The sequence below is a fragment of the Janthinobacterium sp. genome (assembly GCF_009923995.1).
In the GTDB taxonomy this organism is placed as follows: domain Bacteria; phylum Pseudomonadota; class Gammaproteobacteria; order Burkholderiales; family Burkholderiaceae_D; genus Janthinobacterium.
Genome location: NZ_RFSK01000013.1, coordinates 1 through 57,012, shown reverse-complemented (window position 1 = coordinate 57,012; position 57,012 = coordinate 1). Strand labels below are relative to the sequence as shown.

Below are 57,012 nucleotides of genomic sequence, written 5' to 3'. Positions count from 1 at the left end.
GGTTTCCAGGTCATGAAAGGCTTGAAGGAGATCGAGCACGGCGGCTACCTGCCCGTGCTGGCCCTGACGGCGCAGCCCAGCTTCAAGATCGCCGCCCTGGAAGCAGGCGCGCGCGACTTCATCAGCAAGCCCTTCGACCTGATGGAAGTGCACAAGCGCATCCACAACATGCTGGAAGTGCGCCTGCTGTACAAGGAACTGGCGCAGTACAGCAAGCAGCAGCAGGAACTGGCCCTGCACGACCCGCTGACGGGCCTGCCCAACCGGCGCCTGCTGGAAGACCGCATCGAACACACCCTGCAGCAATCGGCCCGCAACCGGGGCAAGTCGGCCATCCTGTACCTGGACCTGGACGGCTTCAAGGCCATCAACGACAGCTACGGCCACGGCTATGGCGACGACATCCTCAAGATGGTGGCGGCGCGCCTGGTGGGCGCCTCGCGCAAGGAAGACACGGTGGCGCGCATCGGCGGCGATGAATTCGTCATCGTGCTGGGCAACCTGGCCGGCAAGGGCGACGCCCGCGAACCGGCCGCCAAGCTGATCGAAGTCATTTCCGAACCGTATTTCATCAACGACCTGACCCTGCGCCTGTCGACCAGCATCGGCATCGCCATCTACCCGGACGACGCCACTTCCGTCGAGTCGCTGCTGGGCGCGGCCGATACGGCCCTGTATGAAGCCAAGCGCGCCGGCAAGAACCGCTTTTGCTGCTCGCCCCACGAAGTGATCGCCGCCCAGGTGAACATGCAGAAGAGCGGCATCCCCTCGATCGCCTGACGCCGGCCAGCGCGCAGCTGCCGCGCAAGACGCAAAAAAACCGGCGAGCCATGGGGCCAGCCGGTTTTTTTATGCCTGACGGCCTTATTTCTTGCCGGCCGCTACTTCATGCTTGCCCGCATGCTGGTGGTCCGTTTGCGCATCGACCGTGTCGGGCGACACTTCGATGCGCGTGATGCCCGCATCGACGGAGATCGGGTCGCTGGCGGGGAAGGTCATTTCCACGGCGTCGTCCAGCAGTTCTTCCTTGGCGCGCTCTTCGCCGCTCATGCCCTCTTCATCGGCCAGGATGGCCAGGGCGCTGGCCCATTTGACGAAATTCAGGTTGGACAGTTCGCGTACGGTGGTCACGCCGAATGCCTGCTGCAGGGCCTTGGCATCCTTGGCGCTGACGCCGCGCAGGGCGCTGATGGGGGCGTTGACGATATCGCGGAAGCTTTTATCGAGGTATTCCTGGTCGACGATGGTATCGATATTCATGGCATGTCCTTTCGTTTCGGTAAGCGGGCCTGTGCGGCGCCCTGCGCCACGGCGGCAGCGATGCTGCGTGGAGATGATGCACGCCCCCACTATGGCAGGAGCCCGGGAGCCGGTATGTGCGCAGCCGTACGTAACGGCGGGAACAGGGCGGGCGCCAGTGCGGCGGCGGCAATCTTATTTTTTGCATAAAAATGATGGGAGGAGATTAAAATTGCCTAAAAGACAGAAATTTTCCATCCATGCGCCCTGCGATGGAATCCTCATGTATGATCCACCACTTGAATTTGGTCCTATCCTTTCACCATTCACGGGGCGCTATGTCCGCACAAACAGATCCGAACCAGGAAGCGGCCCAGGCCGATGCGGAACGCGCCGCCGACCTCAGCGAACTGCTGGGCCACGTCAATACCAGCTGGGATAACGAGCGGCGCGCCCTGTCGCGCCAGCTGCACGACAGCCTCGGCTCCTCCCTGACGGCCCTGACCATGCATTTGTCGCTGCTGACGCAAAAGATGCCGCAGGAAGCGCCCCTGCTCGACCGGGCGGCAACCATGAAGCAATTGCTGCTGAACGTCATCGAGACGAACCGCCAGATGCAGATGAAGCTGTGGAACGACAAGCTGGAATTCCTCGGCGTGAACGTGGCGCTGGGCGAACTGGCCACGCAATTTGCCGAACAACACAAGATCACCGTGCGCTGCAGCCTGCCCGAAGATGAACTGATCTGCCCGCGCAACGTGGGCGTGGCCCTGCTGCGCACCCTGGAAGAAGCGCTGAGCAACATCGCCGCGCACGCGCAGGCAAGCGAAGTGGACATCATCATCGACGACAATGAAGACGCGCTGATGATGACGGTCAAGGATAACGGCGTGGGCTTGCCCGGCAGCGCTCCCGTGCAGATGAGCAAGCATGGCCTGCGTTCCGTGCGCGAACGCGTGCACTACCTGGGCGGCAGCCTGCACCTGACGGCCAACCCGCAAGGCGGCACGGCCCTGAGCGTCATCCTGCCCCGCATCACGCCAAAAGAATAAGCAAAAGCCGCGCGCGTCAGCGCGGCCGCAAGCCTTCAGGCCAGAGCAGTTGCGCGCCCAGCACGGCGCGGCGTGCGCCATGCCCGGCCAGGCTGGCGCGCCGGCCTTCCAGGATTTGCAAAAAATGTCCAACACGCAACACATCCGTCAATTGCGCCGTCAGCGCGGCATCGGCCGCATGGTCCGCTCCCGTCCATGCCAGCGCCAGCAGGCTTTGCCAGATGTCGGGCAATGCCAGGCGCCAGGCGGGCGACGCGAGGAAGACGCCGGCAGGCTGGCCCAGCGAGGCACTCGTCCGCGCCAGCAATTCCTCGCGCGCCAGCTCGCCGGGCCAGCCTTCAAGCTCGGCGCGCCACAGGGGAAAGGTGGCCAGCGGCGCCGGCAGCGCGTCCAGCGAGCCGATGAAACTGGCCCTGCCACACCCGGCCACGCGGAAACGCAAGGCCTGCCGCACGCTTGCCCCCTCCTCGCCCGCGCAGGCCAGCAGCAGCTGGTAGAAATCGAGCTGCTCCGGCTCCAGGCCCAGGCTGTTCAAGCTGATGTAGCGATCATCGAACCGGCCCGGTGCGGCGTCTAACTGCGGCGTGGAAGTCTCGTGCATGGTGCTCCTCGGCAAGATGGGGGGGGGAAGGTCGCTCTCTTTGCCGAGTATAAAGTGTTTGCCGTGTGCAGCCCAGCATCGGCTACACTGGACGGGCGCGCCCCAGGGAGCGCCCACACACCGCAACGACAGGAGATGGCATGCAACGATACGCAATGACCTTGCTGGCCGCGCTGCTGGCCATGGGCGCGGCCCGGGCCGCCGGCAACACCGTGCCGCCGCCGGAAACGGTGGACAAGCTGGCCTGGCTGGCCGGCTGCTGGAACGTCGATGGGGCCGAACCGGGCTCCGGCGAACAGTGGAGCACGGCCGCCGGCGGCACCATCCTCGGCACGAGCCGCACGGTGAAAGGCGGCAAGACGACGGATTTTGAATTCGTGCAGATCCGCCTGACGGAACCGGGCCAGCTGGCCTACATCGTGCAGCCATCGGGCCAGCCGCCCGTCGTCTTCAATCTGCTGCGCCAGGACAAGCCGAATGAATTCATCTTCGCCAACCTGGACAACGACTTTCCCAGCCGCATCATCTACCGCCGCGACAGCGAGCGCATCCTGCACGCCAGCATCGTGGGCACCCTGAAGGGCAAGTTCACCACCATCGCCTTTCCCATGACCAAGGCGCGCTGCGAGGCGGCGCCCGCCCCGCGGGGCAAATAAAAAGGGGCCTCGCGGCCCCTTTTTCAGTGAAACAAGTCATTCTTCAGTGCAGCTTGACCTGCGGCGTGCTGCGCTTGATGAGGAAGCGGCCCATGGCCATAACGGCCGTGCGCACGCTGCCCAGCACGGCATTGTGGTGCATCAGGTGCAGGCTGACATACATCATGCGGGCGACAAAGCCTTCGACGAACCAGCTCAGGCCCTTGAGCGAACCCATCAGCGTACCGACGGAGGTGGTGCGGCCGAACGACACGAGCGAACCGTAATCGAGGTATTCATACGGTTTCGTCTGCGGCGGCTTGCCCTTCGCCTGCAGCACGAAGGTTTTCAGCAGGTAATCAGCTTGCTGGTGGGCAGCCTGGGCGCGCGGGGGCACCAGCTTGCCATCCGGGCCGGTACAGGCGGCGCAATCGCCCAGCGCATAGATATTCGCATGGCCCTGCACGTTGAGCATGCCCGTCACTTCCAGCTGGCCGGCGCGGTTGGTCGGCAAGCCCAGGGTGGCCAGGAATTCCGGCGCGCGGATGCCGGCCGCCCACACGCAGATGTCGGCCGCGTAGCTGGTGCCGCTGGCCACCGTCACCTGGTCGGGGTCGATGGCCGTCACGCGCGTGTCCGTCACCACGGTGATGCCGTGCTGGTGCAGCAGTTTCGACGCGGCGATGGAGACGCGCTCGGGCAGCGGCGCGAGGATGCGCGGCGCCCCTTCGAGCAGGGTGATGCGCACGTCCTTGATGGCGTTGAGGTTCTGGAAACCATAGGCCGCATACACGCCGCTCGCTTCGCGCAGCTCGGCCGCCAGTTCCACGCCCGTGGCGCCGCCGCCGATGATGACGATATCGACGCCGGGATGGCCCGCGTCGCCCTGGCGCTGCTCGGCCATGGCCAGCAGCTTGAGCAAGGTCAGGCGGAAGCGTTCCGCGTCTTCCGTGGCATTCAGGGAAATCGTGTTTTCCTTGGCGCCGGGCACGCCGAAGTAATTCGAAGTGCTGCCCACGGCCAGCACCAGCTGGTCGTAGCTGATTTGGCGCTGCGGCAGGAGCTGCTCGTCCTTGTCCGTGGCGATGGCGCCCACGGTCAGGCTGTTCGAGGCGGCGTCGAGCGCGATCAGGGGACCGTAGACATAGGTAAAACCATTGTCATGCGCCAGCATCTGGTACGACAGGCCTTCCTGGTGGATGTCCAGGGTGCCGGCCGCCACTTCATGCAGGGATGGTTTCCAGATATGGTACAGGCGGCTGTCGACCAGGGTGACCTGGCCGGCGCCGAGCTTGCGGCTGAGTTTGCAGGCCAGCTCCAGGCCGCCTGCCCCGCCACCTACGATTACGATTTTACTATGCAAAGATCCTCCTGCTTGCTTGTTTAGTCCCTGCGCCCGTTGCCGTTGCCGTTGCCGTTGCCATGGCCCCTGCCCGGATTGTCGTCATGCTTGTCGCGCTTGTCATCATGCTTGTCATAATGGCCGTGATCACGGTCATGGTCCCGATAATCGGGGCGGCCATGCTGTTGCGGCGGACGTCCGCCAGGACGGCCATAGTCGCCATGCTGCTGGCGATAACGGGGCACATACTGGTTGTTATACCAACTATCTTGGACGAAATATACCTCTTGGTTACAGGCATTATACTTGCGGCAGTGCTTGGACCAATGTTTCGCATGGCCGGGCGGCACGCGCAGGTAGATGGGGGCAGCCGAATAGTATTGCGGGCGCTGCACGATGACGGGCTGCGCATAGATCAACTGGGGGGCGGGATAGTCGCCGATGTCGAGGCGTCCGTAAAAGCCAGGCTGGCCGACAGTGACGGAAACGCCGACTTGCGCCATGGCGCCGGTGGCGGCGGAAAGCAGGACGGCGGCAAGTATCAGGGTTTTCATGGAGGCACTCCTTTTATTGGTTATGCCTGCATTGTAGACCCTGCGTAAAAACAAGTTTGTTCGCAAGGACACATAAGAGCGGCGTGGCAAGCTCACCATAGCTGGCCCAGGGGCACGACCAGCCCGCTGAACAGCGACCAGTCCGGCGACGCGGCCGTCAGGCCTCTTGCCATGCCGACATCGATGGCCAGGCGCGGCGTGGGACTGTAGGTGGCGGCCAGCAACAGCTGGGCGGTGGCGGGCGCGCCCCGCAGGCGCGTGCCCGACAATTCCGCCGTGGCGCCCCAGCGCGCGCTGACGGGCGTGGAAAATGACGCCGCCCAGCCCGTTTGCACCCTTCCCGTGCCCGGATCGGAGGCGCCCAGGCGCGTGGCGTTCAGGTTCGCATCCATGTGCACGGCGCCCAGGTCGCGGCTGAAAATGCCGTTGAGCGACACGTCGCTCCTGCCGCTGCCGATGGTATCCCTGGCCGTCGGCGCCTTCCAGCCCAGTTCCAGGCCCAGCGCCGTGGCGCTGTCGAGCAAGAAGGCCCGCTTCAGCACCAGGGTCGTGTCGCCCACGCCCGTCTCGCGCCGGCCCGGCTCGTCGCGCAGGCGCACATACGCCTCGCCTTCGAGCAGCAAGCCCCATTCCGGGCTGAACGCCAGCTTGAAGGTGTACGGCAGGCTGGCGCGGCGCGTGCCATCCGTCTTCGTCGCCAGGCCGCCCGCCTCGAATTCCAGCTGGCCCGGTGCGGGCAGCTGCGCGGGACTGGCGACGGAAGGGCGATACGGCAGCACGGGCTCGCCCTCCTGCGCCAGGGACACCAGCGGCGCCAGGAGCAGGGACAGGCATAACAGGCGAAGAGACGGCATACAGGACCCGGAAGTGGCAAACGCGCAATAGCGACAGCCTACCACCGCCGCGCCGATTGCGCGCGGACAAGCCGCACTCAGGCCAGGCGGCGCACGCCCTGCCGCGCCGACGGCGACGGCCGGCGCAGCGGCGTGACGTTGCTGGCGGGCGGCACGGCCATGTGCTCGGCCTGGGCATGCAGGCGGAACACGCCCACCAGTTCCGTCAAGGTCTGCGCCTGGTCCTGCAGCGATTCGGCCGCCGCGGCCGCCTCTTCGACGAGGGCCGCGTTTTGCTGCGTTACCTGGTCCATCTGCAGCACGGCCTGGTTGACTTGCTCGATGCCGGCGCTTTGCTCGGCGCTGGCGGCCGTGATTTCCTGCATGATATCGGCCACCTGGCGCACGCTGGCGACCACCTCGTCCATGGTCTTGCCCGCGTCATGCACGAGCTTGGCACCGGCTTCCACCTGGTCGACGGAGTCGCCGATCAGGGTCTTGATTTCCTTGGCGGCACTGGCCGAGCGCTGCGCCAGGCTGCGCACCTCGGACGCCACGACGGCAAAGCCGCGCCCCTCCTCGCCCGCCCGGGCCGCTTCCACGGCCGCGTTCAAGGCCAGGATGTTGGTCTGGAAGGCGATGCCGTCGATGACGCTGATGATGTCGACGATCTTGCGCGAGGATGCATTGATCGACTCCATCGTCTGCACCACCTGCCCCACCGCAGCGCCGCCCTTGCCCGCCACGTCGGAAGCGGCGCCGGCCAGCACATTGGCCTGGCGCGCATTGTCCGCATTCTGGCGCACGGCCGAGGTCAGCTGCTCCATCGACGAGGCCGTTTCCTCCAGGGAACTGGCCTGTTCTTCCGTGCGGGACGACAGGTCCAGGTTGCCCTGGGCGATTTCGCCCGAGGCCGTATTGATGGTATCCGTGCCCGAGCGCACCTGGCTGACGATGCCCACCAGCTTGTCGCGCATGGTCTTCATGGCAAACAGCAGGCTGCTGCTGTCGTGGCTGGCCGTGCGGATATCCACGGTAAGGTCGCCTTCGGCAATGGCGCCCGCGATCTGCACGGCATACGCCGGCTCGCCGCCCAGCTGGCGCGTCAATGCCCGCGTGATCAGCGCCCCCAGCGCCAGCCCCGCCGCCACGCTGCCCAGCACCAGCGCGATCATGAAGCTGCGGCTGGTCTCGTACACGCTCGACGCCTGCGCCGCCGCCGCCCTGGCCCGCTCCTCTTTCTGCGTGGACAATTTATCCAGCATGCCATCGAGCTCGTCGGCATGCAGACGCGTCTTGTCGAGCAACTGCGTCAGGGTGGCGCTGCGCTGCGCCAGCGGCTCGGCCGCCGCCATTTCCAGGGCCTGCCGCATGGTGGCGATATACTCGGCCTCGACGGTGGCAAAGCGGGCAAACAGTTCCTTCGCCATCGGCGAGACGAACAGGGGCCGGGCCTTGGCCAGGTTGCTCTTGTTGCTTTCAAGAAATTTTTCGATATCGGCCTGGCGCTTGCCGCGCTCTTCCTGCGTGGTGGCCAGCAAGAAATTGCTGCGCGCGCGGCCCACCTTGATCAGGGCGATATTGGCTTCCTTGATGTACGACAAGCCCAGCAGCTCGTTGTTGTACATCTGTCCCGCCATGGTGTCGATCTTGCCCATATTGAAGATACCGATGCCGGCCACGATGGCCCCCATCAGGGCGACACAGAAAAATGCCGCCAGCAAGCGCGTTCCCACCTTCATCTGATTCAACATGATTCCTCCGGTTTGCAGCCATGCCACCACGCCGCGGTCGTGCACAGCGGCGCCGGACACGGCCGGGACGAGCAGCGCTTCAAAGAAACGGAACACCTTGAATATAAAGAAAAAAGGGCAGATAAAATACTCGGATTGTCACTACGCGACAAATCCTTGATCTGAAGCAACACGCAAAACGGCTTGCCATGCTAGGCAAGCCGTCAGATTCAGCCGGGCCGGCCCCACATCTTAATGCCCGGCGTGGCCGCCCGGCTTGCGCACCGTCATCTCCACGCCACCGCGGGCCGGCAACTTGCCCGCGCCCTGGCCGCGCACGGGTTCCGGCAAGGCGCCCGTCCATTCATAGGCCAGGGTGCCGGCCGGGTGCTTGTACCAGCCCGGGTCGCGGTAGTCGCCCGGTTTCTGGTCCTTGCGCACCTTCACCGTGGTAAACATGCCACCCATGCCGATGGCGCCGAACGGGCCGTCGCCAGCCATCATCGGCAGGGTATTGTCGGGAATGGGCATCTGCATCTCGCCCATGTCGGCCATGCCCCGCTCGCCCATCACCATGTAGCCGGGCACGAGCTGGTTGATCTTCGCCGCCACGCCCTGGTGGTCGACGCCTATCATGGTGGGCACGTCATGCCCCATGGCATTCATCGTGTGGTGCGACTTGTGGCAGTGGAAGGCCCAGTCGCCCAGGTCCGTGGCCGTGAACTCCACGGCGCGCATCTGGCCCACGGCCACGTCCGTCGTCACTTCCGGCCAGCGCGACTCCGGGCGCGTCCAGCCGCCATCCGTGCCCGTCACCTCGAATTCGTGGCCGTGCATGTGGATGGGGTGGTTCGTCATGGTCAGATTGCCCACGCGCACGCGCACCTTGTCGCCCTGGCGCACCACCATGGGGTCGATGCCGGGGAAGACGCGGCTGTTGAAGGTGAACAGATTGAAATCCGTCATGGTCATGATCTTCGGCGTGTAGCTGCCCGGATCGATGTCGTAGTTGCTGAGCAGGAAGACGAAATCGCGGTCCACCTTCATGAAATTCGGGTCTTTCGGATGCGTCACCCAGAAGCCCATCATGCCCATGGCCATCTGCGTCATTTCATCGGCATGCGGGTGGTACATGAAGGTGCCGGGGCGCTTGGCGATGAATTCATAGACGAAGGTCTTGCCCGGGGCGATGCCGGGCTGGGTCAGGCCCGTGACGCCGTCCATGCCGTTAGGCAAGCGCTGGCCATGCCAGTGCACGCTCGTGTGTTCCGGCAATTTGTTGGTGACGAAGATGCGCACCCGGTCGCCCTCCACCACTTCGATGGTGGGGCCGGGCGACTGGCCGTTATAGCCCCACAGGTTCGCTTGCATGCCGGGTGCCAGTTCGCGCACGACGGGTTCCGCCACCAGGTGGAATTCCTTGACGTTGTTGTTCATGCGCCAGGGCAAGGACCAGCCGTTCAGGGTGACGACGGGGTTGTACGGGCGTCCGTTCGGCGGCGGTAGTGGCGCCTTGGTATCCGCGCCGGCCATCGTGACGGCTTCCGGCAGGGAGGCGGCGCCCACGCGGCTGACGGCCGCGGCACTGAGGGCGACGGCGCCCGCGTTCATGAAAAAGTTTCTACGTGTAATCATCATTATTCCTTTGCCGCAGCTGCCGCACCTGGGCCGCTGCCATTGATGGCCGATTGCAATTCGGTTTGCGCGATCCAGAAATCGCGCTGGGTGGCGATGGCACCGTTCACGCTGGCCACCTGCTCGCGCGCGTCGGCCAGCAGCTCAAAGACGCTGGCCAGCATGCCGTTGTAGCGCAGCAACACCTCATGCGAAATCGTCTTGCGCAGCGGCACGACTTCATCGCGGTAGTGGCGCGCCAGGTCGTAGGCCGTGCGGTAGCTGGAATACGCCTCGCGCACTTCCGAGCGGGCCTTGACGGCCGTGCCCGCCGTGCGCTGCAGCGACTGTTCATACAAGGCTTGCGCCTTTGCATTGCGCGCCGAACCCCAGTCGAACAGGGGCAATTCCAGCGAGATTGCATAGCCGTTCTCGCGCGGCGCCTCGCTCGTGCTCTTGTTGGTATAGCCCGCGTCGAGCACGTTGACGAAACCCGTCACCTTCGACAGGCCCAGCGCGTCGGCCGTCGCGTGCGCGTCGAGCTTACTCATCTGCACGTCGAGCCGCTGCTCCATGGCCTGCGCCTCGATATCGCCCGCTTGCGCCGGCGCGGCCGGCAGGTCGGGCAGGCGCTGCGGCAAGGTAAATGCCGTCTGCCGGCCCCACAGGCCCAGCAAGCGCGTCAGGTGTTCGCGCGTCACCACTGCCTGGTGGCGCGCGCGGGCCAGGTCGCTGACGGCGTCCGCATAAAACACTTGCTGGCGCGCCTGGTCGAGGCGGCTCCAGTTGCCCGCCTGCTGCAGGCGCGTGGCCAGTTCCGCGCCCGCCTCGGCCGACAGCAGCGCGCGCTGCATGAACTGCTCCGTCTGCACGGCGGCCACGGCATTGAAATAGGCGCGGCGCGTGTCGGCCGCCAGCTGCACGGCGCTGCTGGCCGCCTGCAGCTTGGCCTGCTCGAAACGGCCCCGTTCGATGTTCACGCGCAGGGGCATGGTCAGCAGGCCGGCCAGGTCGAAGCTGACGCCGCGGTCGATTTCATTGCCGTGGCTGCCGTGCGAGCGGCCGAAGGACAGGCCCGGATTGCGCAAGCGCCCCGCCTGCACCAGGTCCGCCTCGGAGGCGCCCAGGTCGGCCAGGGCCGCTTTCAGGCCGTGGTTGTTCATCAGGGCGATGCGCACGGCGCTGTCGGCGTCCAGGGGCTGGGCCAGCAGCTGTGCCAGTTTCTCGTCCGTGTCCGTGGCGGACAGCGCGCCGGGCGCGCCCGTGCGGGCATCGGCCACCCTGGACACCGTCGCCATGCCGCCATCGGGGCTGAAGCTGGCGCAGCCGCCCAGCAGCAGGACGGCTGCCAGCGCCAGCGGCGTCAGGCACATTGATGTATGCAAGCGGGCCATCTCAGTGTCCTTCGTGGTGGTGTTGCGGGGCGGGCTTGCCGGACGGCTTGGGCATGGCCTCATCCTTCGGCATCTTGTCCATCGGCATGGCATGGCCTTCCATCTTGTGGCCTTCCATCTTCATCATGCCCATGTGGCCGCCAGCCTTGCCGACTTTTTCGTTCACGGCGCGCCAGGTCTGGTCGGGCGTGGCGTCGTCCTCGGCGGCGGGAAGGTAGCCGGCGAAGGCGGAGCGGTAGGTGGCGGCCGGCACGGGCGCTTGCGCGTCTTGCGGCGCGGCGGCGGATGGGGCCGGGGTGGCTGCGGCGGCCAGCGGCGCGGCCAGCGCAACGCCGGCGGCCAGCGCGAGGCTAAGTAATTGCTTCATGGTATTCCTTGAATGACAGGGTATGGCGCGGCGGGCGCGCGGTGGAACGCTGGCGTGCCATCGCCACGTGCAGGGACGTGCGGCGGCGCACCGCCAGGTTCACGGGCGGTCAGGCGGAGTGCGTGCTTCTCGGGGGACGTTCGGGTCCGGGCGGGATATGCCCGGCGAACAGGGAATCGGGCGCCAGCGCCGGGGGCGGCGCGCGCAAGGTCCATGCGGGCACGGCAGGCATGCCGGGCGGCGCCGTGGCGCCCACGGTGCAAGCGCCATGGTTGCTGCAATCGTGGCCGTGCTGCATGGCGCCGCCATCGTCCATGGCCATTTTCATGCTCATCGGCTGGTCCTGCATGTACATATCGGCCATGTCGGCCATGCCGTGGCACTGCGGGGCTTGCGCCTGCGCCGCCGTGACGGCGACCGCCAGCTCGTCCACGCAGCAGCTGCGCATGGCCGACGCAAAGCCCTGCAAGGGCAGCGTCACGGCCAGCAGCCACAGCAGCGAGTGGGCGAGAGAGCGGAAAAAGGCACGGTTCATGGCATGACTATAAACCTTCCCACATGAGGAAGGTCAAGTCCCCATTTGCGCCCCGCTCACTGCGTCAGCCAGATGACGTACACGCCGTAGTAGCCTTCGCCCTCGAACACGGCATGGCCGTCGGCGAACGACACGGTGTGCACCTGATTGATGGTGAAATAGGCGCGCCGGTCGGCCGTCGCCACGTCGCCCCAGTAGCGGGCATCGGGCGCACGGTAGCCGCTGGCGCGGCCGATGGCCGCCAGCAGGTCGCCGATCATGAAGTCCAGCAGCATCCCGGCCAGCAGCGGCCGGTGGCCCCCCAGCATGGCCGTGATGCCGGGATAGCCGGCGTCCTTGAGTTCGGGCAAGTCGCTTTCCTCATACTGCAAGTCGTCTTCACGGCAGGTCTGGATAAAACTGTTGAACGGCGCGTCGAGCAGGCCCGCCAGCGCCCCTTCCGGCACGCGCAGGCGGAAGGGGTGCAGCGGCAGCGCGCAGCGCTGGCCATAGTTGAGGTCGCAGCAGCCGAGGAAGGCCAGCGCGTGCGGCCGTCCGGCGACGTCGCAGCGGATGCCAAGCTCTTGCTCAAACGTCATTGCCATCCATCCCTGCCATGCCTGCCATCCCCGTTGTGCGTGTCAAGGCCCCATGGTAAGCGCTGGCGCGCAAACAGGACAGGCTCAGAAGCAACAGAAAACAGCGTATCAGTTTGTGCCGCGCGGCAATGCCATCAGGCCGGCTCCGTGATGCCCACGCAGTTGCGGCCGTTTTCCTTGGCCACATACAGGGCCGCGTCCGCGGCCAGCAGCACGGCGTCCATGCCGCCGCCCTCCTGCTCCGACGACACGACGCCCAGCGACACGGTGACGGGTCCCGCGCCGGGGATGACGGCGGCGGCCACCTTGGCGCGCAGGCGCTCGGCCACCTGGATGGCCACGTCGAGGTCGGCGTCGGGCAGCAGCATGATGAATTCATCGCCGCCGTTGCGGCACAGCACGTCCGCATCGCGCGAGCAGGCACGCATCAGCTGCGCCAGGCGCAGGATGACGTCATCGCCCACGGCGTGGCCCCACCGGTCGTTGACCTGCTTGAAATGGTCGATATCGATGGCGATGACGGAGAACGGCCGCGCCTGCGCATGCCAGGCGTCCAGCGCCGCCGCCATGCCGCGCCGGTTCGACAGCCCCGTCAGCGGGTCCGTCTGCACGTCCGTCTTCAGCTTGCCGATCTTACTTTGCAGCAAAGCCAATCCCTTCAGCAGGGCTTTCTTGATCTGCGCCGCTTCAACGTACCAGGAACGGATGGCGGCAATATGCTCGGCCGTGCCAGGCGTATCCATGCGCCGCGCGCCCTCGGCCAGCTGCACCAGGGGCCGCGAAATGAGGCTGGCCAGCCACCAGATGAATGGCAGGCTCAGCAAGGCGATCGGCAGGGAATGCCAGACCGTGTCGGCCATCAGCTGGTTCAGCGGCGCCAGGGTCATGGCCGTCGGCCGCTGCGCCACGATGCCCCAGCCCGTCGATGGCATGACGGCGTAGCCGGCCAGCATGTCCACGCCCAGGCTGTTGTCCATGCGCCGGTTGCCGCCGCCCTGCTGCGCGATGATGGCGTCGATGACTTCATTGCTGCCGGCCACGTCGCCCAGGCGCGCGGGGTCCGGGTGGTACAGCAGGCGCCGCTTCTGGTCCACCACGTACAGGTAGGACCCGTCGCGGTAGTAGTGCTGGCCCAGCATGGTGTACAGGATGTTTTTCTGTTTCAGGTAGATGCTGCCGCCCACGTAGCCGAGGTAGCGCCCGTCCCTGTCCAGGATGGGATGCGAAATGAAGACCACCAGGTTGCCCGCCGAGGAGACGTAGGGCTGCGTGATCAGGGGCCGCCGTTCGCGCAGCGCCTGCGCGGCGCCTGCCGAATCGAGCGTGCGGTGCTTGAGGGCCAGGGTTTCCGGCGACACGCCCAGCACCTTGCCCTGGGCATCGACGATGAGCACGGAGTTAAAACTGTTGGTTTGCAGGCGCAGGCGCTGCGCCTCGGCCGTCAGCCAGGCGTCGTCCGCCATGCGCGACGGCAGGCTGGCCGCGCTGTAGGCCAGCTGCTGGCGTGCCGATTGCAGGAAATCCTCGGCCGTGCTGGCCAGCTTGCTGGCATACGCATGGTTCGCTTCCAGGGTCGTATCGATCAGCAACTGGCGCTGCACGCGGTAGCTGGCATAAAAGGTATTGGCCAGGGACACCAGGGCACTGGCAAAGGCCACGAGCACGATCAAACGGCGCAGGTTCATGCGCAGAACAGGTTTAGTCCACATGGCGTAGGAGAGAGGCAATCTTGCGCAAAAGAAAGGGCGCATTATACCGAGACACCCGTGCCAACATTGAAATCCTGGCATCAATGGGCAGGGATTGTGGACAGGCGGCAACGGCGTGCGCTGCCGCCTTGATATGTATCAAGGATGCCGGGTCAGGCCGGCCGCATCAGGCGTGGATGGCGTGCTTCTTGACCCAGTCCACGTAGCGCTGCATCCAGCCCTGGAAGAAGCCCAGGCTGGCCGGGCCGATGCCGCCATGCTCGTCGAACAGGCCCTCCTTGGCCTGAATAAACATTTCCGGCTGGCCCAGCAGCGGCACGTCCAGGTAGGCCAGCACGTTGCGCAGGTGCTGCTGCGCCAGCGCCGTGCCCGTGGCGCCCACGGACACGCCCAGCACGGCGCCCGGCTTGCCGCCCCACACGCTCTGGCCGTAGGGACGCGAGCCATGGTCGAGGGCATTCTTCAGCACGCCGGGAATCGAGCGGTTGTATTCGGGGGTGAGGAACAGCAGGGCCTGCGACGCGGCGATGTCCGACTTCAGCCGCAGCACCTGCTCGGCCTGGGCGCCATCGTCGTCCTGGTCGTACAGGGGCAAGTCGCCGATCTCGATGTGCTTGAAGGAAAACTCGGGCGGCGCCAGCTTGATGATAGCCTCGGCCAGCTTGCGGTTGAAGGAATCCTTGCGCAGGCTGCCAACGACGATTGCAACGTTATATTGACTCATAGAAATCCCCGATGATGGTTGAAAAACAAAAGCCCCGGAGTGGAATACACACCGGGGCTATCTTGCCACACAATCATGGGTTTTGCGCTGCCTAGCGTGCGGACTGCGCGAGGCCTCGATACTCGCGGTAATAGCGCCCGCCCAGGTTGGTCAGCACCTCGTAGCCGATGGTATTGGCCATGGCCGCCACGGCGTCGACGGGGTGTTCGGCGCAGATCAGGTCGACGAGGCTGCCCGGCACGATGCGCTCGCGGGCGATGGCGCTCACGTCCAGGGTGATGGAATCCATGGAAATGGCGCCGATCTGCGGCACTTTCACGCCGTCGACGATGGCCAGGCCCTGGTTGCTCATGCTGCGCAGCCAGCCATCGGCATAGCCGACGGAGACGGTGGCCACCTGGCGCGGCTCGCTGGCCGTGTAGCGGCGGCTGTAGCCCACGTGGTCGCCTGCGGCGATCGTGCGCGTCTGCAGCACCTTGCCCTGCAGGCGCACGACGGGACGCAAGGGATTGGGCGCGTCGCCCTGCGGCGCGATGCCGTACAGGGCCGCGCCGGGGCGCACCAGGTCGAAATGATAATCGGGCGACAGGAAGATGCCCGAGGAATTGGCCAGGCTGGCGCGGTACTGCGGCAGGCGGGCATGGATGGCGATGAAACGGGCCAGCTGCTCGCCATTCATGGGGTTGCTGCGCTCGTCGGCGCACGCCAGGTGGCTCATGATGTAGCGCACCTTGATGCCGTCAAGAAAGTGGTCATCGGCCAGCCAGCCATCGATTTCCTGCGGCGACAGGCCCATGCGCGACATGCCCGTGTCCACCTGCACGATGGCGTCCAGCTCGCGGCCCAGCGCTGTTGCATGCGCGCGCCAGCCGGCCACCTGCGGCTCGCTGTTGAGCACCGGCGTCAGGCCATGGGCCGTGAATTCGCCTTCCGTGCCGACGGGCGGGCCGTGCAGCACGAAGATAGCCGCGTCCGGCGCCACGTGCGGGCGCAGGCTGATGCCCTCTTCCAGGTGCGCCACGAAGAAGTGGCGGCAGCCTTCTTCATACAGGGCCGCACCCACTTGCGCGGCGCCCAGGCCGTAGGCGTCGGACTTCACGACGGCCGAGCAGGCGGCCGGGTGCGCCTTGTCGCGCAGCAAGCGGTAGTTGGCGCGCACGGCGTCCAGGTCCACCGTCAGGATGGCGCCGCTACGTTCCTTTGGAGGCATGCTTCCCGCCATCTCAGGCTCCCGCGTACTGCAGCTTGCCGCCGCGCTGCGCGCCGCTGTAGCGGCCCACGGACAGGTCGTCGGCCAGGATGGCCGGCTTCTTCGACGACATCAGGTCGGCCAGCAACTGCGCCGAGCCGCAGGACATGGTCCAGCCCAGCGTGCCGTGGCCCGTGTTCAGGAACAGGTTGCGCAGCGGCGTGCGGCCGACGATGGGCGTGCCGTCCGGCGTCATCGGGCGCAATCCCGTCCAGAAGGTCGCTTCGGCCGTGTTGCCGCCGCCCGGGAACAGGTCGTTGACGACCATTTCCAGGGTTTCGCGGCGGCGCGGGTTCAGGTTCAGGTTGTAGCCGGCGATTTCCGCCATGCCGCCCACGCGGATGCGGTCGTCGAAACGGGTCACGGCAATCTTGTACGTTTCATCGAGGATGGTCGACACGGGCGCCTTGGCCGCGTTGACGATCGGCACGGTGATCGAATAGCCCTTCAATGGATACACGGGGATGTCGAGCAGCGGCTTCATGAAGCCCGTCGAGTAGGAACCCAGGGCCACCACGTAGGAATCGGCCTTGACGATTTCCGCGCCACATTGCACGCCGGCAATCTCGTCGCCCTGCGTCAGCAGCGCATCGATGGCCACGCCGTAGCGGAACTTCACGCCCAGGGCGGCGGCCATTTCCGACAGGCGGGTGGTAAACAACTGGCAGTCGCCCGTTTCATCGTTGGGCAGGCGCAGGCCGCCGAACAGCTTGTCCTTGACGGCTTCCAGGGCCGGTTCCGCGCGCGACAGCTCGTCGCGCTGCAGCACTTCAAACGGCACGCCCGCTTCTTTCAGCACGTCGATGTCTTTCGCCGCATCGTGGTACTGCTTTTCGGTGCGGAACAATTGCATCGTGCCTTGCTGCCGGCCTTCATAGGTGATGCCCGCCTCGGCGCGCAAGACCTTGAAGCAATCGCGGCTGTACTCGGCCAGGCGCACCATGCGCTCCTTGTTGACGGCATACGCTTCCGGTGTGCAATTACGCAACATCTGCCACATCCATTTCAGCTGGGCGGCGCTGCCGTCGAGCGAGATGGCCAGGGGCGCGTGGCGCTGCATCATCCACTTCACGGCCTTCAGGGGAATGCCGGGGGCGGCCCATGGCGAGGCGTAGCCGGGCGAGATCTGCCCCGCATTGGCGAAGCTGGTTTCCAGTGCCGGGCCCGGCTGGCGGTCGATGACGGTCACCTCATGTCCTGCCTTGGCCAGATAGTAAGCACTGGTGACGCCGATGACGCCGCTACCCAGAATCACAATACGCATAGTTTCCTCAATTATATTTATGGCTAGTGCCAGATTAACCGCTATCATATTGGGAAAGAGCCAGTATTTGTTCACGTATAAATCGAGATATTCAGCAATAAATCATGAGAATCCTTAAAGAATCGGCACGTGGCCTCGACAAGCTGGACCGCCACATCCTGCGCATCCTGCAACAGGATGGCCGCATCTCGATGAAAGACCTGGGTGAACAGGTGGGGCTGTCCATCACGCCCTGCATCGAACGGGTCAAGCGCATGGAGCGCGACGGCGTGATCACGGGCTATCACGCCAAGGTGAACCCGGCCGCGCTGGGCGCCAAGCTGCTCGTCTTCGTGGAGATTACGCTCAATCAGAAATCCGCGTCCGCCTTCGAGCAATTCCGCCGGGAAGTGCTGCAGATACCCGAAGTGCAGGAATGCCACCTCGTGTCGGGCGACTTCGATTACCTGATCAAGGCGCGCATCCATGAAATGGCCGAGTACCGCAAATTGCTCGGCGACATGCTGCTGCAGCTGCCCGGTGCCGCCCAGTCGAAAAGCTATGTGGTGATGGAAGAAATCAAGGAAACCCTGGCGCTCTCGACGGAAGTACTGCAGAACCGTTAAAGGTACCGCCTGCCGGTACCAGCGGCATCACATTTTGAGACTTTGTATAATCTGGTAGCACATTGGCCGCTATCCAAGCACACTCCAGTCCTGACATCACGCCCGTCCCCTCTGAGATTGGAAGCAGTGATGCACACTGGGAGTCCATATGAACACATTGATAAAACTGGCAGCTTCCTGCCTCGCGGGCCTGGCCGTGGCCATGTGCACCGCCAGTGAGTACAAGGTCAACCGCGCGCCGGCGAACGGCGCCATCTATCAGAACATCCAGGTAGGCAAGACCACCCGCCTGGACCTTGACGCCGCCCTGGGCAACGCCACCGTCGTCAGCTTCGACCCCGGCTACGAAGTGTGGGTCTACAAGAACCAGCTGCAGGCGCCCGGCATGACGCGGCTGATCCCCCTGCTGGGCGAAAAAGGCACGCGCGAAGTGGCCGTCATGTTCGACCAGGCCGGCATCGTCCGGAAATTCCGCATCCACGAGCCGCGGAAGTAGGCGCGGGCAGGCACGACTCGGCGCAGGGCGCGCCAGCGTGCGCCAGTGAACGGCCGCCGCCAGCCAGATGGCTATACTGTCTGCTGGCTACGGCCGCCCACCGCCCCCTCACCCAGCAAGGAGTTTCCATGCGCCTGCCCCTGATCGCTCCGCAAGACCTGACGCCCGAACAAAAGCCGCTGTACGACGACATGCGCAAAGGCATCACCAGCAATTTCAACGATTTCATCGCCGTCCGCGAAGACGGCGCCCTGATGGGGCCGTGGAATCCGTGGCTGCACGAACCGGCCATCGGCAAGGCGATCTGGAACCTGACCCTGGCCATGACGGCCAACGCCACGCTGCCCGACAAGGTGCGCCAGATTGCCATCCTGGTGGTAGGCGCGCGCTACGACGCCGCCTACGAAATCTATGCCCACATCGCCGTCGCGGAGCGCGAAGGCATGCCGGCCGAGCGCCTCGCCACGCTGGTGGCGGACGTCAAGCCGGTCGACCTGGACAAGCAGGAGAGCGTGGCCTACGACCTGGCCTATGCGCTCAGCCGTGGCGGCACGCTGCCGGAGCCGCTGTACCGCCTGGCGCTGGCCACCTTTGGCCAGCATGGCACCAACGAGCTGATCTACCTCGTGGGACTGTACGCACTGGTATCGACCACCTTGAACGGCTTCAACGTGCCGGTGCCGGAACGCGACTGAGGGCCTTGCCCTGCGCGGCGCATGCCGCTTCGGTGCGGCGATCCGCCTGGCCGGGCGCCGCCGCACGCTCCGACGGTGCGCGCCAGTGGCGCCCTCCTGTTCTACACTGGCGTTTTATTCTCCGGTGCCCCCATGCTATTACCCGCACGCCTCGCCCACATCTCGACAGACAAGGATTGGCGGCACGACGCGCCCTACCCGCCCCTCGGTTTCATCCCCTTCGCCGAAGGGGCGCTGGGCAATGGCGACACCTTCGGCCTGTACTGGCCCATCGGCCGCGAAGCATGCGAACCCATCGTCGTCGAAACGTGGCACGACGAGCGGCGTATCCAGCCGCACTTTTCCAGCCTGGCCGCCTTCCTGCAAGCCCATGCGGCCGCCGAGGACGACTATGTCGGCGCGCCATCGCTGGACGACGACCCCGCTTCGCCGCGCGCCGCCTTCCTGGAAGCCAAGGAATTGATCGCGCAGCGCAAGCCAGACGCGGCCATCGCGCTGCTGGAAGGGGCGCTGGCCATCGTGCCCGAATACACGGACGCCCTGACCTTGCTGCATGGCCAGTATGTACGCGCGGGAAGAATCGATGCGGCCGTCAAGGTGGCCATCCAGGCCATCATTTCGCCACCGTCATTGGGCGGCCCGCCCCTGAAAGCCTTGCAATGGCTGCGCGCGCAGCCGGTGCCGGAAGGGGAAATCGACCCCATCCGGCGCGCCTGCGGGCAGCTGTCGTTCAGTTTTGGCGGCAGCAAGGACAATGCGGACTACCCCGTGCTGCTCGCGGCCATTGAAACCTACCTGGAGCAGGGCAAGCACGTGTGCGCCGCGACCCTGATGCAGACCTACGCCGAACTGATGAGCGCGGAAACCGTCTCCTTCCAGGAACGCCATGCCTTCGCGCCGGCCGCCTTCCTGGCGCGGCAACGCGCCGTCAGCGCCATGCTGCCCCAGGGCAGCCGGGACCCGGCCGGGCTTATGGTTGCCGGACCTGGCTGAGTTGCTGCCGGAATCCCTGCAAAGATGTTATTCGAAGGCCAGGGAATGGAAGAATCGCTGCCGGGACGCGAGCGACTGCGCATCTTGCTCCTTGTCAGCAATGACGCTCAACATATACGTCCCACCGGGCACCCGGAACCACAGTCCATGCGTGATCTTTGCACCATTACTCTCTGGCAAAGTTCCCAGCGTGATGACGGCATCGGCCCCCTTGAACTTGGTGACCTTGGCATTTGGCTTGGAATATGCCTCGTCAAACGTTGCGCCCATGCCCGAACCCGGACCGGACCGTTCAAACACGGCCATGAACAGGGTGCCATGCCGATCAGTTCCACGCAGCATGAATCCCGCCCGTCCGGCACTGCCCTGCGTCATATCGGAAAAAGGGCCGGGCATGTCCACGGAAAAACCGCCGTCCGCCGAGCGCGCCCGTGTCCAGCCCTGCGCATCGAACGGCGCAGCGATAGGCATCTGTTGTTTATCCGTATATTCCTTGCGCACAGCGGCAATGGCGGGCATGGCCGGCTCGACGGCTTGCACGAAGAAAAAACGACGCCCCCCGCCTGCCGCCAGCTTCGTGCCGTAAAAGCGCATGCGCTTGCCCACGAACCGGCTGGCGGCGGCCTTGCCCTGCATGGGTATGGCCCCTGGCGACAAACAGGCATCGGCGGTCAGCATGGCACTGAAGAAACGCGGTGAACGCTCAAGTTCATATTGAACCGTAGCATTTTCAATGCTGACATGAAGGGCGGGGTCGGAATGCATGCGCACGACATCGACGACATCGGCATCGATCACCCAATCGGCCCTGTCTGCCGCGTCTTGCGGGGACTTGACGATGGCGCTGCAATCTTTGTCAGATTGGGCAAGAGCCGCGTTTGACAACAGGAGGAACGTCAGTGCGGTGACGGAAAACAGGTTTTTCAAGCGCGTCTCTTTCGGCTGGGTAATGTCAATATGTAAAATCTGCGTGAATATTACCCCAGCACAACCAGAAATACACATTTATTATTTAACAATAATAAAGGGCCGTGCCGGACTCAGGCCATGCCATCGGCCGAGCGCTGCCGGAACAGCTTGCGATACGCCGACGGCGACGTCTGCAGGCTGGCGCGGAAATGCTGGCGCAAGGACAGGGCCGTGCCGAAGCCCGCTTCCTGCGCAACGACGTCGATCGAGGCCGCGCTTTTTTCCAGCAGGCCTTGCGCATGCGCAAGACGCTGGTTCAGCAGCCACTGCTTGAACGACGTGCCCGTAGCCTGGCGGAAATGGCGCGTGAAGTTGCGCCGGCTCATGGCTGCCCGCTCGGCCAGCGCATCGATGCTGTGGGCCACGCCCAGGTTGGCCGTCACGCAAGCCAGCACCTCGGCGAAGCGCCCCTCGCTGCCGGACACGGGCAGCGGGCGCTCGATGAATTGCGCCTGCCCGCCCTGGCGGTGCGGCGCCACCAGCAGGCGGCGCGCCACGCGATTGGCCACTTCGGCGCCCGCCAGCTGGCGCAGCAGATACAGGCAGCAGTCGAGTCCGGCCGCCACGCCGGCCGACGTCAGCATGCCGCCCTCGTCCACGTACAGCATGTCGCGCTCGACCCGCACCGCCGGATAGCGTGCCGCCAGCCGTTCCGCCATGCCCCAGTGCGTGGCGGCGCCTTTGCCGTCCAGCAAGCCGGCCTGGGCCAGGGGGAAGGCGCCCAGGCACAGGCCAACCATGCGCGCGCCGCGCCGGCTGGCCGCCTGCAGCGCCGCGACCAGGGGCGGCGCCGCGTCGCGGCAATCGTCGTGCCAGGCGGGCATGATGACGATATCGGCGCCGTCCAGCCCTTCCAGGCCGAACCCGGGCGTGATGGAAAAACCGGCCGCCGTGCGCAGGGGCGCAGGGTCGGCCGCGCACACGCGCACGTGGAAACGCGGCAGGTCGATCTCGTCCGTCTGGGCGCCGAACACGAGACAGGGCACGGACAGGTGGAAGGGCGTCATGCCATCGAAGGCGATCACGGCAATGGTCAGGGGGGCGGCAGATAGGATAGGCATGGCCCGATTTTATCGCAGATAGGCCTTCGGGCCACTTTTTGTTTGCGGCGCCCGGCCCGAGAATGGCGGTATCGAGGAAGTCCTTCCTCTTTCAACCAGTCCAGGAGACCCCATGACCACCGCCCCGCGCCGCGCCCTGCTCGTCATCGATGTGCAAAATGAATACTTCACGGGCGACATGCCCATCGAATATCCGTCCGTCGACATTTCCCTGCCCAACATCGTCACGGCCATGGCGGGCGCCCGCGCCGCCGGCGTGCCCGTCATCGTCGTCCAGCACGATGCGCCGGAAAGCTCGCCCATCTTCGCCAAGGGCAGCGACGGCTGGCAGCTGCATCCGCAAGTGGCCGCCTTCACCGCCGATCACCGCATCAACAAGATCATGGGCAGCGTGTTTGCGAGCACGGACCTGCGCGCCTGGCTGGAGCGCCACGGCATCGATACCCTGACGGTGGTCGGCTACATGACGCACAACTGCGACGCAGCCACCATCTACCACGCCGCGCACGACGGCTTGCAGGTGGAATTCCTGCAGGACGCCACGGGCACCCTGCCCTACGCGAATGCGGGCGGCACGGCCAGCGCCGAGGAAATCCACCGCGTCTTCAGCGCCGTGTTCCACTCGAATTTCGCCGCCGTCGCCAGCACGCAGGACTGGCTCGCTGCCGTACGCGAAGGCAAGGCGCTGGACAAGGACAATATTTATCTGTCGAACCAGCGCGCGAGAAAAGCGCAGGCGAACTGACGCCGGCGGGAATGGACGGGTATCATGCGTCCATTCCCTACTTGACGATGAATAATGCGAAAAATAGCACTGCTCGGTGCAAGCACCGTTGGTATTTTCCTGTTGGCCACTGCGGCCCTCGTGCTGGCGGGGCTGAACGACAAGCTGGCGCCCGCCGACGTGATCGTCGTGCCCGGCAACACCATCCTGCCGGACGGCACGCCCAGCCCCCGCCTGCAAGCGCGGCTCGACGCGGCGCTGACGCAATTCCAGGCAGGCCGGGCGCCGCGCATCCTCGTCAGCGGAGCGACGGGCAAGGAAGGATTCGACGAAGCCGCGTCCATGGCCCGCTACCTGCAATCGCGCGGCGTACCGGTTAGCGCCATCCTTGAGGACAATCAAGGCTGGACCACGGACGCCACGGCCCGCAACGCGGCCACCCTGATGCGCCAGCATGGCTGGAAGACAGCCATGGTCGCCACGCAATACTTCCACGTGCCCCGCTTCCGCCTGGCGCTGGAGCGCAGCGGCATCGCCGTCAGCGGCCAGGTGCACGCGCCCTACTTCGAGCCGCGCGACCTGTATTCCGTGCCCCGCGAAACCGTGGGCTATGTCGTGTATTTCATGCGCCACTGAGCGCCCGTGTTCACTCGCTCCAGTCGCGCGAGCGTTCCACGGCGCGCTGCCATTTGTGCAGCCGCGTCAGGCGCTCGTCGGCCGCCATCTTTGGCTCGAAGCGGCGCCCTACCTGCCACTGGGCGGCGATCTCGTCCTCGGATTGCCAGAAACCCACGGCCAGGCCCGCCAAATAGGCGGCGCCCAGGGCCGTCGTTTCCGTCACCACGGGACGCACCACGGGAACATTCAAGATGTCGGCCTGGAACTGCATCAGCATGTCGTTGCGGGCCGCGCCGCCGTCCACGCGCAGCTCGGATAGCGCGATGCCCGCGTCGTCCTGCATGGCGGACAGCACGTCCACGTTCTGGTAGGCCACGCCTTCCAGCGCCGCGCGCGCGATGTGCGCCTTGCCCGTGCCCCGCGTGATGCCGATCAGGGTGCCCCGCGCATACGGGTCCCAGTACGGCGCGCCCAGGCCCGCGAAGGCGGGCACGAAGACGAGGCCGCCCGAATCGGGCACGCTGGTGGCCAGCGCTTCCACTTCGGACGAGTCGCGGATGATGCCGATGCCGTCGCGCATCCATTGCACGGCCGCGCCCGCGATGAAGGCGCTGCCTTCGAGCAAGTAATCGGTTTGATCGGCGTCAACACCCAGGCTCCAGCCCACGGTCGTCAGCAGCCGGTTTTTCGATGGCAGGGGGCGCTTGCCCACGTTCATCAGCATGAAGCAGCCCGTACCATAGGTATTCTTCGCCATGCCCGGTTTCAAACAGGCCTGGCCAAACGTGGCCGCCTGCTGGTCGCCCGCGATGCCGGCGATGGGCACGGACACGCCCAGCAAGGCCGCATGCGTGCGGGCCGCCACGCCGCTGGACGGCACGACGTCGGGCAGCAGGGAGGCGGGAATATCCAGCAGCGCCAGCAGGTCCGTGTCCCACTGCAGGGTATGGATGTTGAACAGCATGGTGCGCGCCGCGTTGCTCGTGTCCGTGATGTGGGCGCCGCTCATCTTGTAGATCAGCCAGCTGTCCACCGTGCCGAAGGCCAGCTCGCCCCGCTCGGCGCGCGCGCGGGCGCCGTCCACGTTGTCGAGCAGCCATTTGAGCTTGGTGGCGGAAAAATAGGCATCGAGCACGAGGCCCGTCTTGCGCTGGATCACGTCCGCCTTGCCCTGCTCCACCAGCTGTTCGCAAAAGGCCGCGTTGCGGCGGTCTTGCCAGACGATGGCGTTGGCGACGGGCACGCCCGTGGCGCGGTCCCACAGCACCGTCGTTTCGCGCTGGTTGGTCACGCCGATGGCGGCCACGTCGGATGCCGCCACGCCGCTGTCGCGCAGCACCTGCTGCAGCACGCCTTCTTGCGAGGCCCAGATTTCGCCCGCGTCATGCTCGACCCAGCCAGGCTGGGGGAAAATCTGCCGGAACTCGCGCTGCGCGCTGGCGTGCGGCCGGCCCGCATGGTCGAACAGGATGGCGCGCGAACTGGTGGTGCCCTGGTCTAAAGCAAGTATGTATTTGGTCATGGTCGCTACTACGTCTGTACAGTAAAAAAGGCACGGGCCTGCGCCCGTGCCCCGGGACTACGGCGGCAGGAGTCTACACGACTACCGTACCTTGCCTTCCTTCCAAGCCTGCAATAATTTATCGTAGGCAATCGTTTCACCCTTCGGCTTTTCATTCGCCAGCTTTTTCCATGGCGCATGCTGGTCGGACAGGTACTGGTTCGGGTCGCCTTTCGGATTGAGCTTGGGCGCGCACGCCTTCATGCCGGCCCGCTGCAGGCGGGCCATGACCTGGTCCATTTCCTCGGCCAGGTTATCCATGGCGGCCTGCGGCGTTTTTTCCGCCGTGATGGCCGTGGCCACGTTCTTCCACCACAATTGCGCCAGCTTCGGATAATCGGGCACGTTGTTGCCCGTCGGCGTCCACGCGACGCGGGCGGGGCTGCGGTAGAACTCGATCAAGCCGCCGTATTCGTTCGCGTGTTTCGTAAAATAATCGTGGCGGATGTCGGAATCGCGGATGAAGGTCAGGCCGACGATGGATTTCTTCAGCGACACGGTTTTCGAGGTGACGAATTGCGCGTACAGCCAGGCTGCCGCCTTGCGGTCGTCCGGCGTGGACTTGAACAGGAACCAGGAACCCACGTCCTGGTAGCCGTTCTGCATGCCCTCTTTCCAGTACGGGCCGTGCGGCGACGGCGCCATGCGCCATTTCGGCGTGCCGTCCTTGTTGACCACTGGCAAGCCCGGTTTCGTCATGCCGGCCGTAAAGGCCGTGTACCAGAAGATCTGCTGGGCGATTTCGCCCTGTGCCGGCACGGGGCCCGATTCCGAGAAATTCATGCCATTCGCCTGCGGCGGCGCGTATTTCTTCATCCAGTCGATGTATTTCGTCAGTGCAAACACGGCCGCCGGCGAATTGGTGGCGCCGCCGCGCGACATGGACGCGCCTACGGGCGTGCACTTGTCGGCCGCCACCTTGATGCCCCACTCATCGATGGGCAAGCCGTTGGGGATGCCCTTGTCGGCCGCGCCCGCCATCGACAGCCAGGCATCCGTGAAGCGCCAGCCCAACGATGGATCTTTCTTGCCGTAATCCATGTGACCGTAGACTTTCTTGCCGTCCAGTTCCTTCACGTCATTCGTGAAGAAGTCGGCGATGTCTTCATACGCGGACCAGTTCTGCGGCACGCCCAGCTCGTAGCCATACTTGGCCTTGAACTTGGCCTGCAAATCCTTGCGCGCGAACCAGTCGGCGCGGAACCAGTACAGGTTGGCAAACTGCTGGTCGGGCAACTGGTACACCTTGCCGTCCGGCGCCGTCGTGAAGCTGATGCCGATGAAATCCTTCAAGTCCAGGCCGGGATTCGTGAATTCCTTGCCCTTGGCAGCCATGTAGTCGGACAGGGGCTCGACGGCGCCGTAGCGGTAGTGCGTGCCGATCAGGTCGGAATCGGAAATCCAGCCGTCATAGATGCTCTTGCCGGACTGCATGGAGGTTTGCAGCTTTTCCACCACGTCGCCTTCCTGGATGATGTCGTGGCGCACCTTGATGCCCGTGATTTCCTCGAAGGCCTTGGCCAGGGTCTTCGATTCGTAGACGTGGGTGTCGATGGTTTCCGATACAACAGAAATTTCCTTGATGCCCTTGGCTTTCAGCTTGGCGGCCGCCTCGATGAACCATTTCATTTCCGCCAGCTGTTGCTGCTTGTTCAGGCTGGATGGCTGGAATTCCTTGTCGATCCAGGTTTGCGCCTGCTTGGCGTCGGCCAGGGCCGCATTCGACACGAGCATGGCCGCAGCCGCGAAGACCGTGAACTTCAATTTCATCGTGAATCTCCCTTATAGTTGTCATCCGGCCTGCCGGAGGCGGGCCGCTGTTTTCATCTACGACTTCACACATCCAACTAATTTGAAGCGCCTGACAGAAGCGTAGCGAGCGGCAGTGATTTGTGGCCGAGAAGCGCAACCGTACTTTAGTACGGTGAGCATCGCCGGCCGCAAAGCGCGCCGCGCAGTAGCTGATGTCTGGTGCCCTCACCCCCAACGCATTACCACCAACAACACTACAAAACTGATGCCAGCCCCGATGGCCTGCTGCATTTCCGTGAACCCCGCCCACGCCAGGTTCACGTACGCGGCCGTGAGCAAGCCGATGAACAGGCGGTCGCCGCGCGTCGTGGGCATGGGCAGGAAACCCTTGCGGGCGATGCTGGGCGAGCGGATTTGCCAGATCGTCATGCCGGCCAGCATGAGGCCGATGCAGATGAAAAAGATGGCCACTTCCGGCGTCCACGCCATCCAGCCGAACAGGCCGACGTTGCTCGCTGTGCTATCCACACTGTTTTCCATGTCACACCCTCCCCATGGCAAAGCCCTTGGCGATGTAATGCCGCACGAACCAGATCACCAGCGCGCCGGGCACGATGGTGAGCACGCCGGCCGCCGCCAGCACGCCCCAGTCCATGCCGGCCGCCGACACCGTGCGCGTCATGGTGGCGGCGATGGGCTTGGCATTGACGGAAGTCAAGGTGCGCGCCAGCAACAGTTCCACCCAGCTGAACATGAAGCAGAAGAAGGCCGTCACGCCCACGCCCGACTTAATCATCGGCAAGAAAATCTGGATGAAGAAGCGGGGAAAGCTGTAGCCGTCGATGTACGCCGTCTCGTCGATTTCCTTGGGCACGCCGGACATGAAGCCTTCCAGTATCCACACGGCCAGCGGCACGTTGAAGACCATGTGCGCCAGCGCCACGGCCAGGTGCGTGTCCATCAGGCCCACCGTCGAGTACAGCTGGAAGAAGGGTACGAGGAAGACGGCAGGCGGCGTCATGCGATTGGTCAAGAGCCAGAAGAATAAATGCTTGTCGCCCACGAAGTTGTAGCGCGAGAAGGCATACGCGGCCGGCAAGGCCACCGTGACGGACATCACCATGTTGAGCGCCACGTAGATCATGGAATTGACGTAGCCGCTGTACCAGGACGGGTCGGTAAAGATGGTCTTGTAGTTGGCAAACGTGAGGCTCCGGGGCCACAGGCTCAAGACCCCCACGATTTCCTCGTTGGTCTTGAGCGACATGTTGAGCATCCAGTAGATGGGCAGCAGGGAACCCAGCAGGAAGACGGCCAGGATGGCAGTGCTGATTTTCTTGTGCATCATTTCTGGTCTCCCGTGCCGACGCGCTGCATCCACGTGTACAGCACGAAGCAGAACAGCAGGATGATGAGGAAATAGATCAATGAAAACGCGGACGCCGGCCCCAGGTCGAACTGGCCCACGGCCTTTTGCGTCAGGTACTGCGACAAAAAGGTGGTGGCATTGCCGGGTCCGCCGCCCGTCAGCACGAACGGTTCCGTGTAGATCATGAAACTGTCCATGAAGCGCAGCAGGACGGCGATCATCAAGATATTGCGCAGTTTCGGCAGCTGGATGTAGCGGAACACGGCCAGGCGCGAGGCGCCGTCGATGCGTGCCGCCTGGTAATACGCGTCGGGGATGGCGCGCAAGCCCGCATAGCACAGCAGCACGACGAGCGGCGTCCAGTGCCAGATATCCATCACCATCACCGTCAGCCACGCGTCGAGCGAGTTGCCGTTGTAATTGTAGTCAAAGCCCAATTGATTCAAGGCATAGCCCATCAGGCCGATGTCGCCGCGGCCAAAGATTTGCCAGATGGTGCCCACCACGTTCCACGGAATCAAGAGGGGCAGCGCGATGAGCACCAGGGCCAGCGACGCTTTCCAGCCATCGGCCGGCATGCACAGGGCGATCAGGATACCGAGCGGTATCTGGATGGCCAGCACGGTGGCGGAAAACAGCAGCTGGCGCAGCAAGGCGCTGTGCAGGTCGCCGTCGAGCATGACCATGCGGAACCACTCCGTGCCCACGAATACCTTTTGCGTGGGGCTCAAAATATCCTGCACGGAATAATTGACCACCGTCATCAGGGGCAGGATGGCGGAAAAGGCCACGCACAGCAGCACGGGCAGGATCAGCAGCCAGGCGCGGCGGTTGTTATCGGTTTTACCATTATTCATCATCATGCCACCCGCTTGTCGTTGACGTAGAACAAAGTGCGTTGCGGCGGAAAGCGCAGCCGCACAGGCTGGCCAGGCCGGGCATCGATGGCGCGCAGCTTGGCGGCCACGGTGGCGCCGCCCAGCTGGAATTCCGCCAGATAATGCGTGCCCATGTTGCGCACGGCCGTCACCGTGGCTTCCAGGCAATGATCATCCCCCTCACCCGCCTTCACGCATTCGACGAATTCGGGCCGCACGCCCACGGTGATTTTCCCTTGCGCCCCGAGCAGGGCCGCGCGGGCGGCGGCGGACACGGCGAGTAGCTGGCCCGCCACGCGCACGCCGCCATCGTCCAGGGTGCCATCGAGCAAGTTCATGCCCGGGTTGCCGATGAAATAGCCGACGAAGGTGTGCTCCGGTTCCTCGAACAGGGCTTGCGCGCTGCCCGTCTGCACCACTTCGCCCTGCGTCATGACGACCACCTGGTCGGCAAAGGTCAAGGCCTCCACCTGGTCGTGCGTGACGTAGATCAAGCTCAATTTCAGTTCGTGGTGGATTTCCTTGAGCTTGCGGCGCAGCAGCCATTTCAAATGCGGGTCGATCACCGTCAGCGGTTCGTCGAACAGCACGGCCGCCACGTCGGGGCGCACGAGGCCCCGGCCCAGCGAAATCTTTTGCTTGGCGTCCACGGACAAGCCGCTGGCGCGCAGCTTCAAGTCGTCCGTCAATTCCAGCATCTGCGCCACCTGCTGCACGCGTTTTTTCACCTCGATCTCTTTCCAGCCGCGATTTCTCAGCGGAAACGCCAGGTTGTCGTGCACGGTCATGGTGTCGTAGATGACGGGAAACTGGAACACTTGCGCGATATTCCGCGCTTCCGTCGGCAGCTGGGTGACGTCCTTGCCGTCGAACAGCACCTGGCCATGCGACGGTTTCACCAGACCGGAGATGATATTGAGCAAGGTCGTCTTGCCGCAGCCGGACGGCCCCAGCAAGGCATACGCGCCGCCGTCGCGCCATTCCATGCTCATGGGCCGCAGCGCATAATCCGTCGCCGCGGAAGGATCGGGCTTGTAGGCGTGGGCCAGGCCCGCCAGTTCGATGCGCGCCATGTCAGGCTCTCCCTGCCGCAGCGGCTTGCCCTGGCGCAAACAGCAGGCCGCCATCGTCGCCAAAGATCAGCAGGGCATGGGGCTGGCAATACATGGTGCAGGCGCTGCCGATCTCCAGCTCGTGCACGCCGCCCAGCTGCGCCACCAGGGCCAGCGCGCCGCGGCGCGCATGCACATAGGTTTCCGAGCCGCTGATTTCCGCTAGGTCCACCGTGGCCGCGATGGGTACGTCGCCATCGGACTGGGGCGACAGGTGCAGGCTGTGGGCACGCACGCCGAGGATCACTTCCTTCTGCGCACCGATGCGCGCGCGCTGCGCACCGCTCAGGTGGATGGCCAGGCCGTCCGCCGCCTGCGCCACGCCATGCGCATCCACGCGGGCGGGGATCAGGTTGATGGGCGGGTCGCTGAAGGTGCGCGCCACGGCGATGCAATTGGGGGCGTTGAAGACGTCCAGGGTGGGTCCCTGCTGCAGCAGGCGTCCCTCGTGCAGCACGGCCACGTGGCCGCCCAGCTGCAGCGCTTCCAGCGGTTCCGTGGTGGCGTACACGACCGTCGTGCTGCCGCTGGAAAACAGTTCCGTCAGTTCGCGGCGCAATTCCTCGCGCAATTTATAGTCGAGGTTGACGAGCGGTTCGTCGAGCAGCAGCAGGGAGGCATCCTTGATCAGGGCGCGTCCCAGCGCCGTGCGCTGCTGCTGGCCGCCGGACAGTTCGCCCGGCGTGCGCTGCAGGTAGGGCGTGATGTGCAGGCGCTCGGCCAGCGCCAGCACTTTCGCGCGGATCTGTTCCTCGGGCACCTTGCGCAAGCGCAAGGGCGAAGCGATATTGTCGTAGACGGTGAAGGCGGGATAGTTGATGAACTGCTGGTACACCATGGCCAGGTTGCGGCGGCTGACGGGCACGCCCGTCACATCCACGCCGTCGGCCGCCACGCTGCCCCCGCTGGGCCGGTCCAGGCCCGCCATGACGCGCATCAGGGTCGTCTTGCCGGCACGCGTCGTGCCCAGCAGCACATTGATGGCCCCCGGCACGAGGGCCAGCGACATCGGATACAAATACGTTTCAGCACCCTGCTTCCTGCTGATATTTTCCAGTACCAGTTGCACGCGCTTCTCCTCCTGTGATGTATCCTCGTGCCGCTCCGCGCCCTCTGCGGGGCACGGTCGCCAGCGTCATCTTGCTTATCGTGGCCGCTTACGGCGGCAAGGGATGCTGCGACAGCCAGGCATCGAGCCTGTCCGCCGTCCCGCCCGGCAGGTGCAGGCCCAGCTTGGAGCGCCGCCACAGGATGTCGGCCGCGCTCACGGCCCATTCATGGCGCCGCAGATAGTCCACTTCCGCCCCGTACAGGCCGGCGGCGATTTCCTCGCCCATGGCCGCCACGTCCGCGCGCCCGTCCAGCAGCACGTGGATGCGCGTGCCGTAGGCGCGCGCATAGCGGGCCACGAGCGGGCCCGGCAGCCACGCATATTCGCGCTGCAAGCCCTGCACGAAGCGGCCGAACTCGCGCACGGCACGGTTTTGCGGCGTGCTGCCGAACAGGTCGCCCCCGGGCAGGCAAGCCCGCGCCGTCCAGGCCCGCCGCGTGCCGTCCAGCAGCGGCGCCAGCAAGTCCAGTGCTTCCTCGGCCAGCTTGCGGAAGGTGGTGATCTTGCCGCCGAAAACACTGAGCAGCGGCGGGCCATCCTGGTCCAGTTCGAAACGGTAGTCGCGCGTGACGGCCTTGGCGTCGGCCGCCGCGTCTTCCACCAGCGGCCGCACGCCCGCATACGTCCACACGACGTCGGCAGGCGTGACGGGCTTGCTGAAATAATAACTTGAAAGTTCGCACAAGTAACGAATTTCCTCGTCCTCGATGGCCACCTTGCCGCTGTCGCCGTGGTAGTCGAGGTCGGTGGTGCCGATCAGGGTGAAATCGTGCTCGTACGGAATGGCAAACACGATGCGGCCATCGGGATGCTGGAAGATGTAGGCATGATCATGCTCGAACAGGCGCTTGACGACGATATGACTGCCCTTGATCAGGCGCAAATGCCGGTGCGGCGCGGCGGGCGCCGCCTGCCGCAGGAACTCGGCCGTCCACGGCCCGGCCGCGTTGACGACGCTGCGCGCACGCACGGCCAGTTCGCGCCCGTCGCCTTGCAGCAGGGTGGCCTGCCAGCGCTCGCCCGCGCGCGCCAGGGCCGTGCAGCGCGTGCGCGTCAGGATGGTCGCACCATGTTCGGCCGCATCCATGGCGTTGAGCACCACCAGGCGCGCATCGTCGACCCAGCCGTCGGAATACACGAAGCCCCGCTTGAACTGGAGTTTTAACGGCTGGCCGGCCGCATGGCGCGTCAAGTCGATGCCGTGCGAGGCGGGCAGGATTTCCCGCTTCGCCAGCATGTCGTACAGAAACAGGCCGGCGCGTATCAGCCAGGCGGGACGCTGGCCCCTCGCGTGCGGCATGACGAAACGCAAGGGCCACATGATGTGCGGCGCCGAGCGCAGCAGCACTTCGCGCTCGACCAGCGCCTTGCGCACGAGGCCGAATTCATAGTATTCGAGGTAGCGCAGGCCGCCGTGTATCAGCTTGGTGGAGGCCGACGAGGTGTGGGAGGCCAGGTCGTCCTTTTCGCACAGCAGCACGGACAGGCCCCTCCCGGCCGCGTCGCGCGCGATGCCGGCGCCATTGATGCCGCCGCCCACCACCAGCACGTCGCATTCGACCGTGCCGTCCGCCGCCACTTCCACGCCCTGCCGTGCTGCCGCCATCGGAACTCCATCGCTGGGAAAGCACCGGCGCGCCAGGAAAGACTAGGCACCGCCGGCAACTGTCGTTAAGATCAGGATTGCTGTCATACGCATGCAATATGAATAAGGTTACGCCAGAATACGAACCCATAGCAACAGTTTTTCATCATTATTTGTTCGTTTTTGTTCGTTTTGATTAATAAAGAGACACGCCCATGATTTTGAATCCCCGCCAGCGCCGCCTGCTCGACGTCGTGCGCCAGAAGGTCACCATGTCCGTCGAGGAGCTGGCGCAGCAGCTGGACGTGACGCCGCAAACCGTGCGCCGCGACGTCAAGCAGATGGAAGAGGCGCGCCTGCTGGCCCGCTACCACGGCGGCGTGGGCTTGCCCTCGTCCGTGGAAAACATCGATTACAGCCAGCGGCAGGTGTTCAACAGCGAGGCCAAGCGGCGCATCGCCGCCACCGTCGCCGCGCAGGTGCCGCACGGCTGTTCGCTGCTGATCAATATCGGCACGACCACGGAGGAAGTGGCGCGCGCGCTGGGCCGGCATACGGGCCTGCACGTGGTGACGAACAACCTCAACGTGGCCGCCATCCTGGCCGACAACGCGGCCTGCGAAGTCATCGTGGCCGGCGGCGTGGTACGCGGGCGCGACCGCGGCATCGTCGGCGAAGCCACCATCGACTTCATCCGCCAGTTCAAGGTCGACATCGGCATCATCGGCATTTCCAGCATCGACGAGGATGGCAGCCTGCGCGACTTCGACGCGCGCGAAGTGAAGGTGGCGCAAGCCATCATCGAGCAGTCGCGCGAAGTGTGGCTGGTGGCCGACCAGCATAAATTCGGCCGCAAGGCCCTCGTGCGCCTGGCCGACCTGGCGCAGGTCGATGTGCTGTTTACGGATGCCCCGCCGCCGCCCCGCTTTGCCGACGTCTTGCGCGACGCGGGCGTGAAGGTGGTGGTGGCGGCCTGACGGGCGGCCTGCCAGCCCCGCCGCGGCCACGGCGCCGCACGCTGTCGCGCGGGCAAGACGCCTTGTGTGGGCGGCCTCACAGAATGATATGAAATATTTATCAATTCGGCAAAAATGCTGTTACCATTGATGCAACATGCGTTATTGTTTTAATCTTCCTCTCCGGCAAGACGATTATTTGCCTGATATTGCTTTTTATGCACTTAAAGCAATAAAATGAAGAAAAGTACGTGACGCGCAAATGATTTCCAGTGAAAACAGTGTTAGAACTACCTCACGCAAGACGATTGTTCCCCAACAAACCACTCGACAGCAAGCGCGAAGGCCTGAACCATGCCGGCTGCGCCGCCCAGTGAAGGAAAAGAAATGAGCCATAATTTTGAAGCGGCCGCCACGCCGCAAGCCTCCCATCCCAACCGCGCTCCCGTCAGCGAACTGGAAGCGCACCTCGGCTACTGGCTGCGCTTCGTTTCCAACCACGTCTCCCACAGCTTCCAGAAAAAAGCCGAAGCCAACGGCGTGACGGTGTCCGAATGGGTGGTGCTGCGCGAAATGTTCCGCCTGGGCTGCACCTCGCCCACGGTGCTGGCGCAGGTGGCCGGCATGAGCAAGGGCGCCGTCTCGAAGCTGATCGACCGCCTGGAAAGCAAGGGCATGGTCAGCAAGTCCATCCTGCTGGCCGACCGCCGCCAGCACTCCATCGAGCTGACGACCGAGGGCGAGGCGCTGGTGCCCGTGCTGGCCGGCATGGCCGACCAGAATGACGAGGAATTCTTCGGCAAGCTGCCGCGCCAGCTGCGCGAAGACCTGCTCGAAGCGATGAAGGAAGTGGCGCGCACGCACCAGCTGAAGAGCGCGCCCCTCAACTGAGGGCAGGTCCCGGCGCCTTCGCCGGGATGGACCTTGCCCGCGCCATCCCCTGCCCCCGGCCGGCCGGGCCGTGATCGGCCCCGCTTGCCTGTGCAATAATAGGGCCTGTCGTTCACTCGCGCAGCCCATACCGATGTAGTTTTCCCCTGCCAGCCTGCCCTCACCCTGTCCGGCGCCGCCTTCGGCCTGCGCCTGTGTTTCCGCGCGCGCCCGCTGCCGTGCCGCGCGCCGCATTTTTCTTTGGAAGTCCATGTCTGCACTCAGCCCGGCCGCTATCAAGGTCAACGTCCTGAGCGGCGCCACTGTCGCCCTCGCCCTCGTCCCGGAAGCCATCGCTTTCGCCCTGCTGGCCCACGTCAGCGCCCTCACCGGCCTGTATGCGGCCTTTTTCATGTGCCTGATCACGGCCGCGCTGGGCGGCCGTCCCGGCATGATTTCCGGCGCCACCGGCGCGCTGGCCGTGGTGATGGTCAGCCTGGTGGTCAGCCATGGCGCCGAATACCTGTTCGCCACCGTCGTGCTGATGGGGCTGCTGCAAATGCTGTTTGCCGCCTGCCGCCTGGGCAAGCTGATACGCATGGTGCCGCATCCCGTCATGCTGGGCTTCGTGAACGGCCTGGCCATCGTCGTCTTCATGGCGCAGTTCGGCCACTTCAAGGTGCCGGACGCCAGCGGCGCGCTCACCTGGATCAGCGGCGCCCCGCTATGCCTGATGCTGGCCCTGGTGGCCGTGACCATGCTGGTCATCTATCTGCTGCCGCGCCTGACCACCGTCATCCCGTCCTCGCTGGCGGCCATCCTCGTGGTGGCCGGCCTGGTCTGGGCCCTGGGGCTGGAAACGAAGACCGTGGGCGACATGGGTTCCATCGCCGGCGGCCTGCCGCAGTTCCACGTCCCGCGCGTGCCGCTGACGCTGGAAACGCTGACCATCATCGGCCCGTATGCGCTGATCCTGGCCACCATCGGCTTGCTCGAGACGCTGCTGACCCTCAACCTGATCGACACCATCACGGACACGCGCGGCAGGCCCAACCGCGAAAGCCTGGCGCAGGGCATCGCCAACGTCGTCAGCGGCTTCTTCGCTTCCATGGGCGGCTGCGCCATGATCGGCCAGAGCATGATCAATATCGGCAACGGCGCCCGCTCGCGCCTGTCGGGCATCGTGGCCGGCGTGCTGCTGCTGGGCTTTATCCTGTTCCTCTCCCCATGGATCGAGAAAATCCCGCTGGCTGCGCTGGTGGGCCTGATGTTTGTCGTCTGCGCCAAGACCTTCGCCTGGGGCAGCCTGCAAACCCTGCGCAAGATTCCCCGCGCCGACGCCATCACCGTGATCGGCGTCACCATCATCACGGTGCTGACGGACCTGGCCGTCGCCGTGCTGGCGGGCGTGGTGTTTGCCGCCCTCGTCTTCGCCTGGCAGCATGCGCGCCAGATGGCCGCGCGCACCAGCACCGACGAACGGGGCTGGAAAGTCTACGCGCTGGAAGGCACGCTGTTCTTCGCCTCGACGGCCAACTTCGCGGCCCTGTTCCAGCCGAAGGACGATCCCCAGCACGTGGTGATCGATTTTGCCGGCGCGCGCGTCGTCGACCATTCCGCCATCGAGGCCATCGACGCGCTGGCGCAGCGCTACCAGCAGGCGGGCAAGACCCTGCACCTGCGCCACCTGAGTCCCGACTGCCTGGCCATCCTGGGCAAGGCGCGCCCCCTGGTCGAAGTCAACGAGCTGGAAGACCCGCACTACCGCGTGGCCGACAACCGCCTCGACTGAACGTCCCGGCGGCAAGGGTGAGGGGGCGGCGGCGGCGCTTCGGCTATGATGCTGGCCTGACCGTCTTCCAGGAATCCGCATGGCCCTGCACATCGAAACCCCCTTGCTCAACTCGCGCGCCCTGAGCCTGCACAGCGAGCGCGCCGTCTGGCTCAAGCTCGAAGCGCTGCAGCCGCCAGGCTCCTTCAAGATCCGCGGCATCGGCCTCGCGTGCGAGGAATATGCGCGGCGCGGCGCCAGCCGCTTCATCTCTTCTTCCGGCGGCAATGCCGGCATCGCCGTCGCCTATGCGGGGCGCCAGCTGGGCATACCCGTCATCGTCGTGGTGCCGGAAACCACGAGCGCCCGGGCCTGGGCCCTGATCGCGCAGGAAGGCGCGCAAGTCATCGTGCATGGCGCCGCGTGGCAGGAAGCGAACGCACTGGCGCAATCCATGCTCACGCCGCAGGACGCCTTTTTGCACCCGTTCGACGACCCGCTGCTGTGGCAGGGCCATGCGGGCATGATCGACGAAGTGGCGCGCGCGGGCGTGAAACCGGACGCCGTCGTGCTGTCCGTGGGCGGCGGCGGCCTGCTGGCCGGCGTGGCCGAAGGCCTGCAGCGCAACGGCTGGGACGACGTGGCCCTGGTGGCCGTGGAAACCGAGGGCGCCGCCTCGCTGGCGGCCGCCGTGGCCGCGCGCGAACACGTGGCCCTGCCCGCCGTGAGCAGCATCGCCACCTCGCTGGCCGCGCGCCAGGTCTGCGCGCAGGCATTCCACATCAGCCAGACGCGTTTGCTGCACAGCGTGGTGGTGCCGGACCGGGCCGCGGTGGAAGCCTGCCAACGCTTCATCACCGACCAGCGCCTGGTGGTGGAACCGGCCTGCGGCGCGGCGCTGGCCGCCGTGTACGGCAAGGTGCCGCAGCTGGCGCCCTACCGCAACGTGCTCGTCATCGTCTGCGGCGGCGTGACGGCCACCACGCAGCAGCTCGACCACTGGGCCGCCACCCTGTAGCCGCCTATTCCGCCGCCTCGAGCAGCGCCACGCCATCGCGGCCCTGCCCCTTGGCGGCATACAGGGCCTGGTCGGCCAGGTCCAGCAGCTGCGCCGGCGTCAGCGCGCCGTCGCGGAAGATGGCGATGCCGATGCTGGTCGTCACCGGCAGCGGGCCGCCGGCCAGCTCGAAGGGCTGGCGGATGGCGTCGATGATCTTGGCGCCGATCTGGCCCACTTCGGCCGCGCTCTTCACGCCCTCGAGAACGATCACGAATTCATCGCCGGCCAGGCGCGCCACCAGGTCGCTGGCGCGCACGCTGCGCGCCAGGCGGCCCGCGAACTCCTTGAGCACCTCGTCGCCCGCCTGGTGCCCCAGGCGGTCGTTGATGGCCTTGAAGCGGTCGATATCGAGGTAGGCCAGCGCCATCGGCGCGCGCGTGGCGCGCGTGCGCTGCATGCTTTGCTCCAGCTGCTCGTCGAAGCGGCGCCGGTTGGCGATGCCCGTCAGGGTGTCGGTGGCGGCGGCAAACTGCAGCGCCGTGTGCACGGCCCGGGTCTTGGTGATTTCGTGGATCAGGCCATACACGCCGGCCACCGCGCCGCGCTCGTCCACGTCGGGCACGTAGCTGGTCTGGAAGGCGCGCAAGCCATCGCCCTCGGCCCCGACCGTAAATTCAAAGTCCACCTCTTCGCCCGCAAAGGCGCGCCGCAGATACGCTTCGCGCATTTGGTACGCTTCCTCGCCCAGCACTTCGCGCACGGAGTGCATCAGGCTTTCCTTGCGCGACTTGCCGAACCATTTTTCAAACGTCGCGTTGATGAACTGGTAGCGGTGTTCGCGGTCGATGTAGACGATCACCACGGGCACGTGGTCCGTCAGCAGCTTCAGGCGCCGTTCGCTGTCGCGCGTCTGCGCCTCGGCCATTTCGCGCTCGGCCACCAGCGAGTAGAAATCGCGGCTCAAGTCGCCGATCTCGTCGCGCCGCTCGATCTGCAGCACGTCGATGCCCAGGCGATGACGGCGGATCTCGTGCACCTGGTGGCGCAGGCGCGCCAGGGGCTGCAGCAGGCGCAGCACCGCGCGCCAGCCGGCCAGGCCCGCCAGCGCCGCCAGCAGCACGGCGGCCAGCAGGATCTTGCTGCGGATGGCGTGCAGCGGCGCGAACGCGTCGCGCATGGGGTAGACGGACGCCAGTATCCAGCCCGTCGAGGCGATGCGATGGTAGGCGAACAGCGCATCGACGCCCTGCGTGGTGCTGCCCGCCAGCCAGCCCTCGAAGCCCTGCATGGCGCGCCGCGTGGGCGCGCTGACGGGACCCTGCGCTTCGATGTGCTGCATGATGCGCGACTTGTCCGGGTGCTCGACGATGACGCCGTCGCTGGTCATGATGTACAGGTAGCCGCCCGCGCCGGGCTTCAGCGCGCCCAGGCGCCCCAGGAAATCGGGCTGGCGCAGGTTGACGCTGGCCGCCAGCACGTAGCGCACGCCGCCGCTGGCGTCGAACACGGGCTGCGTCACCACCACGATGGGCATGCCGGAAATGCTGCCGTTGAGCGGCGCGGAGATCACCGAGCGCCGGCTCGCCAGCGTCTGTTCGAAATACGGGCGGCCTTTCAGGTTCAGCCCCGCCTGCGGCTTGAAGGGACTCACGCTGGCCAGCACGAGGCCGTCCATGCCGACGACGCCGGCCGAATAGAACTCCCTGGCCAGCACGGTCTGCGCGGACAGGAAGCGCTGCAGGCTGGCGCCGTCCTGCGCGCCGCCGGCCGCCAGGCTGTCGGCGATCGCGCGCAGCACGTTGCGCTTGGCGTCGAGTTCCTCGTCGATGAAGACGGCGGCGCCGGCCAGCGACACATACTGCTGGCGCCCCGTGACGTCGCGCATGCCCAGTTCGGCCACGGCCAGGGTGGCCAGCGCCAGCAGCGCGACGGCGCCCAGCACCAGCAGGAAGACGACCACGCTCATGCGCGCCTTCAGGCTGGCGGGCAGGCGCCGGCGCAGCCGTTTGCGCCAGGTCTTCACGGCCGCTGCCGCAGGTGCCGGCAAATGCGCTCGACCGCCTCGTCCAGCGCCAGCGTGCCCGTGTCCAGGGTCAGCGCCGCGTCCAGCGGTGCTTCGTAGGGCGCGGAAATGCCCGTGAACTGCGCGAGCCGTCCCGCGCGCGCCTGCGCATACAGGCCCTTGACGTCGCGCGCCTCGCACACGGCCAGCGGCGTGCTGACATGCACCTCGATGAAATTCCCGGCGCCGACGATGGCGGCGGCCGTGGCGCGGTCGCTGCGGTACGGCGAAATGAAGGCGGCGATGACGGTCAGGCCCGCATTGTTCATCAGGCGCGCCACTTCGGCCGTGCGGCGGATGTTTTCATGCCGGTCCGCGGGCGTGAAACCCAGGTCGCGGTTCAGTCCATGGCGCAGCTGGTCGCCATCGAGCACCGTCACGGCGCGGCCCTGCGCCTTCAGCGCCTGCGCCAGCGCCAGGGCGATGCTGGTCTTGCCGGCGCCGCTCAAGCCCGTCAGCCAGACGGTAGGATGTTGTACTGCTGTCATCACACTGCCTCTCTCTTGTAGAGCTGGCAATATAACAAAGCCGTGCGGGAAAGGACAGATTATCAGGCCACGCTGCGCACCTCCAGCAGCAACTGTCGTATCTCCGGCACGCAGGAGCCGCAATTGCCGCCCGCCCTGACGCAGGCCGTCACCTGCGCCGTCGTCGTCAGCCCTTGCTCCCGGATGGCGGCGCAGATGGTGTTGCGCCCCACGCCAAAGCATGCGCACACGGTCGGCCCCGCATCGGCGCCCTTGCCGATGGGCTGGCCCAGCAGTACCCCGGCGCGGTCGGCCGCGTCCATCTGCGCGTGCGCAAACAGGCTGGCGAGCCAGGCGCGCGACGGCAGGTCGGGCCGCGGCGAGACGTATACGCATTGCGCGATGCGCCCCTCGTTCAGGTGCACGGCGCGGTACACGCCGGCGCTGGCATCCGCATAATCGAGCCAGTCGGCCTGCTCGTCCGCCACGCCCAGCAGCGCGCGCGCCCAGGCGCCCAGGTCGGCGATGCGCTGGCGGCCCGCCAGCTCGTAGCGCAGGAACTGTCCGCCCTGGATTCGCGTCCAGTGCGCCACGCCGTCGAGGTTTAACGCGGTGCGGCTCAGGACGAAGGCATGCCAGTGCACGCGGAATTGCTCGATGCGCACGGGCGTATGCTTGAATTCCGGCTCGCCCGAGACGGGATCGACGGCCGGATTGACGACGGCGCCCACGCGCGCGTCGGAGGCATTCGCGTCGCTCCAGTGGATGGGCACGAAGGCCTGGCCGCGCGCGATGCCGCCGCCATGCACCACCCGCGCCACCATGGCGCCCCAGGCGCTGGAGATGCGCGCCAGTTCGCCCTCGCGCACGCCGTACAGCAGCGCATCCTGCGGGTGCAGGTCGATGAAAGCCTCGGCCACGTGGCCGGACAGTTTCGCCGCCTTGCCCGTGCGCGTCATGGTATGCCACTGGTCGCGCACCCGGCCCGTGTTGAGGATCAGCGGATAATCCTCGTCGGGGGCGTTGCGCGGTGCGCGCGGCGGCGTGGGCACGAAGCGGGCGCGCCCGTCCGCATGGGCGAAACGGCCGTCGCCGAACAGGCGCGCCTGGCCCCCCGGCCACTGCTGCGGCGCCAGGCCATCGTATTGCGCCGCGTCCAGGTTTTCCAGGCCCGCCAGATTGAACAGACGCGCCAGCTCCCCGCCGTTGCGAAAGGTAGACAGGCGCGCATGCTCGTCGAAGATGGCTTGCGGCGTCGTGAAATCGAAGCCCGCGTAGCCCATGCGCCGCGCCACGTCGCACAGCACCTGCCAGTCGGCGCGCGCCTCGCCCGGCGCCGGCAGGAACGCGCGCTGGCGCGAGATGCGCCGCTCCGAGTTCGTCACCGTGCCATCCTTCTCGCCCCAGCCCAGCGCGGGCAGCAGCACGTCGGCATGGGCATTCGTGTCCGACTCGGCGCTGATGTCCGACACCACCACCAGTTCGCATTTGGCCAGCGCGCGGCGCACCTGGTCGGCGTCCGGCATGCTCACCAGCGGATTGGTGGCGATGATCCACACGGCTTTCACCGTGCCCGCCTCGATCGCGTGGAACAGTTCCACGGCCTTCAGGCCCGGCTTGCCGGCCATGCGGGGCGCGTCCCAGAACGCCTGCACGGTGTCGCGGTGCAGCGGCTTGTCCAGCTCCATGTGCGCCGCCAGCATGTTGGCCAGGCCGCCCACTTCGCGCCCGCCCATGGCATTCGGCTGGCCCGTCAGCGAAAACGGCCCCATGCCGGGCTGGCCGATGCGCCCCGTCGCCAGGTGGCAGTTGATGATGCTGTTGACCTTGTCCGTGCCGGAAGACGACTGGTTGACGCCCTGGGAAAACGCCGTGACCACCTTGCGCGTGGCGGCAAACGCCTGGTAGAACGCCAGCAGGGCCTGCGCATCGACCCTGCAGATGCGCGCCACCTGCAGCGGGTCGCCGCAATCCACGTGCGCGGCGGCCAGCGCGTCGTCGAGGCCCGCACTGTGCTGCGTGACGAAAGCGTCATCGATCGCGCCTTCCCGCGCCAGATAGCACAGCAAGCCGTTGAACAGCCACACGTCCGTGCCCGGCTTCACGGGCAAATGCAGGTCGGCCAGCTCGCAGGTGGCCGTGCGGCGCGGGTCGATCACCACCAGCTTCATGCCCGGCCGCTCTTCCTTCAGGCGCGCGATGCGCTGAAACAGGATGGGGTGGCACCAGGCCGTGTTCGAGCCGACCAGCACCACCATGTCGGCCAGTTCCAGGTCCTCATAGCAGCCGGGCACGATGTCCTCGCCGAACGCCCGCTTGTGGCCCGCGACGGCCGAGGACATGCACAGGCGCGAATTGGTGTCGATATTCGCGCTGCCCACGTAGCCCTTCATGAATTTGTTGGCGACGTAATAGTCTTCCGTCAGCAGCTGGCCCGAGACATACAGGGCGACGGCGTCGGAGCCGTGCTCGGCTATGATGGCGCGCAGGCCGCCCGCCACCCGGTCCAGCGCCGCATCCCAGGAAACCCGCCGCAGCACGCCGTCGACGCGCATCTGCGGCTGCAGCAAACGGTTCTCCAGGCCCAGGGTGTCGCCCAGCGCCGAGCCTTTCACGCACAGCTTGCCCAGGTTGGCCGGGTGGCTGGCATCGCCGGCGATGCGGATGGCGCCATCGGGCAGGCGTGTCGCTTCGACGCCGCAGCCGACGCCGCAGTACGGGCAAGTGGTTTTCACGGGCGCGCAAATCGTCATGGGGGGGTTCCTGTCAGGCGGCCTGGCCGCACAGGGCCTGGCCAAACAAAAGGTGGGAGCGCAGCGCGCCGATGTCGCGGCGCTGCTGGATCAGGTCGAAATACCAGGGCCCGTCCTGCACCTCGCCATACAGCACGGCGCCCACCAGGCGGCTGCCCTGCACCACCAGGCGCTTGTAGACGCCGCGACGCGGGTCGCGCAGCACCAGGTCTTCGCTGCCTTCGCCGCCGAGGATGTCGCCGGCCGAATACAGGTCGATGCCCGTCACCTTCAGCTTGGTGGCGCTGGCTTGCTGCACGTAGCGCCGGTGGCCCGCGCCGGCCAGGTGGGCGCCGCACACGCGCGCCTGCTCCCAGATGGGCGCCACCAGGCCGAAGGTGGCGCGCCGGTGCTGCACGCACTCGCCCACGGCGTACACGCGCGGATCATAGCTTTGCAGGCAGTCGTCGACGACGATGGCCCGCTCGCAATGCAGGCCGGCCGCCTGCGCCAGCGCGATGTTGGGGCGCACGCCGGCCGTCATCACCACCAGGTCGGCGGGGATGACGCTGCCGTCCGCAAAGCGCACGCCCTGCACCCGATCCGTGCCCGTGATTTCGGCCGTCTGCGCGTGCATGAGGAACCGCAGGCCGCGCGCTTCCAGCGCCGTTTTCAGCAGCAGCGACGCGGGCTGGTCCAGCTGCTGGTTCATCAGGCTGCCGCTGGCATGCACGACGGTGACGTCCATGCCCTGGCGCTGCAGGCCATTGGCCGCTTCCAGTCCCAGCAGGCCGCCGCCGATGATCACGGCGTGGCGGTGCGTGCGCGCCGCCCGCAGCATGGTGTCGACATCGCTGATATCGCGAAAGCCGATCACGCCGGGCAGCTGGTGGCCCGGCACTGGCACGATGAACGGCGTGGAACCGGTGGCCAGCAGCAGGCGGTCGTAGCCTACCGTGATGCCGGAGCGGGCCTGCACGGTGCGCGCCTGGCGGTCGATGCGCACGACGGGGTCGCCCGCGTGCAGGGTGATGCCGTGCTGCGCATACCAGTCGCGCGTGTGCAGCATGATGTCGTCCACCGTCTTTTCGCCGGCCAGCACCGGGGAGAGCAGGATGCGGTTGTAATTGCCATGCGGCTCGGCACCGAAGACGGTGATGTCGTACAGGTCGGGGGCCAGTTTCAGCAATTCCTCGACCGTGCGCATGCCGGCCATGCCGTTGCCGACCACCACCAAGGAGGGGCGCCGGGGCGGGTTCACAGGGCCACCCACACCATGTCGGCAAACACGCGCGCGGGCCAGGCCGCCACGGAGTGCCCGGGCGCTTCGATGCATTCGCCGCTGGCCAGGTCAAAATGCTGCTTGTACAGCGGCGAGGCGACGACGACGCGCTCGCCGATGCTGCCCACGATGCCGCGCGACAGCACGGAAGCACCGGCGTTCGGGTCGATATTGTCGATGGCGTAGACGCGCGGCGACGCATCGCCGACGCGGAACACGGCCACGTGGCGGCCTTTCAGCAAGGCGCAGACCCCCGTGTCGGGCACGATGTCATGCAGGGCGCAGACGGGCTGCCAATCGGCATCCCGGGGCAAGGGCAAGGACAGGTCATTCATCATTCACGCCTCCACGGCAAGGATGGGGATCACGGTGCTGCGGCGTTCCTCAGGCGTGGCGGGCCGGATCTGGCCCCGTTCCGCGGCAAAGACGACGTTTTCATCGCGCTGGTCGCTGTTGACGAAATGGCGGAAGCGCTGGCGCACGGCGGGGTCGGTGACGGCCGCCTGCCACTCGCAGGCATAGGTGTCGACCACGTGCTGCATGTCCGCCTCCAGCTCGTGGGCGATGCCCAGGCTGTCGTCGATGATGACGCGCTTGAGGTAATCGAGGCCCCCTTCCAGGTTGTCGCGCCATACGCTGGTGCGCTGCAGGCGGTCGGCCGTGCGCACGTAGAACATCAGGAAGCGGTCCACATAACGCACCAGGGTGGCTTCATCGAGATCGGCGGCGATCAGTTCCGCGTGGCGCGGCTTCATGCCGCCGTTGCCGCACACGTACAGGTTCCAGCCCTTTTCCGTGGCGATCAGGCCGACGTCCTTGCCCTGCGCCTCGGCGCATTCGCGCGTGCAGCCGGAGACGCCGAACTTGATCTTGTGCGGCGTGCGCAAGCCCTTGTAGCGGTTTTCCAGCTGAATCGCAAAGCCCACGCTGTCGGCCACGCCGTAGCGGCACCAGGTGGAACCGACACACGATTTGACCGTGCGCAAGGATTTGCCGTAGGCGTGGCCCGATTCGAAGCCGGCCGCGATCAACTCTTCCCAGATGGCCGGCAACTGTTCCACGCGGGCGCCGAACAGGTCGACCCGCTGGCCGCCCGTGATTTTCGTGTAGAGACCATATTTTTTCGCCACCATGCCGACGGCGATCAGGCCATCGGCCGTCACTTCGCCGCCCGGCATGCGGGGCACGACGGAATACGTGCCATCCTTCTGGATATTGCCAAGGAAGTAATCATTGCTATCCTGCAGGCTGGCGTGGACGGGCGACAGCACGAAATCATTCCAGCACGAGGCGAGGATATTCGCCGCCACGGGCTTGCACACGTCGCAGCCGAGACCCCGGCCGTGCGCGGCCAGGAGCGCGCCGAAGCTGCGGATCTTGCCCACACGCACCAGATGATGCAGCTCCTGGCGCGAATACGCGAAGTGCTCGCACACGTGGTTGTCGACTGCCAGACCCTGCTTCTGCATTTCCGCCTTCATGACCTGCGTCACCAGGGGCACGCAGCCGCCGCAGGCCGTCCCCGCGCACGTAGCACTCTTCAGGGCGCCGATGCTGGTGGCGCCCGCAGCCACCGCCGCGCACAGCGCGCCCTTCGACACGTCGTTGCACGAGCAGATTTGCGCGCCATCGGGCAAGGCAGCCACGCCCAGCCCCGTCTTTTGCTGGCCGTCCGCCTGCGGCAGGATGAGGAATTCGGGCGATGCCGGCAGCTCGATCTTGTTGAGCATCATCTGCAGCAGGGTGCCGTATTCGCTGGCGTCGCCCACCATCACGCCGCCCAGCAGGTACTTGCCGCAGTCGGAAACGACGATCTTCTTGTAGATCTGCTTGCGCTCGTCCATGAACTGGTAGGAGCGGCTGCCCGGCGCATGGCCGTGCGGGTCGCCCAGGCTGGCCACGTCCACGCCCATCAATTTGAGCTTGGTGCTCATGTCGGCGCCCTTGAAGCCGGCCTCGCCCGCTTCTCCTTCCTCCTCCTGCAGCAGGTGGCGCGCCGCGATGCGCGCCATTTCATAGCCGGGCGCCACCAGGCCGAAGACGAGACCGCCCCACAGCGCGCATTCGCCGATGGCGTAGATGTCCGGGTCGGAGGTGACGCAGCGGTCGTCGATGGCGATGCCGCCCCGCGGCCCGACCTCCAGGCCGCAGGCGCGAGCCAGTTCGTCGCGGGGACGGATGCCGGCCGAGAAGACGATCATGTCCGCTTCCAGGTGGCTGCCGTCGGCGAACTGCATGCGGTGCGTGGCCGCCTCGCCGTCGACGATGGCCAGGGTGTTCTTTTGCGTGTGCACGGTCACGCCCAGTTCCTCGATCTTGCGGCGCAGGACGCGCGCGCCGCCCTCGTCCACCTGCACGGCCATCAGGCGCGGCGCGAATTCCACCACATGCGTGTCGAGTTGCAAGTCGCACAAGGCCTTCGCGCATTCGAGGCCCAGCAGCCCGCCGCCGATCACCACGCCCGTGCGGGACTTGCCGCCCCAGGCCAGCATGGCTTCCAGGTCTTCGATGGTGCGGTAGACGAAGCAGCCGTCGCGCTCCTTGCCCGGCAGCGGCGGCACGAAGGGCGAGGAGCCGGTGGCAAACACCAGTTTGTCGTAAGGCAGCACCTCGCCCGTGCTGGCCGTGACGGTCTTCGCCACGCGGTCGACGGAGACGGCGCGCGCATTGAGTTTCAGGACGACGTTGGCCTTGTCGAAGAAGCCGGGCGCCACCAGCGACAGGTCCTCGGCCGACTTGCCGCTGAAGAACTCGGACAGGTGCACCCTGTCGTAGGCGGGGCGCGGCTCTTCGCACAGCACGGTGACGTGCAGGTGCGGGGCGTTGTCCAGCGCCAGCCGTTCCAGGAACTTATGCCCGACCATGCCATGGCCAAGGACGATGATGTTCAGGGGATGGTTCATGCTGGTCTCCTCAGGCCGCGGCCATGTTCGGTTCGGCCGCCAGCCCCGTAAACCGGGCGCCGATGGCGCACAGGGCCGAGATCACCACCAGGGCGCTGAGGATGATCAGGGTCTGGCGGATGTCGCCCGTGCCCTTCATCAGGAAACCGGCCGCCACGGCGCCCACGTTGCCGCCCGCGCCGATGATGCCGGCCACGCCGCCCAGCGCCTTGCCGTCGATGAAGGGCACCAGCGCGTAGGTGGCGCCGCACGCCATGTGGGTGAACAGGCCGAAGACCAGCATGGCGATGACGGCGTACGTGACGCTGTCGACTTTCGCAAACCACAGCAGGCCCACGCCTTCGCCTATCATCAGCATGAACAGCAGGGTCACGCGGCTGTTCAGATTGCCGCGCAGGGCCAATTTATCGGACAGCCAGCCACCGAGGGCGCGGGCGAACAGGGCCAGCAGGCCGAAGCTGCCGGCGGCCAGGCCCGCCGATTTCAGGGACAGGCCGAAATGGTCGACGTAGTACACGGCGGCGATGTTGTGGATGAAGATCTCGATGCCGAAGCAGGCGCCGTAGGTGACGAACAGCAGCCACACGCGGTAATTGCCGCTGGCGGCCTTGAAGCTGGCCCAGCCACCCTTTTTACTACCCTCAATGGCGCCGCCGGCGGCGCGCAAGTCCGCGTAATTGCCTTCCGGGCAATCCTGCGTATAGCGCCAGTACAAGGCGGCCATCACCAGCATCAGCACGCCCGGCACCAGCAAGGCGATGCGCCAGCCCAGCGATTCGGACACGCCCAGCATCAGCACGGCGCCCAGCAGCAAGGGCATCAGCGCCTGCGCCGCGCCGCCGCCCGCATTGCCCCAGCCGGCGGCGGCCGCATTCGCCGTGCCCACCACGCGGGGCGCGAACATCACGGAGGTGTGATATTGCGTAATGACAAAGCTGGCACCGACGGCGCCGATGCCCAGGCGGAAGAACAGGAAGCTTTCATAGCTTTGCGAGGCCGCCACACCCAGCACGGGAATGGCGCCCAGCAGCAGCAAGCCCGTGTAGGTCTTGCGCGGGCCATAGCGGTCGCACAGCGGTCCGACGATGAGGCGCACGAGGATGGTGATGGCGACGGCCGCGATATTGATGTTCGCCACTTGCGCCAGGGACAGGCCGAATTCGCCCTTGATGACGGGCATCAGGGGCGCGCAGGCGAACCAGGCGAAGAAACACACGAAAAATGCCATCCACGTCAGGTGGAATGCGCGCATGGGCGGCGTGGCGAAGGAGAAGAGCGCGATGCGCGTTGCTTTTTGGCTGGCCATGGTGGCTCCCGAAGTATCCCGTTGATCAAACAAAACGGCGCCCGCCCCCGCCGATGCAAGATCAGCCAGAGCGGACGCCGTTGTCCAGGTGGTCCGTCGTTGGACCGTTGTGCGTGTATTCCGGGGATCGCCGTTGATCCGTCCCTTCTGTTTAGCAAGCGCCGTGCCAGCGCCCTGCACGGGCACGCGCCGCTATCCGCACATGGTTTGCGCCAGATCATGGCACCTGGCGGTGCACGGACGCCTCTTCTTGGTGCGCGCAGGAACCCGAACGTGGCAGTGCTTGTCTAAACGCTATCGGACTCATGAAGCGGAGGCGGCCATGGTCAGGCAAAGGCAGCTGCGGCGCGGCGTCGCGCGCGCGGTGGCGTGGGCATGCGTGGGGGCGCTCTTGCTCGCCTGGAGCCATAGTGCTGCAGCACAAGACCGTGCCGCCCCACCGAGGGAGCACAGCGAACTCGACGCCACCGTGCTGGCGCCGTTCAGCGCCGCGCCCGGCGCATCGCGCACGCAGGCGCGCACCTTTGTCGTGCGCCTCGCCTATCCCGCCGGCCCGCCGGGGGCGGCAGGCACGGCGGCAGGCGTGGGGACGGTGGGCAGCGACGGCAGCGACGGCGGCAGCCTCTCCCACCCGGTGCGCTGGCGCCTGACCCTGTCCGGCCCCGGCCCGCAAGGGGCGCTGCGGCGCCAGTGGTCCGGCCAGGCGAACGTCGGAGCGGGCACGGTGAGCCTGGCCCTGCCCTGGGATGGACGGGCCGATGCCGCTGCGCGCGAACGGCGGGCACTGGTCGCCGATGGCCTGTACCAGCTGCGCCTCGTGGCCGTGGCGGACGCAGGCACGCCGCAGGAAGCGCAGGTGGAGCAGCAATGGCAAATCCAGGTGCAGCGGGGCGCCAGCACGGCGCCCACAGTGCCGCCATTCCAGGCCGGCCTGCGGCAACTGTCCGGCCTCGACGGCCCGCCCGCCTACCGCATCGTCTACGCCAACCTGCACAGCCAGACGCGCCACAGCGACGGCGGCGCCCCGCTGGACGCCTGCCATGGCGCGCAGGCACCGCAAACGGGCTCCTTCGGTCCCATCGATGCCTATGTATATGCGCAGGGCCATGGCCTCGACGCCCTGCTGACGTCCGAGCACAACCACATGTACGACGGCGCCGACGGCACGAATGCACAGGCCACCCCTGCCGAGGCGCAGGCCCTGTACCAGACGGGCCTGGCCGAAGCGGCCGCCTACACGGCGGCACACCCGGGCTTCCTGGCCCTGTACGGCATGGAATGGGGCGTCATCAGCAAGGGCGGCCACCTGAACATCTTCAACAGCGACCAGCTGCTGGGCTGGGAAAGGAACGGGCGCGGCGAACTGCTGGCCGACATCGACACGCCGAAGGGCGACTACGCTGGCCTGTACGCGCTGATGCGCGAACGGGGCTGGCTGGGCCAGTTCAACCACCCGGCGTCGGCGGGCCAGTTCCTCGTCAATGGCCAGCCGCTGGGCTATACGGCCGATGGCGACGCGGCCATGGTGCTGTGCGAAGTGATGAACACGTCCGCGTTTTCCGCGAATGACGAGGAAACGGAGACGCGGCGCAGCAATTACGAAGCGGCCTGCAACCGCGCCCTGGCGGCCGGCTACCACCTGGCCTTCAGCAGCAACCAGGACAACCACTGCGCCAACTGGGGAACGGCCTACGGCAACCGCACGGCCGTGCTCGTGCCCGCCGGCGCGGCCACCGCGCCCCTGTCGCGCGAGCAACTTTTCGAGGCGCTGCGCGCGCGCCGCGTGTTTGCCACCATGGACAAGCATGCCCAGCTGCTGTTCATGGCAAATGGCAGGCTGATGGGCGAACGCTTCGAGAACCGGGGACCGCTGCAGCTGTCCACCCACTTCAGCAACAGCGCGGGACGCCAGGCGGCGGCCGTCGCCATCTTCCACGGCGTGCCGGGCGGCAACGGTTCCGTCACGCAAGTGTCCGACCAGGCCAGCGTGACGCTGACTCCCGCGCCCGGCCTGCATTTCTATTACGCAAGATTGACGCAGGACGATGGCAACATCGTCTGGTCGGCGCCCGTGTGGGTGACGCAAGGTCCCGGCGCCTGAGCGCAGGCGCCAGGCGGCGCCGGGGCCTCATCCGTACGCCAGCGAACGGACGGGACGGCGGCAAGCGTGTTCTCATCAGTCATGGTCCGGTCATTCGTGTCGGCCCACATTGAAAGAGGAGTCTCTGATGAACAGGAATATCGTCGTTTCCGCCCTGGTCGCGGCCCTGATGGCATGTGGCGCGTCGGCGTCGGCCCAGGATCGCCACGAGCAGAATGAGCGCGGACCACAGCAGCAAGACCAGCGCGGGGATGCCGCGCGCGATCACGCCGACAATGGCAGGCAGCGTGACGACAACGGCCGCGGCCATGCCGATGCGCGCCCGGAGCATGGCGACAGCCACGCCAGCAACCGCGGCGCGGGGCCGCGCCATGACTTGCACAAGGGCAATCGCGTGCCCAGCGAATACCGCAACAAGCAGCACTACGTCAGCGACTGGCGCGGCCGCCACCTCAGTGCCCCGCCGCGTGGCCACCAATGGGTACAGGTCGACGGCGACTACGTGCTGATGGCCGTGGCCACGGGCGTGATCGCGCAGATCGTCCTGGGCAATTAAGCAGGGCGGCAGCAGCCTGCCGCGACCGGCGACCGGCGACCGGCAGGCTGCCGGTGCCGGGCTGGCGCGCGCCTGCCCCCGGGACGGTGCGGCAAGCGGGAAGTGAGGCGCCGCCCGGCGCCGCAGAAAATACGGCCTGGCCGTCCAGCAGCAAATATTATAGGAAATACATGTCACGACGACATTGATATCAAGGTTACACTGGTTCCTCACAGCAATCCGTGGCACCATGGCTGCGCCGTTTTGCCCGCAACACGGCCTCCATCCGTCTCATCAAGGAACCTATCATGTCGTCATATCGTACCTTCGCCGGCAGCATGCTGCTCGGCCTGGCCGCCGTGGGTATTGCCCATGCGCAAGCTCCTGCGCCCGCCGCCGCCAATACCGATCCCCACCTGTGGCTGGAAGAAGTCCTCGGCGACAAGCCGCTGGCCTGGGTCAAGCAGCACAATGCCGTCACCGTCAAGGAACTGGAAAGCCAGCCCGGCTTCCCAGCCCTGCAGGCGCGCCTGAAAACCATCCTCAATTCCAAGGAGCGCATTCCCTACGTGAGCAAGGAAGGCGAGTATTACTACAACTTCTGGCGCGATGCGCAGCACGTGCGCGGCATCTGGCGCCGCACCACGCTGGCGCAGTACCAGCTGGCCGAGCCAAGCTGGGAAACCGTGATCGACCTCGACCAGCTGGCCGCCGGCGAGAATGAAAACTGGGTCTGGGGCGGCGCCACCTGCCTGTATCCGAAGGGCGAACGCTGCCTCATTTCCCTGTCGCGCGGCGGCGGCGACGCCAAGGTGGTGCGCGAATACGACGTGGCCAAACGCGCCTTCGTCGAGGGCGGCTTCACCCTGCCTGAAGCGAAGGGCAGCGCCGGCTGGATCGATCAGGATACCCTCTTCGTCTCCACCGATTTCGGCCCCGGCTCGATGACCAGCTCGGGCTACCCGCGCATCATCAAGCAGTGGCAGCGCGGCACGCCCCTGCCGCAGGCGCAGACCGTGTACGAGGCCAAGGCCGACGACCTGAGCGCGGCCGCCTACAAGGATTTCACGCCCGGCTACGAGCACCAGTTCATCGAGCGGCAGATCGATTTCTACAGCGGCGAGATGTTCCTGCGCGACGGCGCCACGCTGACCAAGGTGCCGAAGCCGGACGATGCCACGGCCTTCACCGTGCGCGACCAGCTGATCATCACCCTGCGCTCGGACTGGAAAGTCAAGGGCAAGACCTATCCGCAGGGCGCCCTGCTGGCCACGGACTTCAAGGCCTTCATGCAGGGCAAGCAGGACCTGGAAGTGCTGTTCGCGCCGACGGCCACGTCGTCGCTGGACAACGTCACGCCGACGAAATCGGCCATCCTCGTCACCACCCTGGACAAGGTCAAGAACCGCCTGACGGAACTGCGCCACGTGGACGGTAAGTGGCTGCGCCGCAGCGTCGACGCGCCGAAGCTGGGCACCCTGGCCACCAGCGCGCTCGACCCGGTGGAATCGGACCAGTACTTCCTCACCGTGACCGACTTCCTCAACCCCACCACCCTGTACCTGGGCACGGCGCAAAGCGACAAGCGCACGAAGATCAAGTCCCTGCCCGCCTTCTACGATGCGGCGCCATACAAGGTGGAGCAGTTCGAATCGACGTCGAAGGATGGCACGAAAGTGCCGTATTTCGCCATCATGGGCAAGAAGACGAAGTTCGACGGCAGCAACCCGACCGTGCTGTACGGCTACGGCGGCTTTGAAGTGTCGTTGAAACCCAGCTACAGCGGCACCACGGGCGTGGCGTGGCTGGAAAAAGGCGGCGTGTACGTGCTGGCGAATATCCGCGGCGGCGGCGAGTTCGGCCCCCGCTGGCACCAGGCGGCGCTGAAGGAAAACCGCCAGCGCGCGTATGACGACTTCATCTCCGTGGCGCAGGACTTGATCAAGCGCAAGGTCACCAGCCCGCGCCACCTGGGTATCATGGGCGGCAGCAATGGCGGCCTGCTGACGGGCGCCGTGCTGGTACAGCGTCCCGACCTGTTCAACGCCGTCGTCAGCCAGGTGCCGCTGCTCGACATGCGCCGCTATAACAAGCTGCTGGCGGGCGCCTCGTGGATGGGCGAATACGGCGACCCGGACGTGCCGGAACAATGGGCCTACATCAGCAAGTACTCGCCCTACCAGAACGTCTTCAAGGACAAGAAATATCCGCGCGTGCTGTTTACCACCTCGACGCGCGACGACCGGGTGCACCCCGGCCATGCGCGCAAGATGGTGGCCAAGATGGAAGAACAGGGCCACGACGTGCTGTACTGGGAAAACACGGAAGGCGGCCATGCGGGCGCCGCCAACAACGACCAGCAGGCGCTGATGTGGGCGCTGACCTATACCTTCCTGCTGGAGCAGCTCAAGTAAAACGGGCTTGACGGCCCCGGCAAGCGAGAACGCCTGCACCGGACTTCCGGCGCAGGCGTTTTTTTTGGAAGCTTACTTCGCCTGCGCGCTGGGGCGTTCGGCGATGCGGTCGCGGTAAGCCTGCAGCTTGGACAGGCCTTCCGCGCCGGGGCGGTATTTCATCAGGCCGCGCGCGAATTCCAGCGCGCAGAAGGCCGTGATGTCGGCAATCGTGAAACGCTCGCCGGCGATGTAGGGCTGGCCCGCCAGCACCTGGTCGAGCCACTGCGCCGTCTCGCGCAGCTTGCCCGCCTGTGCCAGGGCGAAGTCGGGAAACTGCGGGTTTTCCAGCGCCACCAGGGCCGGATGGCCATGGCGCACCCAGTTGGCGGCGGCGCTGAACAGGTGCAGCTCCACCCTGCGGTCGGCCATTTCGATAAAGGCGCGCTCCTCGAAGCCTTCGCCCATCAGGTTGGGCTGCGGCTGCAAGCCTTCCAGGTAGGTGCAGATGGCGCGCGTCTCGGTCAGCACGCGCCCGTCCGCCAGTTCCAGCACGGGCACGCGGCCCAGCGGGTTTTTTGCCAGGAAGGCGGGGTCGCGGTGCTGGCCCGCCATCAGGTCGAGCGGCACTTCTTCGATGCCGGCGATGCCCTTCTCGGCGATGAACATGGTGACGCGGCGGGGATTGGGCGTGCGGGGGCTGATGTACAGTTTCATGTGCGTGGGTCTCGTCTCGTTATGGAGTTGGGCAATCCGCAGCGGGGCCGTCCGGCGGCGGCACAGCCAGGCGTCCATCATACCAGCCCCCTGGCGCGTTGACTTTGCCCCCGTTTCGCCTTAGATTGCTGGACGGGAACGCTGGCCGCCAGTTCCAGCGTAGTCCCGCCACCGTCATCCTCGCCCCGGCCTATCCGGCCCGCGGGCGCTTACCCCATGAACCTAGGGCATACCATGCACCGCATCCGCACTCCCCGTTTCCGCCGCAGCCAGCTGGCCGCCGCCGTCCTGGTCCTGGCCGCCGCCGGCGCCGGCCACGCAGCGCCCGCCACCGCGCAATACGCCTCGGCCAGCCGCGCCGCCGCGACCACCACGCAGCTGCCGCGCGGCGTCACGCCCCTGCACTACATCCTGTCGATCACGCCCGATGCCGCCGCCACCTTCCAGGGCGCCGTCGCCATCAAGGTCGCCGTCGACGCGCCGACCTCCAGCATCACCTTCAATGCCTTGAACCTCACGTTCGGCGCCGCCGCCATCGAAGGCGCGGGCGGCAGCAAGCAGGTGACGCGCAAAATCGACTTCGATGCGGACAAGCAGACGGCCACCCTGCATTTCGCCGAGCCCGTGGCCAGGGGCGAGTACCTGCTGCGCATCGACTACAGCGGCAAGATCGGCACGCAGGCGACGGGCCTGTTCTCGCTCGACTACGACACGCCCGAAGGCCGCCAGCGCGCCCTGTACACGCAGTTCGAGAACTCGGATGCGCGCAGCATGCTGCCGTCGTGGGACGAGCCGGACTACAAGGCTACCTTCGCGCTCGACGTCGTCGTGCCCAGCCAGCAGATGGCCGTCGGCAACATGCCCATCGCGCGCAGCGAAGAGCTGGGCAATGGCAAGAAGCACGTGTATTTCGCCACCACGCCGCGCATGTCCACCTACCTGCTGTTCTTCGGCCTGGGCGACTTCGAGCGGGCTACCAAGATGGCCGACGGCACGGAGATCGGCGTGATCACGAAAAAAGGCGCGCTGGCGCAAAGCCGCTTCGCGCTGGACGAGTCCAGCGCCCTGCTGCGCGAATACAACGACTATTTCGGCGTGCGCTACCCGCTGCCCAAGCTCGACAACATCGCCGCGCCGGGCCGCAGCCAGTTCTTCGGCGCCATGGAAAACTGGGGCGCCGTGTTCACCTTCGAATACGGCCTGCTGCTCGACCCGGCCATCTCCACCCAGGCCGACAAGGAAAATATCTACACCACCCTGTCGCATGAAATGGCGCACCAGTGGTTCGGCGACCTCGTCACCATGCGCTGGTGGGACGACCTGTGGCTCAACGAAGGCTTCGCCTCGTGGATGGAAGGGCGCACCACGCAGCGCTTGCACCCCGAGTGGAACACGGCCCTGGCGGACGTGGCCGGGCGCGAAGCGGCCATGGCCCAGGATGCGCTGCGCACGACGCACCCCGTGATCCAGCGCATCGCCACCGTGGAACAGGCCAGCCAGGCCTTCGACGGCATCACCTATCAAAAGGGCAAGGCCGTGATCAGCATGCTCGAAGCCTACGTGGGCGCCGACACGTGGCGCACGGCCGTGCGCAGCTACATGCGCAAGCATGCGTATGGCAACACGGTGTCCGACGACCTGTGGCGCGAAGTCGACGCGGCCGCCGGCAAGCCCGTCAGCGCCATCGCCCATGACTTCACCCTGCAGCCTGGCGTGCCGATGATCCGCGTGGGCGAAGCCGTGTGCCGCAAAGGCAGGACGCGCGTGACCCTCACGCAGGGGGAATTTTCCAAGGACCAGGCGGACAAGCAGCCGCTGTCGTGGCAGGTGCCCGTGATCGCCGCGACGCTCGGCAGCAGCAGGCAGGCACGCGTGCTGGTGAAGAATGGCAAGGCCACCCTGAACGTGCCCGGCTGCGGCGCCCTGCTGGTGAACGCGGGCCAGAGCGGCTACTACCGCACCCTGTACGCGCCGTCGAACGCGCGCGCGCTGGCGGCCGGCTTCGCGCGGCTGGCGCCCATCGACCAGCTGGGCCTGCTGTCGGACAGCCAGTCGCTGGGCATGGCGGGCCTGCAGGACCCGGCCGGCTTCCTGGACCTCGTGAAGGCGACGCCGCTGTCGGCCGACCCGCAGGTGCTGGGCAAGGTGGCCGCCATCCTGAACGGCCTGTACGAACAGTATGCGGGCGACGACGCGCAGGCCAAGGCGCGCCAGCAAGCCTTCGGCCGCTACGCCATCGCGCGCCTGGCGCCCATGATGGCGCAGACGGGCTGGGAAGCGCGTCCCGGCGAAGCGTCCAGCGTGGCCACCCTGCGCGGGCAGCTGATCACCATCCTCGGCGACATGGGCGAAGCGGGCGTGCTGGCCGAGGCGCGCCGCCGCTACGCGGCCAGCGAACAGGCCGGTGAGCAGGCCGCCATGCCGGCGCCGCTGCGCCGCGCCATCCTCGGCGTCGTGGCGCAGCACGCGGACGCCGCCACCTGGGAGCAGCTGCACGCCCGCGCGCGGGCGGAAAAGACGCCGCTGGTCAAGAACCAGCTGTACGACCTGCTGGCCGCCAGCGACGACGTCGCCCTGGCGCAACGCGCCCTGGCCCTGGCGCTGACGGATGAACCGGGCGTGACCAACAGCCCCGCCATGATTTCGCGCGTGGCGCGCACGCATCCGGAACTGGCCTTCGACTTCGCGCTGGCGCACCTGGAGCAGGTCAATGCACGCATCGACGCCAGCTCGCGCAGCCGCTACTTCCCGCGCCTGGCCGCCGCCTCGGCGCAGCCGCAGATGATCGCCAAGCTGCAGGCCTACGCGCAAGCCAACCTGCCCGACAGCGCGCGCGGCGACGCCGACAGCGCCGTGGCCGGCATCGGCTACCGCATCAAGCTGCGCGCCGAGCGGCTGCCCGCCATCGATGCGTGGCTGGCGAAACAGGCGGGTTAAACGGGGCATCCCGGCGCCGCGGCGCCGG

Annotated in this window: 50 protein-coding genes (1 of these 50 only partly in view); 17 read left to right on the top strand and 33 right to left on the bottom strand. The window is 66.2% G+C overall.

The features are described 5' to 3' along the window. A protein-coding gene (locus EBS11_RS09245) for a diguanylate cyclase (protein ID WP_290602217.1) crosses the window boundary here: on the top strand, window positions 1-780 show its 3' portion. It extends 204 nt beyond the left edge of the window; the window shows 780 of its 984 coding nt (coding positions 205-984); the start codon falls outside the window, past its left edge; its stop codon occupies window positions 778-780. Between the two features lie 84 nt (window positions 781-864). Here EBS11_RS09245 and EBS11_RS09240 read toward each other — a convergent pair whose 3' ends face one another. After that, a complete protein-coding gene (locus tag EBS11_RS09240; RefSeq protein WP_290602216.1) occupies window positions 865-1,260 on the bottom strand; it encodes a hypothetical protein in 396 nt (131 codons plus the stop codon). 317 nt (window positions 1,261-1,577) lie between these two features. Between EBS11_RS09240 and EBS11_RS09235 the strand changes: the two genes are divergently transcribed. Further along, the gene (locus EBS11_RS09235) at window positions 1,578-2,291 is read left to right on the top strand and encodes an ATP-binding protein (protein WP_290602215.1); all 714 of its coding nucleotides are present in this window, start codon (window positions 1,578-1,580) and stop codon (window positions 2,289-2,291) included. A gap of 16 nt (window positions 2,292-2,307) precedes the next feature. On the opposite strand, the gene EBS11_RS09230 is transcribed toward EBS11_RS09235, so the two are convergent. Continuing rightward, a complete protein-coding gene (locus EBS11_RS09230; protein ID WP_290602214.1) occupies window positions 2,308-2,892 on the bottom strand; it encodes a hypothetical protein in 585 nt (194 codons plus the stop codon). Between the two features lie 140 nt (window positions 2,893-3,032). On the opposite strand from EBS11_RS09230, the gene EBS11_RS09225 reads away from it, so the two are divergent. Then, window positions 3,033-3,548, top strand: coding sequence for a DUF6265 family protein (locus EBS11_RS09225; RefSeq protein WP_290602212.1), 516 nt, complete (start codon window positions 3,033-3,035; stop codon window positions 3,546-3,548). A 43-nt stretch (window positions 3,549-3,591) separates the two neighbouring features. On the opposite strand, the gene EBS11_RS09220 is transcribed toward EBS11_RS09225, so the two are convergent. The 13 genes from EBS11_RS09220 to EBS11_RS09160 all read right to left on the bottom strand — a co-directional run bounded on the left by EBS11_RS09220 (window position 3,592) and on the right by EBS11_RS09160 (window position 17,423). Next, window positions 3,592-4,890, bottom strand: coding sequence for an NAD(P)/FAD-dependent oxidoreductase (locus tag EBS11_RS09220; RefSeq protein WP_290602210.1), 1,299 nt, complete (start codon window positions 4,888-4,890; stop codon window positions 3,592-3,594). A gap of 20 nt (window positions 4,891-4,910) precedes the next feature. Beyond that, window positions 4,911-5,423: a hypothetical protein gene (locus EBS11_RS09215; RefSeq protein WP_290602208.1), complete on the bottom strand. Its 513-nt coding sequence runs from the start codon at window positions 5,421-5,423 to the stop codon at window positions 4,911-4,913. Window positions 5,424-5,515: 92 nt separating this feature from the next. Continuing rightward, window positions 5,516-6,277: a transporter gene (locus EBS11_RS09210; RefSeq protein WP_290602206.1), complete on the bottom strand. Its 762-nt coding sequence runs from the start codon at window positions 6,275-6,277 to the stop codon at window positions 5,516-5,518. Between the two features lie 77 nt (window positions 6,278-6,354). Further along, window positions 6,355-8,010 carry a methyl-accepting chemotaxis protein gene (locus EBS11_RS09205; protein WP_290602205.1) on the bottom strand — a complete coding sequence of 552 codons (1,656 nt, stop codon included), beginning with the start codon at window positions 8,008-8,010 and terminating at the stop codon, window positions 6,355-6,357. Window positions 8,011-8,241: 231 nt separating this feature from the next. Next, window positions 8,242-9,624 carry a copper oxidase gene (locus EBS11_RS09200; RefSeq protein ID WP_290602204.1) on the bottom strand — a complete coding sequence of 461 codons (1,383 nt, stop codon included), beginning with the start codon at window positions 9,622-9,624 and terminating at the stop codon, window positions 8,242-8,244. Between the two features lie 2 nt (window positions 9,625-9,626). After that, the gene (locus tag EBS11_RS09195; RefSeq protein WP_290602203.1) at window positions 9,627-10,997 is read right to left on the bottom strand and encodes a TolC family protein; all 1,371 of its coding nucleotides are present in this window, start codon (window positions 10,995-10,997) and stop codon (window positions 9,627-9,629) included. Between the two features lies 1 nt (window position 10,998). Beyond that, entirely contained in the window at window positions 10,999-11,364 is a 366-nt protein-coding gene (locus tag EBS11_RS09190; protein WP_290602202.1) for a hypothetical protein, read from the bottom strand. Between the two features lie 109 nt (window positions 11,365-11,473). After that, window positions 11,474-11,899: a hypothetical protein gene (locus tag EBS11_RS09185; protein ID WP_290602201.1), complete on the bottom strand. Its 426-nt coding sequence runs from the start codon at window positions 11,897-11,899 to the stop codon at window positions 11,474-11,476. Between the two features lie 56 nt (window positions 11,900-11,955). Further along, window positions 11,956-12,477, bottom strand: a complete 522-nt coding sequence (locus EBS11_RS09180) for a hypothetical protein (RefSeq protein WP_290602200.1) — start codon at window positions 12,475-12,477, stop codon at window positions 11,956-11,958. 134 nt (window positions 12,478-12,611) lie between these two features. Continuing rightward, window positions 12,612-14,162, bottom strand: coding sequence for a sensor domain-containing diguanylate cyclase (locus tag EBS11_RS09175; protein WP_290602199.1), 1,551 nt, complete (start codon window positions 14,160-14,162; stop codon window positions 12,612-12,614). Window positions 14,163-14,352: 190 nt separating this feature from the next. Further along, window positions 14,353-14,910, bottom strand: coding sequence for an NAD(P)H-dependent oxidoreductase (locus tag EBS11_RS09170; protein WP_290602198.1), 558 nt, complete (start codon window positions 14,908-14,910; stop codon window positions 14,353-14,355). 91 nt (window positions 14,911-15,001) lie between these two features. Beyond that, entirely contained in the window at window positions 15,002-16,120 is a 1,119-nt protein-coding gene (gene alr / locus EBS11_RS09165) for an alanine racemase (RefSeq protein ID WP_290602197.1), read from the bottom strand. Between the two features lie 13 nt (window positions 16,121-16,133). Next, on the bottom strand, window positions 16,134-17,423 hold the full coding sequence (locus EBS11_RS09160) for a D-amino acid dehydrogenase (protein ID WP_290602196.1): 1,290 nt from the start codon (window positions 17,421-17,423) through the stop codon (window positions 16,134-16,136). Window positions 17,424-17,527: 104 nt separating this feature from the next. On the opposite strand from EBS11_RS09160, the gene EBS11_RS09155 reads away from it, so the two are divergent. From EBS11_RS09155 to EBS11_RS09140, 4 genes are all read left to right on the top strand, one after another. Then, window positions 17,528-18,028 (top strand): Lrp/AsnC ligand binding domain-containing protein, encoded by a 501-nt coding sequence (locus tag EBS11_RS09155; protein WP_071322999.1) that lies wholly within the window; start codon window positions 17,528-17,530, stop codon window positions 18,026-18,028. A gap of 148 nt (window positions 18,029-18,176) precedes the next feature. Next, window positions 18,177-18,524 carry a hypothetical protein gene (locus EBS11_RS09150; RefSeq protein ID WP_290602195.1) on the top strand — a complete coding sequence of 116 codons (348 nt, stop codon included), beginning with the start codon at window positions 18,177-18,179 and terminating at the stop codon, window positions 18,522-18,524. A 128-nt stretch (window positions 18,525-18,652) separates the two neighbouring features. After that, complete coding sequence (locus EBS11_RS09145; protein WP_290602194.1) at window positions 18,653-19,219, top strand: carboxymuconolactone decarboxylase family protein; 567 nt, start codon at window positions 18,653-18,655, stop codon at window positions 19,217-19,219. A gap of 132 nt (window positions 19,220-19,351) precedes the next feature. Beyond that, on the top strand, window positions 19,352-20,212 hold the full coding sequence (locus EBS11_RS09140; RefSeq protein ID WP_290602192.1) for a tetratricopeptide repeat protein: 861 nt from the start codon (window positions 19,352-19,354) through the stop codon (window positions 20,210-20,212). Window positions 20,213-20,239: 27 nt separating this feature from the next. Here EBS11_RS09140 and EBS11_RS09135 read toward each other — a convergent pair whose 3' ends face one another. After that, the gene (locus EBS11_RS09135; protein WP_290602191.1) at window positions 20,240-21,139 is read right to left on the bottom strand and encodes a hypothetical protein; all 900 of its coding nucleotides are present in this window, start codon (window positions 21,137-21,139) and stop codon (window positions 20,240-20,242) included. Between the two features lie 113 nt (window positions 21,140-21,252). Then, window positions 21,253-22,242 carry a helix-turn-helix domain-containing protein gene (locus EBS11_RS09130; RefSeq protein WP_290602190.1) on the bottom strand — a complete coding sequence of 330 codons (990 nt, stop codon included), beginning with the start codon at window positions 22,240-22,242 and terminating at the stop codon, window positions 21,253-21,255. A gap of 112 nt (window positions 22,243-22,354) precedes the next feature. Between EBS11_RS09130 and EBS11_RS09125 the strand changes: the two genes are divergently transcribed. Together EBS11_RS09125 and EBS11_RS09120 are read left to right on the top strand one after the other, a co-directional pair. Then, entirely contained in the window at window positions 22,355-22,987 is a 633-nt protein-coding gene (locus tag EBS11_RS09125) for a cysteine hydrolase family protein (protein ID WP_290602189.1), read from the top strand. A gap of 54 nt (window positions 22,988-23,041) precedes the next feature. Further along, window positions 23,042-23,602, top strand: a complete 561-nt coding sequence (locus EBS11_RS09120; protein WP_290602188.1) for a YdcF family protein — start codon at window positions 23,042-23,044, stop codon at window positions 23,600-23,602. 10 nt (window positions 23,603-23,612) lie between these two features. Here the strand turns inward: EBS11_RS09120 and glpK are convergent, their stop codons facing one another. The 8 genes from glpK to glpD form a co-directional block, all read right to left on the bottom strand. Then, window positions 23,613-25,106: a glycerol kinase GlpK gene (gene glpK / locus EBS11_RS09115; RefSeq protein ID WP_290602186.1), complete on the bottom strand. Its 1,494-nt coding sequence runs from the start codon at window positions 25,104-25,106 to the stop codon at window positions 23,613-23,615. A gap of 81 nt (window positions 25,107-25,187) precedes the next feature. Further along, window positions 25,188-26,915 (bottom strand): extracellular solute-binding protein, encoded by a 1,728-nt coding sequence (locus EBS11_RS09110; RefSeq protein WP_290602184.1) that lies wholly within the window; start codon window positions 26,913-26,915, stop codon window positions 25,188-25,190. Between the two features lie 207 nt (window positions 26,916-27,122). Beyond that, window positions 27,123-27,398 (bottom strand): DUF2160 domain-containing protein, encoded by a 276-nt coding sequence (locus tag EBS11_RS09105; protein ID WP_290602280.1) that lies wholly within the window; start codon window positions 27,396-27,398, stop codon window positions 27,123-27,125. Window positions 27,399-27,438: 40 nt separating this feature from the next. After that, complete coding sequence (locus EBS11_RS09100; RefSeq protein ID WP_290602278.1) at window positions 27,439-28,242, bottom strand: carbohydrate ABC transporter permease; 804 nt, start codon at window positions 28,240-28,242, stop codon at window positions 27,439-27,441. After that, window positions 28,242-29,129 (bottom strand): sugar ABC transporter permease, encoded by an 888-nt coding sequence (locus tag EBS11_RS09095; protein ID WP_290602182.1) that lies wholly within the window; start codon window positions 29,127-29,129, stop codon window positions 28,242-28,244. Before EBS11_RS09095 ends, EBS11_RS09100 begins: the two co-directional genes overlap by 1 nt. Continuing rightward, window positions 29,126-30,217, bottom strand: a complete 1,092-nt coding sequence (locus tag EBS11_RS09090) for an ABC transporter ATP-binding protein (RefSeq protein WP_290602181.1) — start codon at window positions 30,215-30,217, stop codon at window positions 29,126-29,128. Before EBS11_RS09090 ends, EBS11_RS09095 begins: the two co-directional genes overlap by 4 nt. A gap of 1 nt (window position 30,218) precedes the next feature. Further along, window positions 30,219-31,325, bottom strand: a complete 1,107-nt coding sequence (locus tag EBS11_RS09085) for an ABC transporter ATP-binding protein (protein ID WP_290602179.1) — start codon at window positions 31,323-31,325, stop codon at window positions 30,219-30,221. A gap of 88 nt (window positions 31,326-31,413) precedes the next feature. Beyond that, window positions 31,414-32,973 carry a glycerol-3-phosphate dehydrogenase gene (gene glpD / locus EBS11_RS09080; RefSeq protein ID WP_290602178.1) on the bottom strand — a complete coding sequence of 520 codons (1,560 nt, stop codon included), beginning with the start codon at window positions 32,971-32,973 and terminating at the stop codon, window positions 31,414-31,416. Window positions 32,974-33,167: 194 nt separating this feature from the next. Between glpD and EBS11_RS09075 the strand changes: the two genes are divergently transcribed. From EBS11_RS09075 to EBS11_RS09060, 4 genes are all read left to right on the top strand, one after another. After that, on the top strand, window positions 33,168-33,929 hold the full coding sequence (locus EBS11_RS09075; protein ID WP_290602176.1) for a DeoR/GlpR family DNA-binding transcription regulator: 762 nt from the start codon (window positions 33,168-33,170) through the stop codon (window positions 33,927-33,929). Between the two features lie 366 nt (window positions 33,930-34,295). Beyond that, window positions 34,296-34,799 carry a MarR family transcriptional regulator gene (locus tag EBS11_RS09070; RefSeq protein ID WP_290602175.1) on the top strand — a complete coding sequence of 168 codons (504 nt, stop codon included), beginning with the start codon at window positions 34,296-34,298 and terminating at the stop codon, window positions 34,797-34,799. Window positions 34,800-35,049: 250 nt separating this feature from the next. Further along, complete coding sequence (locus tag EBS11_RS09065; RefSeq protein WP_290602174.1) at window positions 35,050-36,570, top strand: SulP family inorganic anion transporter; 1,521 nt, start codon at window positions 35,050-35,052, stop codon at window positions 36,568-36,570. Window positions 36,571-36,649: 79 nt separating this feature from the next. Next, window positions 36,650-37,567, top strand: coding sequence for a pyridoxal-phosphate dependent enzyme (locus EBS11_RS09060; protein ID WP_290602173.1), 918 nt, complete (start codon window positions 36,650-36,652; stop codon window positions 37,565-37,567). Between the two features lie 4 nt (window positions 37,568-37,571). On the opposite strand, the gene EBS11_RS09055 is transcribed toward EBS11_RS09060, so the two are convergent. From EBS11_RS09055 to EBS11_RS09025, 7 genes are all read right to left on the bottom strand, one after another. Beyond that, on the bottom strand, window positions 37,572-39,572 hold the full coding sequence (locus tag EBS11_RS09055) for a diguanylate cyclase (RefSeq protein WP_290602172.1): 2,001 nt from the start codon (window positions 39,570-39,572) through the stop codon (window positions 37,572-37,574). Then, window positions 39,569-40,099: an adenylyl-sulfate kinase gene (gene cysC / locus EBS11_RS09050; RefSeq protein WP_290602171.1), complete on the bottom strand. Its 531-nt coding sequence runs from the start codon at window positions 40,097-40,099 to the stop codon at window positions 39,569-39,571. Before cysC ends, EBS11_RS09055 begins: the two co-directional genes overlap by 4 nt. Window positions 40,100-40,161: 62 nt before the next feature. Then, the gene (locus EBS11_RS09045; RefSeq protein ID WP_290602169.1) at window positions 40,162-42,831 is read right to left on the bottom strand and encodes a nitrate reductase; all 2,670 of its coding nucleotides are present in this window, start codon (window positions 42,829-42,831) and stop codon (window positions 40,162-40,164) included. Window positions 42,832-42,844: 13 nt separating this feature from the next. Next, on the bottom strand, window positions 42,845-44,071 hold the full coding sequence (locus tag EBS11_RS09040) for an FAD-dependent oxidoreductase (RefSeq protein WP_290602168.1): 1,227 nt from the start codon (window positions 44,069-44,071) through the stop codon (window positions 42,845-42,847). Further along, a complete protein-coding gene (gene nirD, locus EBS11_RS09035; protein WP_290602166.1) occupies window positions 44,068-44,430 on the bottom strand; it encodes a nitrite reductase small subunit NirD in 363 nt (120 codons plus the stop codon). Before nirD ends, EBS11_RS09040 begins: the two co-directional genes overlap by 4 nt. Further along, window positions 44,431-46,995 carry a nitrite reductase large subunit NirB gene (gene nirB, locus EBS11_RS09030; protein WP_290602164.1) on the bottom strand — a complete coding sequence of 855 codons (2,565 nt, stop codon included), beginning with the start codon at window positions 46,993-46,995 and terminating at the stop codon, window positions 44,431-44,433. 10 nt (window positions 46,996-47,005) lie between these two features. Next, window positions 47,006-48,301: an MFS transporter gene (locus tag EBS11_RS09025; protein WP_290602162.1), complete on the bottom strand. Its 1,296-nt coding sequence runs from the start codon at window positions 48,299-48,301 to the stop codon at window positions 47,006-47,008. Window positions 48,302-48,623: 322 nt separating this feature from the next. On the opposite strand from EBS11_RS09025, the gene EBS11_RS09020 reads away from it, so the two are divergent. From EBS11_RS09020 to EBS11_RS09010, 3 genes are all read left to right on the top strand, one after another. Further along, entirely contained in the window at window positions 48,624-50,402 is a 1,779-nt protein-coding gene (locus EBS11_RS09020; RefSeq protein WP_290602160.1) for a CehA/McbA family metallohydrolase, read from the top strand. Between the two features lie 127 nt (window positions 50,403-50,529). Next, window positions 50,530-50,958 (top strand): RcnB family protein, encoded by a 429-nt coding sequence (locus EBS11_RS09015; RefSeq protein WP_290602159.1) that lies wholly within the window; start codon window positions 50,530-50,532, stop codon window positions 50,956-50,958. Window positions 50,959-51,245: 287 nt separating this feature from the next. Further along, entirely contained in the window at window positions 51,246-53,351 is a 2,106-nt protein-coding gene (locus EBS11_RS09010; RefSeq protein ID WP_290602157.1) for a prolyl oligopeptidase family serine peptidase, read from the top strand. Between the two features lie 72 nt (window positions 53,352-53,423). On the opposite strand, the gene EBS11_RS09005 is transcribed toward EBS11_RS09010, so the two are convergent. After that, entirely contained in the window at window positions 53,424-54,047 is a 624-nt protein-coding gene (locus EBS11_RS09005; protein ID WP_290602155.1) for a glutathione S-transferase family protein, read from the bottom strand. A gap of 216 nt (window positions 54,048-54,263) precedes the next feature. On the opposite strand from EBS11_RS09005, the gene EBS11_RS09000 reads away from it, so the two are divergent. Beyond that, window positions 54,264-56,984 carry a M1 family metallopeptidase gene (locus EBS11_RS09000; RefSeq protein ID WP_290602153.1) on the top strand — a complete coding sequence of 907 codons (2,721 nt, stop codon included), beginning with the start codon at window positions 54,264-54,266 and terminating at the stop codon, window positions 56,982-56,984. Window positions 56,985-57,012 lie beyond the last annotated feature (28 nt).

Excerpts from the sequence above, each read along its gene's own strand:
- EBS11_RS09240 (WP_290602216.1), bottom strand. The coding sequence starts at position 1,260 with ATGAATATCGATACCATCGTCGACCAGGAATACCTCGATAAAAGCTTC.
- EBS11_RS09235 (WP_290602215.1), top strand. The coding sequence starts at position 1,578 with ATGTCCGCACAAACAGATCCGAACCAGGAAGCGGCCCAGGCCGATGCG.
- EBS11_RS09230 (WP_290602214.1), bottom strand. The coding sequence starts at position 2,892 with ATGCACGAGACTTCCACGCCGCAGTTAGACGCCGCACCGGGCCGGTTC.
- EBS11_RS09225 (WP_290602212.1), top strand. The coding sequence starts at position 3,033 with ATGCAACGATACGCAATGACCTTGCTGGCCGCGCTGCTGGCCATGGGC.
- EBS11_RS09215 (WP_290602208.1), bottom strand. The coding sequence starts at position 5,423 with ATGAAAACCCTGATACTTGCCGCCGTCCTGCTTTCCGCCGCCACCGGC.
- EBS11_RS09210 (WP_290602206.1), bottom strand. The coding sequence starts at position 6,277 with ATGCCGTCTCTTCGCCTGTTATGCCTGTCCCTGCTCCTGGCGCCGCTG.
- EBS11_RS09205 (WP_290602205.1), bottom strand. The coding sequence starts at position 8,010 with ATGTTGAATCAGATGAAGGTGGGAACGCGCTTGCTGGCGGCATTTTTC.
- EBS11_RS09200 (WP_290602204.1), bottom strand. The coding sequence starts at position 9,624 with ATGATTACACGTAGAAACTTTTTCATGAACGCGGGCGCCGTCGCCCTC.
- EBS11_RS09195 (WP_290602203.1), bottom strand. The coding sequence starts at position 10,997 with ATGGCCCGCTTGCATACATCAATGTGCCTGACGCCGCTGGCGCTGGCA.
- EBS11_RS09190 (WP_290602202.1), bottom strand. The coding sequence starts at position 11,364 with ATGAAGCAATTACTTAGCCTCGCGCTGGCCGCCGGCGTTGCGCTGGCC.
- EBS11_RS09185 (WP_290602201.1), bottom strand. The coding sequence starts at position 11,899 with ATGAACCGTGCCTTTTTCCGCTCTCTCGCCCACTCGCTGCTGTGGCTG.
- EBS11_RS09180 (WP_290602200.1), bottom strand. The coding sequence starts at position 12,477 with ATGACGTTTGAGCAAGAGCTTGGCATCCGCTGCGACGTCGCCGGACGG.
- EBS11_RS09175 (WP_290602199.1), bottom strand. The coding sequence starts at position 14,162 with ATGAACCTGCGCCGTTTGATCGTGCTCGTGGCCTTTGCCAGTGCCCTG.
- EBS11_RS09170 (WP_290602198.1), bottom strand. The coding sequence starts at position 14,910 with ATGAGTCAATATAACGTTGCAATCGTCGTTGGCAGCCTGCGCAAGGAT.
- alr (WP_290602197.1), bottom strand. The coding sequence starts at position 16,120 with ATGCCTCCAAAGGAACGTAGCGGCGCCATCCTGACGGTGGACCTGGAC.
- EBS11_RS09160 (WP_290602196.1), bottom strand. The coding sequence starts at position 17,423 with ATGCGTATTGTGATTCTGGGTAGCGGCGTCATCGGCGTCACCAGTGCT.
- EBS11_RS09155 (WP_071322999.1), top strand. The coding sequence starts at position 17,528 with ATGAGAATCCTTAAAGAATCGGCACGTGGCCTCGACAAGCTGGACCGC.
- EBS11_RS09150 (WP_290602195.1), top strand. The coding sequence starts at position 18,177 with ATGAACACATTGATAAAACTGGCAGCTTCCTGCCTCGCGGGCCTGGCC.
- EBS11_RS09145 (WP_290602194.1), top strand. The coding sequence starts at position 18,653 with ATGCGCCTGCCCCTGATCGCTCCGCAAGACCTGACGCCCGAACAAAAG.
- EBS11_RS09140 (WP_290602192.1), top strand. The coding sequence starts at position 19,352 with ATGCTATTACCCGCACGCCTCGCCCACATCTCGACAGACAAGGATTGG.
- EBS11_RS09130 (WP_290602190.1), bottom strand. The coding sequence starts at position 22,242 with ATGCCTATCCTATCTGCCGCCCCCCTGACCATTGCCGTGATCGCCTTC.
- EBS11_RS09125 (WP_290602189.1), top strand. The coding sequence starts at position 22,355 with ATGACCACCGCCCCGCGCCGCGCCCTGCTCGTCATCGATGTGCAAAAT.
- EBS11_RS09120 (WP_290602188.1), top strand. The coding sequence starts at position 23,042 with ATGCGAAAAATAGCACTGCTCGGTGCAAGCACCGTTGGTATTTTCCTG.
- glpK (WP_290602186.1), bottom strand. The coding sequence starts at position 25,106 with ATGACCAAATACATACTTGCTTTAGACCAGGGCACCACCAGTTCGCGC.
- EBS11_RS09110 (WP_290602184.1), bottom strand. The coding sequence starts at position 26,915 with ATGAAATTGAAGTTCACGGTCTTCGCGGCTGCGGCCATGCTCGTGTCG.
- EBS11_RS09100 (WP_290602278.1), bottom strand. The coding sequence starts at position 28,242 with ATGCACAAGAAAATCAGCACTGCCATCCTGGCCGTCTTCCTGCTGGGT.
- EBS11_RS09095 (WP_290602182.1), bottom strand. The coding sequence starts at position 29,129 with ATGATGATGAATAATGGTAAAACCGATAACAACCGCCGCGCCTGGCTG.
- EBS11_RS09090 (WP_290602181.1), bottom strand. The coding sequence starts at position 30,217 with ATGGCGCGCATCGAACTGGCGGGCCTGGCCCACGCCTACAAGCCCGAT.
- glpD (WP_290602178.1), bottom strand. The coding sequence starts at position 32,973 with ATGGCGGCAGCACGGCAGGGCGTGGAAGTGGCGGCGGACGGCACGGTC.
- EBS11_RS09075 (WP_290602176.1), top strand. The coding sequence starts at position 33,168 with ATGATTTTGAATCCCCGCCAGCGCCGCCTGCTCGACGTCGTGCGCCAG.
- EBS11_RS09070 (WP_290602175.1), top strand. The coding sequence starts at position 34,296 with ATGAGCCATAATTTTGAAGCGGCCGCCACGCCGCAAGCCTCCCATCCC.
- EBS11_RS09065 (WP_290602174.1), top strand. The coding sequence starts at position 35,050 with ATGTCTGCACTCAGCCCGGCCGCTATCAAGGTCAACGTCCTGAGCGGC.
- EBS11_RS09060 (WP_290602173.1), top strand. The coding sequence starts at position 36,650 with ATGGCCCTGCACATCGAAACCCCCTTGCTCAACTCGCGCGCCCTGAGC.
- cysC (WP_290602171.1), bottom strand. The coding sequence starts at position 40,099 with ATGACAGCAGTACAACATCCTACCGTCTGGCTGACGGGCTTGAGCGGC.
- EBS11_RS09045 (WP_290602169.1), bottom strand. The coding sequence starts at position 42,831 with ATGACGATTTGCGCGCCCGTGAAAACCACTTGCCCGTACTGCGGCGTC.
- nirD (WP_290602166.1), bottom strand. The coding sequence starts at position 44,430 with ATGATGAATGACCTGTCCTTGCCCTTGCCCCGGGATGCCGATTGGCAG.
- nirB (WP_290602164.1), bottom strand. The coding sequence starts at position 46,995 with ATGAACCATCCCCTGAACATCATCGTCCTTGGCCATGGCATGGTCGGG.
- EBS11_RS09025 (WP_290602162.1), bottom strand. The coding sequence starts at position 48,301 with ATGGCCAGCCAAAAAGCAACGCGCATCGCGCTCTTCTCCTTCGCCACG.
- EBS11_RS09020 (WP_290602160.1), top strand. The coding sequence starts at position 48,624 with ATGGTCAGGCAAAGGCAGCTGCGGCGCGGCGTCGCGCGCGCGGTGGCG.
- EBS11_RS09015 (WP_290602159.1), top strand. The coding sequence starts at position 50,530 with ATGAACAGGAATATCGTCGTTTCCGCCCTGGTCGCGGCCCTGATGGCA.
- EBS11_RS09010 (WP_290602157.1), top strand. The coding sequence starts at position 51,246 with ATGTCGTCATATCGTACCTTCGCCGGCAGCATGCTGCTCGGCCTGGCC.
- EBS11_RS09005 (WP_290602155.1), bottom strand. The coding sequence starts at position 54,047 with ATGAAACTGTACATCAGCCCCCGCACGCCCAATCCCCGCCGCGTCACC.
- EBS11_RS09000 (WP_290602153.1), top strand. The coding sequence starts at position 54,264 with ATGAACCTAGGGCATACCATGCACCGCATCCGCACTCCCCGTTTCCGC.